Genomic DNA, 56,108 nt, shown 5'->3' with positions numbered 1-56,108 from the left:
CGCCGTAGCCTCTTTACTCTTCCGCTTGTTCTTGTGGCTTGCGGGTTCCAACCTGTTTATGCCCCCGGTGGGACTGGAGCCAAGCTGCAGGATCAGATGTTGGTCGACGAGCCTGACACTGCAGAAGGTTACTTCTTAACCCGCCACATTGAGACCCGTTTGGGTCGTGGCGGGGATGCGCGTTATGCCCTTGGCCTGAACATCGCAATCACCGAGGAAGGGCTTGCGATCAACGAGCTGGGCGACACCACCCGATTCAATCTGCTAGGTGCCGTCGATTACAGCCTACGCGATACGCAAACTGGGTCCGTTGTCAGTTCGGGTCGTGTGGACGGCTTTACCGGCTATTCTACGACCGGCAGCACTGTGGCAACCTTGGCCGCAGAACGCGATGCGACCGAACGCCTGATGGTGATCTTGGGTGATCAAATTATTGCACGGCTCTTTGCCGTGAGCCTCCCAGAATGAAGCTCAGCCGCCGCGATGCCGGGGCGGTAATTGCCAAGCCCCCGACCGACAAACTGGGTCTGCTCATTTATGGCGGCGATGCGATGCGCGTGGCGCTGAAGCGGCAAGACTACCTTAAGGCACTTCTGGGCGACGCCGCCGAAGAAGAGATGCGGCTGACACGCATTCCCGCCACTGACCTGCGCCGCGAACCCGCTATGCTTATGGACGCGATCAAGGCCGTTGGATTTTTTCCCGGTCCTCGCGCCGCTTTTGTCGAAGGGGCGAACGAGACGGTTGCCGCGATCATTGTAGACACGCTGGCCGATTGGAAACCCGGCGACGCACAGATCGTGGTCAGTGCCGGTGACCTCAAGAAAACCTCAAAGATCCTCAAGGCATTTGAGGCCCACCGCGAGGCTTACGCGCTTGGTATTTACGATGATCCACCAGACAGAGTTGAGATTGAACGGATGTTAACTGCTGCGGCGTTGCGCGCGGATGGCCCCGTCATGGGCGCGCTCGAAGAGCTATCGCGCGCCCTCGATCCAGGTGATTTCCGCCAGACCGTCGAAAAGCTGTCGCTATACAAGATCGGCGACGCAACACCGCTCAGCCTTGAGGATGTGACCGCCTGCGCACCTGCCTCAACCGAAGCCGCAGTCGATGATATCTTAAATGTCGTAGCCGAAGCGCAAGCGGACCAGATTGGCCCCGTGATGCGCCGGTTGCAGTCACAAGGCGTCAACGCCGTGACCTTGAGCATTCAGGCAATGCGGCACTTTCGCGCTCTGCACCGCACGGCATGCAACCCCGGTGCCCCGATCTATGGATTTCGGGACCGCGACCGGATGATGCGCCAATCCCGCGATTGGGGCGTGGCAAAACTGGAAGCCGCTTTGGGCATGCTCACCGATACCGATCTGCAGCTCCGCTCTGCCGGACAAACTGCCCCGGCCATGGCCATTATAGAGCGGACATTTATCCGCCTCGCCATGTACAGAGCCAGCTAGCTCTAGAAAATTTCGATAAATCCTAACAGTTCGGCCTGGCTCGCAGAACCCGCTCTTTCCAAAATGATGCTATCGCCTTGGTCAAATTCCAGCACATAGTTGGATCCAGAAACTGAACCGAAATTGGACAAAACCTGTGCTTCGGTCAGGTTTCCAGCCCACAGCGCGTCGTCCAGTCTGAGACGATCTTGGGTCACAGAAGAAAAGACACGGTCATCGCCATCGGCCAAACCAAAGACGAACGTATCAGCACCAGCACCACCAAAGATCGAATCGTTGCCTGCTCCGCCACGAACGTAGTCATCCCCTGCAGACCCAAAGATGGTGTCATTACCACTTCCGCCAAATACACTGCCGTTGGTCCTTGCGATGTCGATCTGACTGCTAAAGGCGTACCCAATATAGAGATTTCCGCCCCCATCTGAGGCCAAGCCGTTGGGTGAAGCCGACAAGCTACGTAGGAGTGTTGATGTCCCCCGTTCAAGGTTGAGCTGGTAGAGACCGCTGTTTGTGACCGCATAAACGCCGCCGTTGGGCGTAACGGCGATATCCGTTCAGGACAATGAATAGTCACGGATTAACGTTGTTTCATTGGTCACAACATTGTGGCGGTAGACACCGCCCCTGCTGTCGATCAGGAGCGTCTCAGGAATTCCGGGGGCAGTCACTGGCATCAACTGATCCTACGTTGAAATCTAACAATATTTTGAGGCTCTAGGTGTTTTACGACAAATTGTATACATCGCGGTGCCATATTGGCGGGCCGCCGCCGACAAGAACGCCTTGCATTCGAGCTTGTGATCAGCGCTTGTTCTCGCAAATGCGGCTCAGCCCCTAGTTGTGCTGTGGCCAATCAACAAAGGACTTACGCTCATGTATACCGTTATCGGCGCCGTCAAATCACGCGCATTTCGCGTCATGTGGATGCTTGAGGAATTGGGTCTCTCTTATGAGCATAGCCCTGCGGCACCCCGGTCAGAAGAAGCCATGAAGTACAACCCCACAGGCAAGGTGCCCGCCATGAAAGACGGCGATGACGTGCTGACTGATTCAGTCGCAATCATGCAATACCTTGCTGATAAGCACGGCCAACTGACAGCACCTGCCGGCACTCCGGCCCGCGCGCACCAAGACGCCTCGCTGTTTTGGCTCATTGATGAATTTGACGCGGTCCTGTGGGCAGCGGCCAAGCATAGTTTCGTCTTTCCCAAAGATCAGCGGGTTCCGGAGATCAAAGACAGTCTGAAGGCTGAATTCTTGCGCTCTGCGGATCTTCTATCAGCGCGGCTGAATGGACCATTCCTGATGGGTGACCAGATCACTGTACCCGATCTCCTGGCCGTACATTGTATCAACTGGTCGATCGGCGCGGGCTTTCCACGGGTTGATAACAAGCTCAACCTTTGGGCCAAGGAGATGCGTGAGCGGCCAGCGTTTAAAGCCGCTCAGTCCCGCGCGGACTGAGCCATCAAAGCCGCATGCTGCCCGGACCATGCGCCAGTGGCCAGACAAGCTGAGATAAGATAGCCGCCGGTTGGCGCTTCCCAATCCAGCATTTCACCGGCAACAAATACACCCGGTCGCGCGTTCAGCATCAAGGTTTCGTCCAGAGCATTCCAAGCGACCCCACCCGCGGTAGAGATCGCTTCATCCAGCGGGGCAAGGCCCCCGTGGCGGATGTTCAGCCCTTTAATCAGCCGTGCCAGCGCGTTTGGATCGGCGGGCAGCGGATGCGCCATTTCGCGCAAAAGAGCCGCCTTGGCCGGATCAAGTTTGAGCGCTTTGCGCAACACAGTCGAAAGGGTCGCCTTACTACGAGGCTTTGAGAGCTTTGCAATCAAGACATCCAGGGGCTGATCCGGCAACAGATCAATGACCAACGGTGCACCTTCACGTACGCCGCGCGACACAGAATAAACACCACCGCCCTCGAGCCCAGCGCGCGACAACACGGCCTCGCCCCGCGAAGTGTATTGTCCACTGCTGAGCGCGATACCCTTAAGTGCGGTGCCAACGTGAGGTACCATGTGGTCTGTCCACGGCACGATTAGGCCCGCATTGGCCGGGGCAAATGACGTCAGTCCAACGCCCGCGCTGCCCAGAATATCTGCCCATGCCCCATCAGAACCAAGCCGCGCCCAGCTGGACCCGCCAAGCGCCAGCACGGCGACATCAGCAGTCAGCGTTTGAGGGCCTGTGGCCGTATCAAACGCAAGGTCCGCGCCTTCCCAGCCCAACCAACGCCAGCGGGTGTGTATCTCGACGCCCAGATCAGCTAATTGCCCCAACCAAGCGCGCAAAAGCGGCGAGGCTTTCATCGCTTGGGGAAACACCCGGCCTGTCGTACCTGTGAAAAGCGTCTGCCCCAACGCCGTGGCCCATTCTTGCACAGCTTTGGCGTCAAAAGCTTCCAAGATCGGGCGCAAAGGCACTTCGCTTTCGGCAAAGGCCGCATGGAAAATCTCAGGGGATTCGGCTTTGGTAAGGTTCAAGCCAGATTTGCCAGCCATCAAGAATTTACGCCCAACGGACGGTTTCGCCTCACAGATGGTGACGGCAAGTCCGGCTTGTGCCATCCGAAGGGCAGCCATCAACCCAGCGGGGCCAGCACCTATGACCACTGCGCGCTTCATGATGCGATCCCGGCGGGCAGGCCGCCTTTGATTTCGACCACGCGCTGCGGATAGGGGATTTCGATATTGGCCTCTTTCAGCGCATTCCAGACAAGAAACAGAACGTCAGAGGTATATTTATTAGGCCCATCGTCGATCCCGTTGACCCAAAATTCCACTGCGAAATCGATGCCGTTGTCACCAAAGCCGCGCAGCTCGCAATCAGGAGGATAAGGCAGGTCCAGTACTTCTGGGTGTTTAGCCACGGCTGCTTCGATCAGCGGTGGAATCAAGTTGATGTCGGTGTCGTAGCTAACTGAAAACGGCGCTTCATAGCGGTTGGCAGAACCTGAATCGGAATAATTGACCACACGTGTCGTGATGAAATCTTCGTTCGGGACCACAACCCAACGGCCATCAGGGGTCTCAAGGATCGCTGCACGGGCCAACATTTTGACAATCGTGCCTGCTTCACCCCCGTCGAGTTCGACATAATCACCGACCGTCGCTTGGCCCTCGATCAACAAGATCACACCGGAAATGAAGTTCGACGCGATCTTTTGCAGGCCAAAACCGAGGCCAACACCAATCGCGCCACCCATGACCGCAAGTGCGCCCAGATTGATGCCCATGATGTTCATCAAGAGCAGGAAGGCGACGGCAAAGATTGCGAATTCAACCGTTTTAATCAGCAGCTGCCGGATGGACGGGCGCATTTCCTGCTGTTTAATCATCGCAGCACTCTGGCTGTTAGACCATTGCCCCAACCAGAACAGCAATGAACCAGCGATGATCCCACGGACAACGGTAATGGCCGAAAAGCTGATATTCCCAACGCCTACAGTTGTTTCCGTCAACTTAAGCGTCACAATATCCAACAGCCCCACCGCATAGAGCGCTACAATTGGGATCAGGATGAAACGGCCAAGCAACTGCAAGAACGGATCGGTCACGATGTCGCGCACCAACGCACGGGCAGCGAGGAACAAGAACACGCGTTTGCCAAAGGCGATCACCGTGCCACTGTCAAAGATCGACCGGACGATCTGTTCGCCGATGCCGGTAAACGCATAAGCCAAAATCGGGAGGAGCAGCGGCAGGAAACGCAGGACAAACAACCGGCCCGGCGAGAACATACTGTTCTTGTCACCCGGATCGATCAGCCGTGCCAGCGCGGGACGCAAGCGGCGGGTCGCAAAAACTGCCAGCAGATATGCGCCGACCAGCAGACCAAACTGTGACCATGCTTCGGGGCTCAGCAGCCAAACTTTAGCAAGCTCATACCCTTGCACACCGTATCCAGCGATTTGCTGGACGATTTCTGGTTGGGTAGAGAGATCAAATTCCATGTGGCGCTTGCCCCGGTTGTGATTGATCCCATTCTCTTGCATGCCCGCTGCAAAAGGATCAAGGCCCGCGCTGCCTTGACGCTGCGGTGTTCAGCGCCGATGCTCGTGAAAAATACCAGAATGGAGCAGTTTCATGCGCATGATCGCAATCCTCACAAGCCTTTTGTTGTTGGCGGCTTGCGACGTGCCGATAATCCCACTGATCTAGGTAACTATTGGCACATCGTCTTGATTTGATGCGCGATTTCCGGCTTTGCCGCGATGGTATCAGTTGCGAGCGCATTTGCGTGAGCCAACAAGTCGTCTGCAGGCACGATCCGGTCAATCAATCCAAAACTTAACGCCTCTTCGGCGTTGATTTTCTGACCACCCATTAGGATCAGCTTGGTGCGGGCCGGGCCAATGAGCGCCGACATGCGCATGGGGTCACTGGGCTGCGGCAAGAACCCCAGTTTCATCACCGGATAGAAAAACCGCGCTTCAGGCACCGCAATGCGCAGGTCGCAGGCAAGCGCCATGCCCATCGCCCCGCCGGCTAGCGTGCCATTTAGAGCGGTAACCGAAAGACCCGGCAACCCGGCGATCGCACCAGAAAGCGCCTCCCACAGACCCGATGTGGCCAAACCAGCACGCGCCGCATCCAGATCCGCACCCGCGCTAAAAATACGACCAGTGCCGGTCAGGATAACGGCGCGGGCCTCATGCGCAGATGACATGATATCCACCAGTTGGCGCAGCATATCTTCTGTTAACGCATTGGCCTTGTCCGGACGGGCCAGTGTGACCTTCCAGACCCCGCCATCCTTCGTCAGCTGGATCATATCAAGCCCACGGCGCGGCGAATGTCCTCATCGCGGAGCGAGATTTCGTCGCCACAGAACCGGTCCGCCTCAGGGCCGCACATCCACAGCAGACAACGGGCTGGCCAGTCTGCGGGAATGTGGTCTTCCCACGCCAGTTTGCTGATCGGGTTGATGCCGGATGCTTTGATGTCGCGCTGCATCTGAGTGGCGACTGTTCCGGGCGAAAGCCCAATCGCTCGGATACCGTGTTCGCCTTCTTCTTTGTCCAGACAACGGTTCAGCATATTCACAGCAGCCTTTGAGGCGCAGTAGTGGCTCCATGCTTCGATCGGGCCATGTGCAGCGCCAGAACTTATGGTCAGGACCGTTCCACCGCCTTGTGCCTTCATCACCGGCAAAACTGTGCGGATGCCGTTGAAGACGCCCTTCACGTTTATGTCGATCACCTGAGCCCATGCATCGGGATCTACGTCTGCAATATGCGCGATGGGTTCAAGCACGCCTGCGTTGTTGATCAGCACATCGAGGCTTCCGAAGGCTTGCACGGTCAACTCAACCGCCGCCGCTACTTCAGAGATACGCGCAACATTGCAGGGGATCGCGATGGCTTTCGGTCCAATTTCGCCTGCCAACTCCGCAATTGCATCCTGCGAACGGGCCAGAAGAGCAACATTTGCCCCGGCTTGCGCGAAAATCCGCGCGGTTTCTGCCCCAATCCCCCGGCTTGCGCCCGTAATAAGAACTGTTTTTACCGTCATATCCATGCGGTGCACTCCAAATCCACGTGATTTCGTTTCGAGCTAAGTAACGCAGGCATCTGTGTGGGGCCACCCCTACCCCTTGACGCCCGGTTGCCTTTGGCGGACTCTGGCCGGGAAAATTTACGCCCAAAGGATAATTAGATGAAGCCGTTTCGTTCGTTCGCCTCTGCAGCCGCCCTTGCGCTGGTTCTGTTTGGTCCCGCCGCCCATGCGGACGTCACAGCCGCCGAAGTTTGGGGCGATTGGCGCGACTACATGCAGGGCATGGGATACAAAATTACCGCCGATGAGGCCGCAAGTGGCGGACAGCTGATCGTGAATGATATCCGCATCAATGCGGGTATGGGTGATGACGCGGGCACGATGACGCTTTCACTGGGCAGCATGACCTTTACCGAAAATGGGGATGGGTCCGTAAACATTATTATGCCCGATATGATGCCAATGACGGTGGATATCGTCTCGCCGGATGTGCAGCACCCTGTATCCTTAGCGTTTAACTACACCCAATCCGGTCAGAACATGGTGGCCAGTGGGACTTTGGAAAACCTGACCTACGACTATAGCGCCGACAGCTTTGGTTTGGCGCTTGTTGAATTGAAGGCCGACGGCAAAGTCTACGGCGAAGGCAACGCCAAAATCATGGTAAGTGTCGCCGATATCGTCTCAACAACAGTAACGTCCGGCGGCGATCTGCGTGATTATCAACAAAGCATCACCACAGGTCCCGTTAGCTATGAGTTCTTTGTCAAACCGCCAGAAGAGCCAAACAGCGCACGGATCAAAGGCCAGACCGCAGGCGTTAGCTTTGCCGGACAAAGCACGATCCCGCGCGGCCTCGTGGATGCATCAGACGTCAAAGCCCTGCTGGATTCAGGGTTTGCCTTTGACGGTAATTTTGAGTTTGGCGCAGGAGCCACAGCAATAGTTGTCGAAGACCCCGCCAATGGGGGCGGCACCATTGATGCTAAAGCTGGCGGCGGCAATTTCAGCGCCAAAATGGACAACACAGGGATCATCTACGCAGGCGACAAACAGAGCATTGAGATGAACGCAACATTCGCAAGTTTCCCGTTCCCGATCACGGCAAGCATTGCGTCGAACGGGTTCCGCATGCAAATGCCGCTGGCAAAGTCAGACACGCCACAGGATTTTGCCATGGCGTTCAACCTCACCGAGTTCGAAATGTCGGACATACTCTGGGGGCTTTTCGATCCTTCAGGCCAACTGCCACGGGACCCGGCAACGCTTGTGTTGGACATGTCCGGCAAGGCCAAATTGTTGTTTGATTTGCTGGACCAAAAAGCGGCCGAACAAATGGCAGCAGCTGGTGCACAGCCTGCTGAAATTGATGCGCTCAAGATCAATTCACTGGTGTTGGACGCTGTTGGGGCCAAACTTACCGGCACCGGCGATGTGACCTTTGACAACACAGATAAGGTGACCTTCCCTGGCATCCCAAAACCAATTGGAGCGATTAATCTGTCGCTGCTTGGCGGTAACGGGTTGTTGGACAAGCTGGTTGCGATGGGCTTCGTCCCAGAAGACCAGGCTATGGGCGCGCGCATGATGATGGGCCTTTTTGCGGTACCTGGTGATACACCTGATACGTTGAACTCCACGATCGAGTTCACCAACGAGGGTCAGGTGCTCGCAAACGGCCAGCGGATCAAATAACGCGGCATATTGAATTGCTCGAAAGGGGCGGCCATTGGTGCCGCCCTTTTTGATGCACTCAGTCATTTTAGGACGGTGCCTTGCAGTAAGGCGGCCGCAACGCTACCTGATACCCAACCCCGAACAGGAACTCCCCCATGAGCCAACGCCTTGATACACTGACCGGATCGCTTTTGCAGGCTGCCCGCAAGGCCGGTGCAGACAGCGCTGATGCGATGGCTGTACGCGGCACGGCCGTGTCCGTTGATGTGCGCGCAGGTGCGTTGGAACAAGCCGAGCGCGAGGAAAGTACCGACATCGGGCTGCGCGTTTTTGTTGGCCAGCGGGTGGCGGTTGTTTCTGCCTCCAACACTTCAGCTGCAACGGTTTTGGAAATGGCAGAGCGGGCCGTCGCCATGGCCCGCGAGGCCCCAGAGGATGCTTTTGCCGGTCTGGCTGATCCTGATCAGCTGAGTACGTCGTGGGATTTGGATGCGCTTGAATTGTTTGATCCTGCACCCGAGCCCGATCCCGCTGTCCTACAAGAAGACGCCGCCCGCGCCGAGGCCGCAGGGCTCGCCGTAAAAGGCGTGAGCCAAGTGCAATCTGCCAGTGCTGTTTACGACGAACGTTCCGTTCACCTTGAAGCCAGCAACGGGTTTTCCGGCGGATATCGCCGTACGGGCCGCGCGCTGAGTTGTGTGGCGATTGCAGGAATCGGCACGGGGATGGAGCGCGATTACGATGGCGACAGCCGCATCTTTCAGGCTGATCTGCGCACAGCCGAAGAAATTGGGCGCAATGCAGGCGAACGGGCCTTGGCGCGTCTTGATGCATGCAAACCCCCTACCGGCAGCTACCCTGTGCTTTTTGACGAACGGGTATCATCCACATTGATCGGTCACCTCTTGGGCGCGATCAACGGCAGTTCTGTTACCCGCGGCGCATCGTTTCTTCGCAGTGCGATGGGCGAAGATGTCTTGCCCGCCGGGATGTCACTCATTGAGGATCCGCACCGGCCACGCACCGCCGGTAGCCGGCCCTTTGACGGCGAAGGCCTGCCGACCAACCAGCGGGTGATCGTTGAAGACGGGATCCTGCAAGGCTGGACGCTAGATCTGTCGACGGCTCGGCAGCTTGGCCTTTCATCTACCGGTAACGCCGCGCGCGGCACCGGATCTGGTCCATCGCCTACGAACTGGAACGTGGCCCTGACCCAAGGATCTGCCAGCCGCGCAGACCTTATCCGCGACATGGGCACCGGGCTGTTGGTGACGTCGATGATAGGATCGACAATCAACCCCAACACCGGCGACTATTCGCGTGGTGCAGCGGGACTTTGGGTCGAAAATGGCGAGGTCACGCACGCTGTCAACGAATGCACAATCGCGGGAAATTTGCGCGATATGCTACGCAACCTCGTGCCAGCCAACGATGCGCGCACACATCTAAGCCGCGTGGTGCCATCACTATTGGTGCCAGGAATGACCCTTGCAGGAAGCTGACCTCGCCCTTCTCATTGATACGGCACGTTGCGCAGGACGGGTCGCCACCAGCTTTGTCGGCAAGACGGCCAAATGTTGGGATAAACCCGGCGGTGCTGGTCCCGTCACGGAAGCTGATCTGGCGGTCAACGATCTGCTCCAGAACACGCTTTGCACCGCGCGGCCTAACTATGGCTGGCTGTCAGAGGAAACCGAAGACGGCACTGCACGGCTTGATTGCGATCGGGTCTTTATCGTTGATCCGATCGATGGCACGCGCAGCTTTGTCGAAGGCTCTAACACCTGGGCGCATTCGCTTGCTGTGGCTGAGCATGGTGTGGTGACGGCGGCCGTGATCTATTTACCTCTGCGCGACAAGCTCTATGCGGCAGCGCTTGGCCGAGGATCTACGCTCAATGGGCAACCTATTTTGGCAGCCGGAACAGGCGAATTGTCTGACGCCAAAGTGCTTGCCGCCCGCCCCGCATTGGACACAGAGCATTGGCGAGGCGCCGTACCCGAATTCAAACGTCACTACAGACCGTCATTGGCCTACCGACTTGGGTTGGTGGCTGAAGGGTGCTTTGACGCAATGCTTACCCTGCGGCGCAGTTGGGAATGGGACATCGCGGGCGGTGCATTGATCGTGACTGAAGCCGGTGGCATTTGTAGTGACCGGATCGGATCAGATTTGCGTTTTAACAATGCTGAACCACTCCTTGATGGGGTGGTTGCAGGCGCACCAGACACCCATGCTTCGCTGATTGCAGCACTCGCCACCGCTTGACGGCAGGCAGGCCAGCAGGCAATGAAATAGGCAACCGAACAAAGGGACATACCATGACACAACGTCTGCACTTGGTTTTTGGGGGTGAACTGATCAACCCCAGTGAAAACGTCTTTAAGAATGTCGATGATCTGCACATCGTAGGTATCTTTCCAGACTACGCGACCGCCTATGACGCTTGGAAAAATGAAGCGCAGCGCACGGTCGATAACGCACATATGCGCTACTTCATTGCACACCTGCACCGGCTTCGCGACGAAGAGCAACCAGCCTCGTCCACCGAAGAATTGGACTGAACCACACATGGCAGGGTCTCTCGGACTGACCGCCTACCGCGCGCTTATGCGCCGCGGAGAGGTCCGTCCGAGGGCAGAGGGGCCAGTGCGACCACTAGGTGAGCTGTTGTGGGTACACGCGGCTGAGCCGGGAAGTTTGTTGGCCATACAAGACCTTGCTGCAAGATTGCGCATGACGCGGCCCGGCATCAATGTGTTGGTAACCTTGCCAGAACAGACCCAACCCGAACGTTCCCGTTCAGATGCATTTTTCGACGGGCAGCTTTGTGAAACAGTTCCCGAAGAACACCCCGACAGCGTGGCGGCGTTTTTGGATCATTGGCAGCCCGATACCTGTATCTGGGTTTGGGGGGGGCTGCGGCCCAATCTGGTTCTAGCCACCGCAGGTCGGAATTGCCCCATGTTTTTGATTGACGCCGATACGGGTGGATTTGATGGAAGGCGTGATCGGTGGCTCCCTGATGTCCTGCGCAACATGTTGCCAGCCTTTGACGCTGTACTAGCACGGTCCAGCTCCAGCGCCCGACGCTTGATAGAGTTGGGACTAACCCGTGACCAGGTTGAAGTGACATCACCGTTGCTGGCAGGCGGTCAGGCTTTGAATTGTCCAGATCAGGACGTCGCTGATTTTTCTGCAGCCGTAGTCGGACGCACGGTTTGGTTTGCAAATGCCGTTCAACCTAACGAACTGCAGACCGTGTTTCACGCGCACCGTCAAGCGCTGCGCCTATCCCACAGGCTTTTGTTGGTGCTGCGCCCGGCGGATGGGCAAAACGCAGCCGATGTAATGGCTGAGGCGAAGGCAAACGAATTTCGCGTCTTAAGCTGGGGGGACGGCCCCTATCCGGACGAATCCACACAAGTGTTGATCGCGGATGACCCTGCTGATGTTGGTCTATTTTACCGGGTCGCACCGGTGTCCTTCTTGGGCAGTTCACTGATACCCGGAACGGAGGTCTGCGATCCGTTTGAAGCGGCGGCATTGGGGTCTGCTGTGCTCTATGGGCCAAGAGTTGGGCGGTACTTACCGCTATATTCTCGACTGGCGCAGGCGGGCGCGGCGCGGATCGTCAATGATGCCGATGCACTTGGTACAGCGGTATCCCGGTTGACCGCCCCCGACCAAGCCGCTGCGATGGCACACGCAGGTTGGGACGTGATCAGCCAAGGAGCAGAACTAACGGATCATGTCATTGATTTGGTGCAGGATGCGCTTGATGAGCGGGCAGCGTCTAAATGAGGCGAGCGCCGGCATTCTGGGATCAACCCCGGCCCGACTGGCGCGCCCGCCTTTTGCAGCCTCTTGGCGCAATTTACGCGGCGGCAACCGCGCGCAGATTAGCCCAGGGCGCACCGGCAAAGATGAATGTGCCGGTGATTTGCGTCGGCAACATCAATGCGGGCGGAACTGGCAAAACGCCAACGGTCATCGCTGTGGTTGAACATTTGCGCCGCCGGTTCAGCGAACCGCATATCGTCACGCGCGGTTATGGTGGGTCACTTGAAGGCCCAGTGCGCGTGGATCCCTCAAAGCACACTGCGGCGCATGTTGGGGATGAACCCTTGCTGCTTGCTGCGTTTGCCGAGGTTTGGGTGGCGCTTGATCGAGCCGCGGGTGCGCACGCAGCACAAGCCGCAGGCGCAACCGCTATCGTGCTGGATGACGGATTTCAAAACCCTGCATTGAACTACGATCTGAGCATCGTCGTCGTGGATGCTGCAAAGGGTTTTGGCAATGGGCTGTGCCTCCCAGCAGGGCCCCTGCGGGAACCCGCAGCTGTGGGTTTGGCGCGCGCTGATCTGGTTGTATCGATTGGCGATAGCTTCAGCCAGATGACGTTTAACGTAACGCCCTTACCTGAGCATGTAGGCCATATCCGGGCTGAGTTGGTCCCTCTTCAAACCGGGATGGACTGGAACGGCACGCGGGTTCTGGCTTTTGCCGGGATCGGCCATCCTGAGAAGTTCTTTGCCACGCTCCGCCGTCTCGGCGCGACGATCGTGCATGCCGAACCGCTAGAGGATCATCAACCGCTCACATCCGCCCTATTGTCACGCCTGGAATCAGATGCTTGGGCCCAAGGCGCGCAGTTGGTCACGACGGAGAAAGATGCCGTGCGGCTGCCTGCTTCGTTCCGGGCCAAGGTGATCACTGTGCCCGTGCGCTTGGAATTGCCCGAAGAAAATGCGCTCTTTGCTGCGTTGGACCACTTGGCACAGGACAGCGCCTAGCCGTTATCCTCGCCCAGTTTGGGTGCCGGACGGTGCAACGCCAATGTCGCATCTGAGAATGAAAATGGCGATCTGATCCCCGGCACGCCATCTAGCTCGATCTGCATACCGCGCGCGACCACCTGCGGGTCGACGGCAACATCCGCCATGTTGTTGATCGGCCCTGCTGGCACATTGTTTGCCTCGCACGCGGCCAACAGATCATCTCGGCTGCGCAGGGCTGTGGCGGCACTAAGCCGGGCAATCATGTCGGGCCGGTTGGCAACGCGGTCCGCATTGTGGGCAAACGCCGTGTCCAGCGCCATATCACCAAGACCCAGAAGCCCACACAGGCGCTGGTATTGGCCGTCATTGCCGGTCGCGATGATCAGATGGCCATCGCTGCACGGAAATACTTCGTAAGGCGTAAGATTGGGATGCGCGTTACCCATGCGCGTCGGCGGGGTACCTGTGGTCAAGTAATTCATCATCTGATTACCCGTGATCGCGACGGCACAATCCAGAAGCGACATATCGATATGTTGGCCACGGCCGGTTGTGTGCCGCTGATGCACAGCGGACAAAATGGCAGTGGTCGCGTAGATCCCCGTGAAAATATCCGTGATCGCCATCCCATGTTTTTGGGGTTGGGCGTCTGGTTCTCCCGTGATGGACATCAGGCCAGACATACCTTGAATGATGAAGTCATATCCGGCCCGATGGGCATAAGGCCCGGTCTGACCAAACCCGGTAATCGAACAATATATGAGCTTAGGGAACAGCGCTGAAAGGCTGGCATAATCCAGCCCATACTTTGCGAGGCCACCCGTTTTGAAGTTCTCAATCAGGATATCGGCATCCGCCAAGAGGTCTTTGATTTGAGCCTGACCTTCGTCAGTTTTCAGGTCAATCGTAACGGATGCTTTTCCACGGTTGGTAGAATGAAAATACGCCGCAGATGTATCGTCATCGCGGGTTACGAATGGCGGTCCCCACTGGCGCGTATCATCGCCAGCAGGACTTTCCACTTTCGTCACATCGCACCCAAGATCCGATAGGGTTTGGCCAGCCCAAGGGCCAGCCAACACACGGGCCAGCTCAATAACTTTGAGGCCGGCAAGTGGAGCGGTCATCAGCTGCCAATCGCTGTTTCAATGATCTCTTTCATCTCATCATAGCGCATGTTCGCGTATTTCTTGCCGTTGATGATAAAGCTCGGCGTGCTGTCGATCTCATCCGCTTCGGCGTTTTCTTGATACCAAGCGACAAGAGTTTTCGCCATATCGCCGTCCTGCAAGCAAGCTTCTAGCGCATCGTTGTCCATGCCTGCCAAACGACCGATTTTGCGCAGCTCTTCGACGATGGCCGCAGGATCACCTGCGCGGGTCCATTGGGATTGGCCAACGTAGATCAAATCAGCAATGCCAAAGAATTTTTCTTGCCCGCCACAACGTGCCAGCAAAGATGCCCAAAGGCCAAAACGGTCGAAATAAACTTCGCGGTAGATGAACTTGATTTTGCCAGTATCGATGAAGTCGGCCTTGAGCTTCTTAAACGGGCCTGCATGAAACGCTGCGCAATGTGGGCACGTAAAGGAAGCGTATTCGATCACTTCGATTTTCGCATCAGGATTGCCAGCGATCATGTCGACAATGGAGGAGGTGTCTACATCTGCATCTGTGGTTTGCGCATTGGCAGGTCCGGCAAGCAGGTCTTCGGGCAGGGTCGCGCCGCGCTGGCTGGTCATGTACCAACCACCAAGGCCAACAGCAGCAAATGCTGCATACAGAAAGTTTCTACGTTGCATGTGAATAATCCTTATTCGTGATGGCGTGAGTTCTTTGATTTTGTCAGGATGTTTTCGCCCAGCCGTTCTAGGGCATCGCGCAAACCACCATCAGCAACAGGGGCTGCGGTGCCTTTTGCACGGGCGCGAAGTTCAAGGTCAGGCGGTGCGGCCTGCGTATTTTTCGGTTTCTGCTCAAACGCGACCTTGCCGTCGGCAAAGCCAGACGCTGCGGTTTGCGTCACGCGAACACGCGCGATGGCGTTATATCCGTAGACCGCGTTAACCTTGCTGCGCAGCTGTTCTTTTTGCATCTCAAGCATAGGTGCATTGGCACCCGTGGTCAGAAGCGTCAGCGTCGCCCCCATGCCGCCCCGGCCATAGCTGACCTCAACGGGGCGTGAAATGGACGCGGCGTCACTCCCTGCGATCTCTGCCCAATGGGTCAATAGTCGCGATTGCGCAAACCCACGGGTCTCGGACGCCTTGCGAATGCTGCCAGTCAGCAGGCTGGCGGTGCGGGCGAACCCTTTTGTACTGGCGCGACGGTGTGGCATGACTATGTTTACCTCTTATCAAGACCTAGCATAGCGGCTGGCGCGCCTGTCGCCAGTCAAACCCGCAGCCGGAGGCCATAAAGATTGCGTGATAACACCCCCGACGGCGATGTGCCCCAGCGCCTGCTAGAGTGGTACGATGTTCATGCCCGCAAGATGCCGTGGCGCGTCGGGCCTGCTGAGCGCCGCGCAGGCCAACGTCCGGATCCCTATGCGATCTGGATGAGTGAGGTGATGTTGCAGCAGACCACGGTCGCCACGGTTCGGGACTACTTTGCACGCTTCATCGCACGCTGGCCAACCGTTGCCGATCTTGCAGCGGCCAAGGATGCCGATGTGATGGGCGAATGGGCCGGTCTGGGATATTATGCGCGAGCACGGAACCTGCTGAAATGCGCCCGCGCCGTGGTAGCCGAGCATGATGGTGAATTTCCTGCAGATCATGATGCATTACGTAGTTTACCCGGTATCGGGCCCTATACAGCAGCAGCAGTGTCTTCGATTGCGTTTGATCTGCCTCATGCGGTGCTGGACGGGAATGTTGAGCGGGTCATGGCACGGCTGTATGACATCCACACGCCCCTGCCAGCAGCCAAGCCAGAGCTGATGGAGCGGGCAAAGGCGCTAACCTCTGACGTTCGCCCCGGTGATTATGCCCAGGCCGTGATGGATCTGGGGGCCACCATTTGCACACCAAAATCGCCAGCTTGCGGGATTTGCCCGGTGCGCGATCCTTGCAGTGCGCGGGCGGCGGGTACTACCGCCGAACTGCCCAAAAAGACACCTAAGAAACCCAAACCAGTACGACACGGCAGGGTCTATCTAGCCCGCCGCACAGATGGGGCTTGGCTGCTGGAAACACGTCCTGACAAAGGCCTCTTAGGCGGCATGCTTGGCTGGCCGGGTAGCGAGTGGGTTGATGTGAGCTTGACTGAGCCGCAAACCACGCCGCCTATGCGCGCCGATTGGCGTACGCTTGAGGGCGAGGTGCGGCATACTTTCACGCATTTTCACCTTATCCTGCGCATAATGGTGGCTGAGGTCGCGATGGGCACAAACCCGAACACTGGGACCTTTGTGATCCCCAAAGATTTTCGCCCCTCTGATCTGCCGACCGTGATGCGCAAAGCATTTGATCTGACCCAGACGGACGACACGTCACAAATGACAGCGCGGAAATCCTGAGCTAACCACATCTCCAACCCAAAGCAGAAATGACACCATGACCACCACCATCCCCCCGCAAGAGCTTGCCCGGATAAGTCGCGCCTTGCCGTTCTGGCTTTCGCTGCTGCTACTGCCGCTGGCTTGGCTCTCTGCGGTTTTGGGGGGATGGGCACCGCTGCTCTTGCCCGTGGTCTCGTGGCACCTATTCTCCTTGCTCGACACGGTAGCCGGCGTGAGCCAGCAGAACGCAGATCTTGAGGCCGACGAGACAGATATGCGGTGGTACCGTTTGATCACGTTAATCTGGACGCCCGCGCAGTTTGTGATGCTGTTTAGTTTGATTTGGTACGTACCGCGCGCCGAACACCTGAATGGCTTGGAAAAGTTCTTTGTGTTCTTCGGCGTTGGCGTGATCACCGGAACGATCGGCATCAACTATTCCCACGAATTAATGCATCAAAAGAACAAACTCGAACGGTGGCTTGCCGATATCTTGCTGGCCATGGTGCTCTATTCACATTTCAGGTCCGAGCATTTGCTGGTGCATCACCGCTATGTCGCCACGCCGCGCGATCCGGTGACGGCGCTTTATGATGAGAGTTTTTACCATTATTACCCCCGCGTTCTTCGCGAGTGTTGGCGCTCAGCTTTTCGTGCGGAAAAAAGCATGCTGGCGCGCAAGGACTTGGCATGGACCGACCTTAGCAACCCTTTTTTCCGCTATTGGAGCCTGCAAGCCGGATTTTTGTTGCTGGCGTTAGTCTTAGGAGGTTGGCTCGGTGTGTTGCTGTTCTTGACGCAAGCTGGGATCGCGGTTTGGCAGTTGGAACTGGTCAATTATGTCGAACACTACGGATTAACCCGCAAACACTTGGCCGACGGTAAATACGAACATGTCCAACCTCGGCATTCATGGAACGCGGCGCACCGTGCGACGAACTGGCTGTTGATCAATCTTCAGCGCCATTCTGATCACCACTACAAACCCGACAGGCGTTTTCCCATGTTGCAGACATATGGATCTTCTGAGGCACCGCAGCTTCCTTACGGCTATCCGGTCATGACGATGGCCGCGATGGTGCCGCCCCTGTGGCGGCGGTTCATGAATCCGCGCGTCAACAAGTGGCGTGAGATGTATTACCCCGACATCACCAACTGGCGCCCCTATAACAAGGGTACTACACCCCTTCCCCGCTGAACGGCTTTAACACCTACCTGCGATACCTATGCCTCGAGACATAACCAGCGGGGACGTGATGCAGAACACCATGCGCAGACGCGACAACGATATCACTGCAACCTGCCTGATTGTCGAAGACAGCATTGTTGACCAGAAAATGATGGCACGGGCCATTTCCAGAACCAATTCGAACATTCGTGTTGAGGTGGCCGCTACGTTGAACGCTGCCCGTCAGGTTTTGCGGAGCGACACCATATCCATGATCCTTCTGGACAATAACCTACCCTATGGTTTCGGGGCAAATTTTGCGCTGGAACTTGCATCAGATCGACAATTGTCACGCATCCCAGTGATCATGTTCGGCGACTGGCCATCGCCTTTTATGTGGTAAAAAGCGGCCACGGCAGGTGTTCTTTATGTGGTCAATAAATCGGATTTTGGGGTGCATTATGTACACGAAGCTTTGAGGCACGCCCGCAAACACAAAACACTTTTGAATTGAACGCTACGCAAAAAAAGACCCCGCCGAAAAGGCGAGGTCAAGGTGAGTGCCTCTAAGGCAACCCGACAGAATCGGGTTGCAGGCACCGGCGGTGTTCGAAATCTGTGAAGATGATCAGTTGGCCATTTCGGCCCTGATTTGCTGGCGCAAAAGGTCGATCGGCACGCGCTTGCCGTCCTTTTTGTAGCACCAATAGGTCCAACCATTGCAGCTTGGAGCCTTTTCATAAGCCGCACCAACCTGGTGGATCGATCCTTTGACCTCGCCCCCAATCAACGTGCCATCAGCACGGACTTTGGCTTTGTAGCGGCCATTAAGTGAAAACAACTCTTCGCCAGGCCGCAACATCCCGCGTTCGACAAGCTGGCCAAACGGCACGCGCGGCTCTGAGCGTTTCGATGTGGTTGTCTGCAGGGCTTCGTTGTCAAATTTGCGTACCTTAGCGATGCGCTTGGTCGCCACCTTGCGGTATGCTTCTTCGCGCTCGATCCCGATGAAATCCCGGCCAAGCATCTTGGCCACAGCCCCTGTCGTACCGGTCCCAAAGAATGGATCGAGTATCACATCGCCGGGATTGGTCGAACCAACCAACACACGGTGCAGCAAGCTTTCAGGTTTTTGCGTCGGGTGCGCCTTGTCACCGGCATCGTCCTTGAGGCGCTCATGGCCCGTGCAAATCGGCAGCACCCAATCGCTGCGCATTTGGATACCTTCGTTCAGCGCCTTTAGTGCTTCGTAGTTAAAGGTGTATTTCGCGCTCTCATCTTTGCCCGCCCAAATCATTGTTTCATGAGCATTGGTAAAGCGTTTGCCGCGAAAGTTCGGCATTGGATTTGACTTGCGCCAGACCACATCATTGAGGATCCAATAACCCTGATCCTGCAAGGCAGCGCCAACACGGAAGATATTGTGGTAGCTGCCAATCACCCAAATCGCGCCATTTGGCTTTAGCAAACGTCGGGCGGCCTTGAGCCACGCACGGGTGAATTCATCATAAGCGGCAAAGCTAGAAAACTGGTCCCATTCATCATCCACCGCATCGACTTTGGAATTGTCAGGGCGGTGTAGATCGCCACGCAATTGCAAGTTATAGGGCGGGTCTGCAAAAATCAGATCAATGCTCGCCTCTGGCAGCGCATTCATCGCCTCAATACAGTCACCTTCAAGGATCGTATTCAATGGGAGCACCGCTGCACCCTTTTTGGTCGTTGTCATATATCTGCCTCTGTCCCGGTGCGTTGTGCACTCTTTGGTTGAGAAGCAGGATGTCCTGTGACTGATTCGCGGTCAATTTCTTTATTGAATCAGTGCCTTAACTATTTTTCTTGATACAACATGTTGTGGACGGGCTTGAACAAACGTCTATGGTGTGGGGTTACCCCAAGTTTTTGCAGCGCCAATATGTGGCTTTTTGATCCATATCCCATGTTTGTCTCCCACCCATAACCGGGGTGCTGTTGCGCCAACGACAACATGACACAATCTCGACACACTTTAGCCATAATTGAGGCCGCCGCGATGCTCACCGAACGGCCGTCGCCTTTGATGATCGGCTCGGCTTGCAGCTTTAGATTTCGGGGCAGCATATTGCCGTCAATGAGAGCATAGTCCGGTGGCGTCTTCAGCCCGTCCAAGGCACGCTGCATCGCAAGATGGCTGGCGCGTAGAATATTGTGCTCTTCGATTTCTTCGACGGAGGCATGCGCAATGCAAACATCTGCCACCAGAATGATCTGGTCATACAGGCACGCGCGCGCTTTGGCCGTCAGCTTCTTGGAATCGTTGAGACCTTCGGGAATTTGGGACGGATCCAGCACAACCGCGGCGACGGTGACAGGGCCTGCAAGCGGTCCTCGCCCAACTTCATCAACCCCGGCAATACGCGTAAATCCGCGCGCGCGTGCCTGATCCTCAAATGAATAATCTGGTCCCATGGTTGGATCAAAGAACCCACACGCCACAAAATCACAAGAGCCCTTGCTCAAAAGAAGAGGGAGAGATGCCCGAACATCTCTCCCTCATGGTACCGCGCAGCAGGGAAGTGCGGCGCGATCAAGGCCTGCGGTTACCCGCGCGCCAAGCTGTATCCCTCGCGGCGCAAACAGCGCGCATCAAAACCGTTGCGCTTGCCATTGTAGGTGCGAATGCGCTGAACACAGTGCTGCGGCAGACGGTTCACGAAGGCATAATTTTTCTTCAGGCACTGTCGCCCAAACATATGAAAGCGGCCCTGCGGCGTATCGAAACTGCGGAAACAGTGCTGCGGCAGCTGTCTGCGATCAACACGGCGCGGCAGCGGGCGTGGATGCACAGGCGTTGGATCAACCCGGCGCGGGCGGTGCGGCCGGTAGATAGGAATAGGATCGACAGGACGGCGACGGGTGACAACTTCATGGTCACGTTTCTTGTCCTTCTTGCGGTCATGGATGAGTTTGCCAACAATGGCGATCCCGGCAATCGCCGCCAATGCGCGGGCAAGGTCTTTGCTGTCGGCTTGGGCCGGTGCGCTGCCCAGTCCCGTTAGGATGAATGCGGCAACACCGAACGTTGCAAGAGCTTTGCGGAAGCTATGAGGGGTCATTTGTGTGTTCCTTTAAAATGGGGAGCGGCAGGAATGCAGCTTGTGGAACCAAATTGGGGTCACCCCGCTAAGACAGGCAATAACAGCGGTTTGTTATCGGATAACGCAGGCCAAGAGACGGCAACGATATTGAATATCGCCAAACAAAAGCGCATCACTTATTACATGAAACGCATTCTCCTCACTCTGATCGCTGTTGCAGGCCTAGGTCTGACTGGTCCCGCTTGGTCCGCGGGCTGCTATGCCGACTACAAGGCCAAGCAGGACAATCCCCTACGGCTCCACTATGGTGTTGCCGAAATTAACGGCAGCTGTAACCGCGCGGCGGCCCAAGCGGAACTAAAAGGCCGGCTCGCCGGACAAGGCTGGACACTTCTAAATGTGGTCTCAGTCTTCGGAGATGACGGTTTGGAACAAAGGAAATCCAGTGCAGGATCAAACTTCCTCCGCTTCTAATATGCGCCGCACAGGTGGTCGTTTTGTCTGGGCCGGAATCGCCGGGATCGTTGCTGTTCTGCTGATCGGTGCCGCAATGCTGTTTTGGGCGCTGCCCGATGCCAACGCTTTTAATGCGCAGGTAGAACAGATCTTCGTAGAAAATGATGATCTGACAAGCCAAGCCGAGATCAAGCTTTTGGAAATTCTTGCCCAATCAGGCACGGCTTTCTCGGATACGTTGGCCAGCTACCGTGTCGTGATATTTGTGCTCTTGGTCTTTGCCAGCGCGATGCTGATCGCCGCACTTGTCTTTCTGATCATGCTGATCAGCTTCAACCGACGCATGGCCCAGATTGAGCGGGTCGGCATTCAAGTCAGCACGCTCTTGATAAGTCGAGAGGAAAACATCGTTTACCTTAATAACCACGGTTTCAAGCTGACGGCCGCGGCGATGGAAACCATGTCAATTCTGGCCGAGGCGCGCATGGACGACGATGTGCTCTCTGGCTCCGAAATCGAAGGCATGATCTCGGGACGGAATGCAGCCGATTGTGATGAGGCCGCAGGAGCCACACGCATCAAACGCTTGCGCGATACCTTGGGTAATCAGATCGTCAGCGAGCTTCTGGTCAAGAATATCGCCCGCCGTGGCTATATGCTGGCCATCGACAAAGACGTGATCAAAGTCATCTAAGATTTTCGACTAGGGATGCCTTTGGGTATTCGCTCCTTTGTGATCGATGAGGGCTGGCCCCTAACCCGGCCACGGCGCTAGGGTAAACACGTACCACAGCCAAGGATCGCGCCTATGTCAGCCCCCGTCAATCCATTCAAAAAAGCCCTCACTGAAGGCAAAACGCTCTTTGGCTGCTGGCTTGGCCTTGCCAATACATTCAGCGCAGAAATGATGGGCCAAGCAGGGTTTGACTGGTTGGTGGTGGACGGCGAACACGCCCCCAATGATCTGCGGTCAATCTTGGCGCAGCTTCAGGTGCTTGCGGGCACAGATAGCCATGCTGTCGTTCGCGTACCCGTTGGCGAAACCTGGATGATCAAACAAACGCTCGACGCAGGTGCCCAGACCATTCTTGTTCCGATGGTTGAAAGCGTGGAACAAGCACGCCAGCTTGTCCGCGCCGTGACATTTCCACCAAACGGCGACCGTGGCGTCGGATTTGCACTGACCCGTGCGGCACAATTCAATCTTACACAGGATTACGGCACAACCGCGGATGAACAAATTTGCCTTTTGGTTCAGATAGAAAACCGCAAGGGTATGGCCGCACTGGACGACATCCTGGCTATTGACGGCATTGATGGTGTCTTTATTGGGCCCGCTGATCTTGCTGCTGATTTGGGTCACATGGGCAATTCGCTGCACCCAGATGTGCAGAGCGTTATCATGGATGCACTCACGCGGATCGCCGCGTCTGGAAAAGCGGCGGGAATTTTGGCCGTCAATGACGATATGGTGCGCAACGCGATATCAGCTGGTGCGAGTTTTGTAGCTGTCGGCGCGGATATATTGCTATTGGGGCAAGCCGCGCGTGACCTTGCATCGAAGTGGCGAAACACAACAAAATGAAAGCGGGTCTGGTACTTTTGGGGCTCGCCTATGTGCTGAGCCAGTTCTTTCGTGCGTTTCTGGCTGTGCTTAGCCCGTTTTTGCGCACTGATATTGGTACCAGCCCAGATGATCTGGCTCTCGCTTCCGGGCTTTGGTTTCTGTCATTTGCAGCGATGCAACTGCCCATCGGTTGGGCGTTGGATACGCTAGGGCCGCGCCGAACCACCGCTGTGCTGTTGGCGCTTGGTGGCGGTGGCGGTGCTGCGGTATTCGCCTTGGCCACGGGGCCTGCTCATATCAACTTCGCGATGATCCTGATTGGCATCGGCTGTGCGCCCGTATTGATGGCATCCTATTACATCTTTGCACGGCAATTCCCGCCAGCACGGTTTGTGGTGTTGGCCTCGATTATGGTGGGCGTGGGAACCTCCGGCAATCTGGTTGCATCTTATCCAACGGCTCTAGCGGCCGAAACGATGGGTTGGCGCGCAGCTCTGTGGGGGTTGGCCGCGATGACCACCGTGACGGCCGTTGGCATCTGGTTTTTGGTGCGCGATCCACCCACCCCCGAAGGTGAGGCAAACGGAAGCTTTCTTGCCGTGCTTCGCATTCGCGCGCTGTGGCCCATCTTTCCTCTGATGCTGGTCAGCTATGCGCTCGTGGGCGCGCTGCGCGGCCTTTGGATCGGCCCTTATCTGGAAGACATATTTGGCGCAGATGCCCGCAGCATCGGCTGGGCAACCTTGGCCATGGGGGTCGCGATGATTGCAGGTACCCTGACCTATGGACCGCTTGACCGGATATTTGGCACGCGTAAATGGGTCATCTTTATCGGTTCACTTGGCACGCTCATCGCGACGGCGACCCTGATTGCCCTACCCGCAACCAGCTTTATCCTCTCCGCAGCCCTGATGTGCATGATCGGGTTCTTTGGGGCTACCTATGCGCCGATCATGGCCCACGGCCGTAGCTTCTTGCCGCCCGCACTTGTTGGCAGAGGCATGACGCTGCTGAACCTTTGCGGCATTGGCGGCGTTGGCTTGATGCAATTTGCATCTGGCCGTGTCTATACCGCTTCACTTGGTACTGGCTCTGCGGTGCTGCCTTACACCATGATCTTTGCGTTCTCTGCCGGCTTGTTGATTTTGGGTCTTGTCGCCTACCTCTTTGCGCAAGACACGCAAGACTGATCGTCGCCCTCTTTCCCTGCGCCGCGATGCAGTATAAGACGCCCGAGCCATCATGCATATATTGGAGAATTAAGATGGGTTATCGCGTCGCAATCGTGGGTGCCACAGGCAATGTGGGCCGCGAAATGCTGAACATTCTGGCCGAGCGCCAGTTCCCTGTGGACGAGATCGTTGCACTTGCCAGCCGCAAGTCACTCGGATCGGACGTTAGCTTTGGCGACAAGACGCTCAAGACGAAGGACCTTGATACGTTTGATTTCACGGGTTGGGACATTGCATTGTTTGCCGTGGGCTCCGACGCGACCAAGAAATATGCACCGCGCGCCGCCAAAGTAGGCTGTGTTGTGATCGATAACTCGTCGCTCTACCGCTATGATCCGGACGTGCCGTTGATCGTGCCTGAGGTAAACCCGCAGGCCGTCCACGGCTATTCCAAGAAAAACATCATCGCCAATCCCAACTGCTCAACAGCGCAGATGGTTGTGGCGCTCAAGCCCCTGCACGACCGCGCTACAATCAAGCGCGTCGTGGTCAGCACTTACCAGTCAGTGTCCGGTGCCGGCAAAGAAGGCCTTGATGAGCTTTGGGACCAGACCAAGGCTATTTATAATCCGACGGATGACAAGCCGCCACGCAAGTTCACCAAGCAGATCGCCTTCAACGTGATCCCGCATATCGATTCCTTTTTGGATTCGGGTGAGACCAAAGAAGAATGGAAAATGGTCGCGGAGACTAAAAAGATCGTTGATCCCAAGATCAAGGTCACGGCGACTTGTGTGCGCGTACCTGTGTTCGTTGGCCATTCTGAGGCGATCAACATCGAGTTCGAAGATCATTTGGATGAAAACGAGGCCCGCGACATTCTGCGCGAAGCACCCGGTATCATGGTCATCGATAAGCGCGAAGACGGTGGCTATGTCACGCCAGTCGAATGTGTAGGGGATTTTGCGACTTTCATCAGCCGCATTCGTCAAGACAGCACAATCGATAACGGCCTGAACCTGTGGTGCGTCAGTGACAACTTGCGCAAAGGTGCAGCGCTGAACGCCGTGCAGATAGCCGAACTTCTGGGCCGCGAGTGCCTCAAAAAGGGCTAATCGCCCACGCGATTTTCCGCAACCTATCAGGGGCATCTTCGGGTGCCCCTTTTGCTTTGGGGCTGCACGGTGCACTCTGTCAGGGACCGATTCAAAGGAACTTTACAGATGCGTTTTGCCCTCTGCTTGCTTGCTCTGCCGACCGCCGTTTTTGCGGATAACTTTACCGTAACTTCCGCACCCAGCGCCGTAACGGTCTATCCCGGTATCGCGATGGTTAGCCGTACGGTGACTGTTGATGTGCCCCAAGGCACGCATGAGTTGATCCTGCCTGACCTACCGCAATGGGTCGACGCACGCAGCCTGCGCATCAGCCTAAAGGGCGCGACCCTCGCCGGTACACGCCTGCGCAACGACTTTGTTCCACCGCAGCCTGACACAGACAGCGCCGCCGTCACCACCGCCAAGGACGCGATCACCGCTGCCGAACAAGCGCTGGCTGGGTTGGATGATGACATCGCCGCTGTTCAAGTCGTAGCGCAAGCTGCGGAGGCGCAGCTGACGTTTCTGATGGGTTTGAGCGGGAGCCAAACATTGCCGTCAGAACCGGCTGGATTGCGCGATATTGCCGCAATGATCCGCGACGAAACACTGACCGGAAGGCAAGCCATGTTGTCCGCACAGCAAAAGGCACGCGGACTTGAAATAAACCGGCCCCTCCTGACCAAGGCGCTGAAGGATGCCCACGCCGCACTTGCCGCGCTGACCCCACCGCCTGACATGCACGCGCTTTTGGCGCTTTCGGTTGAGGCGGAAACTGCGGCTTCTTTGACCGCTACCATTAGCTATCCTGTGCAGGCCTATTGGCAACCAACCTATGACCTGTTCCTAACCCGTGGCGATGATCCCGCGATTGAGATGAAACGCAGCGCTTTGATCAGCCAGAACAGCTCGGAGAATTGGGACGCCGTTACCCTTACACTTTTTACCCTCGCACCGACGGGACAAATCACCCCTTCGATACTCTTTCCTCACCTGGTCCGGTACGAGGACCCGTTGAAGCCAAAGGCGGTATCGCGGTTGCAAAGCGACGATGCGAAAATGGCATTTGCGCCGTCGCCGGTTCTTATGGAAGCGAGTGCCACAGCTCGTTTTGACGGTCCCGGTGTGACTTACGCTGTTGCGCGTCCTGTAACTGTTGCGAGTGGTGCCGACGAGGTTCGTGTGGCGCTGGACGCCCTCAATTTTGAACCACGGGTCTTTGCGCAAGCGGTCCCCGCACGAGATAGCACCGCATTTTTGATGGCTGAAGGAGTGAACGGTACCCAAGAGCCGTTGTTGCGAGCAGACGTGGCACGGTTCTATGTGGACGGCGCGTTGGTTGGCACCGGACCCTTTGCCGAAACCCCCGCTGGCGAAGATATGGCCCTTGCATTTGGCCCAATCGAAGCACTGCGCCTGACCCGGACCGTTCTGGATTTGAACCAAGGCGACCGGGGCATCATCAGTCGCAGCAACGCCCAAACGCAGACCGTTCGGATCGACGTGATGAACCTTAGCGACGAGGCGTGGGCCGTCGAGTTACTCGATTCTGTACCCTACACTGAGCAAGAAGACCTTACGATTGATTGGGAGGCAACACCGGCCCCGGATCAGTCCGATGTGGACGATCAACGTGGTATTTTGCAATGGAACCTCAACATTGCACCCGGAGCAGAGCAACAAATTACGGTTGAGCAGGACATCCGCTGGCCCGACGGCAAAGTGCTCCGATAACGGCGCGGCTTAGAAACGTTCGGCCCGCAGGACGTCGCAATCGACGACACTGACCACACCGATGTGGCGTTCAACAACAGCGAACGCAGCATCAAGTAACGCCTCTAGCCGGTCCTCTTGGATGATGCAGATGATCTGTACCATCCCTTGTCCACGGCTGACTTGGCCGGCTCTGGTCCAAGCGCCAGATCGGCCAGAGCCGCCGAGCACCGGCAAGACGGAATAACCAGTAACCCCAGCCTTTTCCAATGCGTCGGTTAGGCGCGACTGCATCACTGTTTCGATTGTGATCTCTACCCGTTTGGCGCGGTGTGTCTGCATGTTTCAGCCTCCGGTGACTGCAAGGGCGACCGCCACATAAAGCGGGATACCGACGGTCAGGTTGAACGGAAAAGTCACCCCAAGTGACAACGTCAAATAGAGCGATGGGTTCGCCTCGGGCAGTGCTACGCGCATCGCGGCAGGCACGGCAATGTAGGAGGCGGATGCAGACAGCACCATCATCAACACAACGCCGCCGGGCAAAAGGCCCAGCATCAAGCCCGCGGCCAAACCAACGCTCGCGCCTACAAGCGGCATCGCGATACCGAATGCCAGCACGCCAGGCCGCAAGATAGCGCCGCCCCCGCGCAAACCACGCCCCGCGACCAGCCCCATGTCCAAGAGGAAAAGGCAGAGCACACCTTTGAACGGTGACACGATAAAACTGGAAATTTCCGCAAGCCCGTCTTCACCCGTGGCCCAACCGATCACAAACGCCCCGATTAATAACACGATAGAGCCGTTAAGCATGATCTCCCGCAACAGAGCATTGTCCATCCTACGTGCGCCCTCGCCGCCACGTGACACCAACCAGAGCGCTGAAAGGATCGCGGGGGCCTCCATCGCTGCGGCAACAGCGACCATGTAGCCCTCCGAAGGAATTCCGCGCCCCTCAAGCACTGACGTGGCCGCAACGAAGGTCACGATGGAAATCGACCCGTAATGTGCTGCCACAGCCGCGGCATCAAGACGGCTCATTTGCGTCATGACACGCAGTAAGCCAAAGGCGATGAACGGCAACGCGGCAGACAACAAAACGCCTGCCAAAAGCGACATCCCTAGTCGGGCGTCCAACCCATAGGCAGCCACGCTCGCGCCCCCCTTAAAGCCAATCGCAAAGAGGAGATATATTGACATACCCTTCGCGACTGCCTCGGGGATGCTTAGATCCGAACGGGCAAGTGCGGCCAGCAGCCCCAGCACAAAGCTTAAGATGATCGGCGAAAGTAAATTGTCGGCAGCAAGGCTGAGGAGGTCAGACACTAATAATCCTAAACAGGTTGGAACGACTCCGTGGTGGGGCTGTAGTATTCAAGTCCGCCCTCAGCGATGTCTGTCCACATGCCATGGAGTGTCATCTCGCCGCTGTCGACCTTGTCCTGAATCCAAGGAAAGGTAAGCAAGTTCTCAAGCGAGATCATCACCGAGTGTTTTTCAAGTTGGCGCTGTTGTTCAGCTGGATCTTCGATATCGCGCACAAGCTCAAACTTGGGGCGCAGGATATCCATCCAACGTCCAACAAAACTATCCTTGGCTTCCAGTTCGGGGGCTTCGCCCTGGCACATGTTTATGCACCCTTGCACGCCACCACAGTTCGAATGGCCCAGCACAATCAGATGCGCGACCTTCAACACACGAACCGCATATTCCACCGCAGCCGACGTGCCGTGCTGTTCGCCATCGGGCAGGTAAGGCGGTACCAGATTCGCAATATTTCTGTGAATAAAGAACTCGCCCTGATCAGCACCAAAGATCGAGGTCACGTGAACCCGGCTGTCACAACATGAAATCACCATGGCCCGAGGATGCTGGCCATCCGTCGCCAGCTTGCGATACCAAGCCTGATTTTCGGCGTAACTCGTTGCTTTCCAGCCGTGGTAGCGCTGAATAAGATAGTTTGGCAGCGGTTTGGCACGATCCATCTCTGCGGTCCTTCTTGCAATTGCCTTGCCTCGATACTGCGAATTCAACGCGAATTCGAGCGAAAACGGGCTTTGACCTCAACCATTTGGGAACCAATGTCCGCGTAATGTCCCACCGTGTGTTGGGGTTTGGTTCAAGGGTGAATGAGAATGCAGGTCATGCAAATACGACCGTCGGAACCTGTCAGTGTTGATCAGGAAAGACTTGGGGCGCTTTATACGCAACTGGGTGAAGCAGGCGCAGAAGACGTAGTGTGTCGCGCACTGGAGGAACTCTCATTGCGGATGACGCAGTGCGATACGCTCTACCGCGAGGGTCGTATGCCAGAGTTACGCAAAAATGTCCGGTCGCTGATAGCGATTGCCGAGCAAATTGGAATGCAACGGCTTGCTCTGGTAGCAGGTGATGTGACGGGCTGCATCGATGCTGACGATCCAGTTTCCCTTGCAGCGACCTTGTCACGGCTGTTGCGCATTGGGGAACGGTCGCTGACAGCAATTTGGGATATCGAGGATTTGGGCATCTGACAAAACCGTCCCTTGCGACGGGTGCAGGAAAAGCTAGGCTGCGGGCAAATGTACCCCCGCTGAAAGGCTTGCCGTCCCATGCCCCTGTGTTTCGCCGATCCATCCGCTGCATCAATTCCCCTGCATATTTTGTCAAAAGATGCGCTTGCAGGATGGCTGAAGGATCAGTCGGTCCAAATTCAAAATTGGGTCGCTGCCAATACATTCACAGCAGGATTGGGGCAGGCACTGGTTATTGCGGGTTCCGATGGTAGCCCTGCCATGGCTCTTGTTGGGTGGGGTACTGCACCAACCCGCGCACGGGCACGGTTTCATTTGGCCGCAGCTGCCAGCAAACTGCCCAAAGGTATCTATGCTATTGCCAGCGGCTTACCAGATGACACCGCCGAAACCGAAGCGCTCGGCTGGCTCTTGGCGGGCTACCGATTTGACCGCTACCGTAAAATCGCTCCGATGGCCGCACTTCTTGTTGCGCCCGCGGGCGTTGACGCGGCCAAAGTCGAGGCGATCGCCAACGGCGAGGCGCTGACCCGCACCCTCATCAACACGCCCGCATCTGACATGGGGCCGCCCGACCTCGAAGACGCGGCGCGCAACCTAGCAATAACCCATAGCGCGACGATCGAAGTCACCACCGGCGACGCGCTCTTGGAAAATAACCTCCCCATGATCCACACGGTTGGCCGTGCCGCCGACCGTGCGCCCCGTCTTATCGACATGCGCTGGGGGGAGGACGGGCCCACGCTGACGCTCGTCGGCAAAGGGGTTTGTTTCGACACCGGCGGGCTGAATATCAAACCCGGAGCATCGATGGGTCTGATGAAAAAAGATATGGGCGGTGCTGCCGCCGTACTTGGCCTTGCGCATATGATTATGGCGACGGGCACTAAGGTCCGGTTGCGTGTGCTGATCCCGGCCGTAGAAAACTCAATCTCAAGCAACGCGTTCCGGCCCCAAGATATCTTGACCTCGCGCAAAGGTTTGACTGTTGAGATTAACAACACCGATGCGGAAGGGCGGTTGGTCTTAGCGGATGCGTTAGCGCTAGCAGACGAAGAAAAGCCGGATCAGATCATTTCCATGGCGACCCTGACGGGGGCAGCACGGGTGGCGGTCGGTCCTGACCTCGCACCCTATTTCAGCGATGCACCATCCTTTTGCGCAGCGCTTGAAAACGCTGCAAACCGGATTGCCGATCCGGTTTGGCGCATGCCTTTCCACAATCCTTACGAAACGATGATCGAACCCGGTATCGCCGATTTGGACAATGCGCCGTCGGGCGGATTTGCGGGCTGTATCACCGCAGCGCTTTTCCTGCGCCGCTTTGTCACCCAAAGCGCCTATGCCCATTTTGATATCTATGGCTGGCAACCAAGCGCCGCACCCGCCCGGCACAAAGGCGGCGTTGGCCAAGCTACGCGTGCTCTTTTTGCGGGCCTCGACGACATCTTGGGCAAATGACCGATCCGCGTTTAACCCCAGATCCTGCGCTGGTGGAGGCCCGCACGCCTGCCTCATTGGTTAGGCCGATCACCGATCTTTGCCGAACACCAAAAGGCCCACGCGATCGTCAACTTTTGCTAGGGGCCAGCGTTAAGGTTTTGTCACAACAGGGCGGGTGGTCTTATGTCCAGGCTAAATTGGATGGGTATTGCGGATATGTTGAGACGCAAAGCCTAGGCGCTGAAACTACGCCTAGCCATCGGATCAGCAACCCGGCCAGCCATGTTTACCTCCGCGCAGATATGAAAAGCCCGGACCAGATGCCGCTCAGCTTTGGCTGTACGGTGACGGTTCTGAAAGAAGAAGGATCATTTGTCCAAACGCCCCAAGGGTTCATCCCGCGCCGACACGTCAAGCCAATTTCTGAGCCATCCAATGATCCCACAGTCATGGCTGAAATGCTTGTGGGCACGCCGTATCTTTGGGGAGGCAACAGCCGTCAGGGCATTGATTGCTCTGGCCTCGTCCAGATGGCCTGCATCGCATGCAACATCCCCTGCCCCGGCGATGCCGATATGCAGGAGGCCTCAGTGGGCACCGCGCTGCCAAATGGTACGCCCCTTCAACGCAATGATTTACTCTTCTGGAAAGGTCACGTGGCCATTGTCTGCAGCCCGAAGACTTTGATCCACGCCAACGCGCACACAATGTCGGTGAGCTATGAACCCATTGCGCAGGCCATCACCCGCATTGCACAAACAGACGGGCCAGTCACAGCGCACAAGCGTCTGCTTTGACGCCCCTTCATTGAGAAGCAGTTAGTCGACCGCCCGAATCAGTTTTCGTTCTAGTACCCGCATGACTGCTTTAAGGTCGTGTCCGCGACGCAGTATTTGGCCACCAGGCCCGATCACCGCATACATTCCTTGCCTACCGCGTAGCTTGGGACGCTTTTCTATGCGGTAAAGCGGTACCTCGGCAGTCCGCCGAAAGATCGAGAATACAGCTACTTCGCGTAGACAGGAAATGCCGTAGTCGCGCCATTCTCCAGCAGCTACCATACGGCCGTAGAGCGATAGAATGATCGCCAATTCAGTACGGTGAAAGGCGATCTGCTCGACTGGATGGTCAGAAATCTGTGGCGGCGTCTGGAACGGAGATGTCATAACTTTGACAGTCGCGCTCTTGGCAGGTCAAATCAAGTGTCACCGATCAATTCTCTTGAAAGCGTTACCGAAATAGTTGATCCTCTTCCGAACTTGAAACACATTGAGGTGTTACGATGACTCCCCAAGCCCGAGCCGAAAAAAGCGCTGAGGCGATGATGGCGAACGATACTGCGTCGCGCTCGTTGGGCATGCAAATCGACGCTATCGCCCCCGGCGCGGCGACTTTGTCGATGGAAGTGACCGCCACCATGCTGAATGGTCATCAGATTTGCCACGGCGGCTACATCTTTACGCTTGCTGACAGTGCGTTTGCCTTTGCCTGCAACAGTTACAACCAACTGGCCCTCGCCCAGCAAAATCAGATTACTTATCTTACTCCCGGCGCACTTGGCGAACGTTTGACCGCGACGGCGGTTGAGGTGTCCATCAGAGGGCGATCAGGTACATATGACGTGACCGTAACGGGCGGAGATGGCCGGAGTGTCGCACTTTTTCGCGGCCTGTCGCGCCGCATCAAAGGCCAGCATTTCCCTGAGGAAAGTACATCCGAATGAAAGACCTCACTCCTGCCCCTTCATCGCTTGATCCAATTGAGATTGCTTCGCGGGACGAGATTTCGACGCTTCAGCTTGATCGCCTGAAATGGTCGCTGCGCCATGCCTACGACAATGTGCCGTTTTACAAGGACAGCTTTGATGCGGCGGGGCTTCATCCTGACGATCTGCAAGACCTAAGCGATCTGGCAAAATTCCCATTCACGACCAAAGCCGATTTGCGCAACAATTATCCCTTCGGCATGTTCGCCGTACCCCGCGAAGATGTGGCGCGCATCCATGCGTCATCGGGCACCACTGGGCAGCCGACCGTCGTGGGCTATACCGATCAGGACCTCAAAAATTGGGGCGATGTGGTTGCACGATCTCTGCGCGCATCTGGTTTGCAGCGAGGCGATATGCTGCACAACGCATATGGGTACGGACTGTTTACGGGTGGCTTAGGCATCCATCTCGGTGCAGATGCGCTGGGTCTGACGACGGTGCCGATCTCAGGCGGCATGACATCGCGACAGGTCCGTCTGATTGATGATTTCAAACCTAAGGGCATCACCGTCACACCCTCTTATGCTTTGTCGATATTGGATGAATTCCACGCACAGGGCCTAGACCCGCGCACCTCGTCACTTGAGGTTGGTATTTTTGGTGCAGAGCCCTGGACCAACGCGATGCGGCTTGAGATTGAACAGGCTTTTGACATGCATGCGGTCGATATCTACGGTCTGAGTGAAGTCATGGGGCCCGGCGTTGCGTGCGAATGTGTAGAGACAAAAGACGGCCTCCACATCTGGGAAGATCACTTCTATCCAGAGGTGATAAACCCTGAAACAGGCCAACCGGTAGCCGAAGGCGAACAGGGCGAGCTGGTATTTACCTCGCTCACCAAAGAAGCATTTCCCATTATTCGATACCGAACGCGGGACCTGACGCGGCTTTTAGCTGGTACAGCGCGCACCATGCGGCGGATGGAAAAAATCACCGGGCGAAGCGATGACATGATCATCTTGCGTGGCGTGAATGTCTTTCCGACGCAGATCGAAGAAGCCTTGATGACGGTTGCAGCCCTCGCCCCACATTTCCAGATCGAACTTAGCCGCCCGGACCGGATGGATAAGCTGCGCGTGTTGTGCGAATGCGCCCACGCATCAATGTCACCGGACGCGCGCACCGCTGCTGCGCACGCCCTATCGTCACAAATCAAACAAGCCGTCGGGATCAGCGTTCAAGTCGATGTCGCGGATGCAGGTCAGGTGCCTCGGTCCGAAGGCAAAGCAGTGCGCATCATCGACAATCGGCCCAAAGCCTAGCCGCAGGTAATCGCAACGATGGTATCTGTATCATCGAGCTCGATGTTGACGCGGTTTGCCAAGTAATCACTCGTAACAGCATCATTAGGGCCGTAGCTCCGCTTCGGCTCAGGCACCGCGAGGGCGGATGCGGCGTCCTGACCAACTAAACCTGCGTAGGCCGCGGCATTACAGGTATCGGAGGCACCTTGCGCCACGCCGGTCGACGCTGCCGTATTTGCGGTTGGCGTGTTCGCACAGCCCGCCAAAAATAATGCACCAATCAGGATAAATTTCATGTTCCATACCTCGCCATAAATGTTTCGACTGCGCTATCAACCACCCGGTCAATCTCAGCCTGCGTTACAGTTTTGGTAACACCAAACACCAGTTTTGCCCACAGTTCTGCTTTGCAAAGCTCGGCGAATTGTTCAGCGGCAAGCTCTCGATCCTCAATCTTCAGTTCGCCACGGGCCTCAGATGCTTCAAAATAGCACGCCATTTCGCGGCGCATCGTGGCAGGGCCAGAATTATAAAACTGCTGTCCCAGTTCAGGAAAACGATCCGATTCAGCCACGCAAATGCGGAATATCTGCTGCCCCAATTTACTGGTGATAAAGCCCAGAAAATGCCGTCCTGTCTGGCCAAGAACGCCGCGCGGTTCCGCGGCCATATCGACCCTGTCCAGCACTGCACGGGCCTGACGCTGACATTCGACGTTGGCGACCTCCATGAAGAGGATCCGCTTGTCGGGGAAGTATTTATAAAGCGTCGCCTTGGATACATTGGCCACCCGCGCGATATCGTCAACGCTGGCTCCTTCAAAGCCATCAACCATAAAAACATCCCGCGCACCATCAAGCACCTGATCGTACTTGCGGCCCTTGTGGATAATGTCGTCTGTCACAACCATGTTGAGCCCCGGAATATTCAGCGCCCACAGTATAAACCGAACGGTTTAGTTCCAAGCCCCATTTTCCTTTTCCGCTGCGTTTCACGCTTTGCCAGGGCTTTTGTTACCGCTTTGTTGACGACAAAATCCTAAAGCGCGTCAAAGCGTTGGAAGTTGAGGCACCTCACAGACTTGCGCCCAAAAACTTAGCTAGCTAAGTCTGTCGCTATGCTGGCCATCTTCCTCAAAACACTACCCTTCTTTGCCATCATTGGGATTGGGTATTGGGCTGGGCGAACACGGTTTTTCACAACTGAAGCGACTGCCTATCTCACCAAATTCGTATTTTATTTTGCCCTGTCGGCGATGTTGTTTCGTTTTTCTGCGAACCTCTCTCTCGCGGATGTCTGGGACGGACGAATGGTGGCGGCGTATTTATGGGGCACTGCATTTGTCTACGGCATCGCGACGGTCGTTTGCTTTCTGCGCAAACTCGATGTTGCGACCACAGCAATTGAAGCGCAATGCGCGGTGATTGGAAACACGGGTTTCTTGGGCGTGCCGATGCTGACTTTGCTTTTGGGACCAGAGGCGATTGGCCCGGTGCTTCTGGCGCTCTCCGTGGACCTAATTTTGTTTTCTTCCTTAGTTGTTATTCTGATCACCGGATCGCGAGACGGCAGGATGAGTCTTCAGGTTTTGAAAACAGTCGGCCTTGGGCTGATTAAAAATCCGATGATCGTGGCGATGACGCTTGGGTTGATCTGGTCAGGCCTGTCGATACCCATCCCGGTGCCGCTAAATGAATTCCTCGCGATCCTTGGCGGCGCAGCAACCCCCGGCGCCCTCTTTGCCATCGGTGCGTCGCTTGCGTCCAAATCTGCAGAGCGCATAAGTATCGCGGGCTGGCTCAGTTTTTGTAAATTGGTGCTGCACCCTCTGTTTGTGGCTTTTGCAGCCTTTGTGGTCTTCAAGGTCGATCCGTTCAAAGCAACCGTCATCATTTCCGCTGCGGCCCTGCCGGTCGCGGGAAATGTCTACATTCTGGCGCAGCATTACAATGTCGCGCCGCAACGGGTGTCGGCGGCCATTCTGCTCTCAACCGCGCTTAGTATTGTGTCGGTCAGCCTCGTGATCGCTTGGCTCACCGCTACCTAGGCCCCTTGCTGTAGGCCTGCTGCGCAGGTAGCCATAGATCAGCACAAAAGGAGCCTGCCGCGATGAAAACCCTTTCTGAGAACACCTGCTTTGGTGGCACCCAACATGTCGTGAGCCATGCCTCCGATGCCTGCGCCTGTGACATGACATTTGGTCTATTTTTGCCTGCCGAGGCAAAGGATGGCCCCGTACCGATCCTATGGTTCCTGTCCGGCCTGACCTGCAACCACGAGAACGCCATGACGAAAGCCGGTGCGCAATCTTGGGCGGCAGAGCAAGGCATCGCATTGATCTTCCCAGATACCTCACCGCGCGGCGATAACGTGGCGGATGACGAGGCCTATGATTTGGGCAAAGGGGCTGGGTTTTATGTCAACGCAACCCAAGATCCATGGGCCCCGCATTTTCAGATGTGGCGCTATTTGGCGGAAGAACTGCCTGCCCTATTGGCCGAGAATTTTCCAATCGATATGACGCGACAGGCAATCACCGGGCATTCGATGGGCGGGCACGGTGCCCTAACATTGGCGATGTCCCTCCCTGGCCGGTATCGCTCCGTTTCGGCGTTTGCGCCTATAGCTAACCCCACGCAAAGCGATTGGGGCCGCAAGCAACTGACGGCTTATCTTGGCGCAGATGAAACCGAGTGGACTGCGCATGATGCAACCGTGCTGATGCTGGACAAAGGTTTTGATGGGCCAGTGCTGATCGATCAAGGGACGCAGGATCAGTTTTTGGATCTGCTGAAGCCTGAAGCACTTGCGAATGCAATGACCACACGCCGCCAGCAGGGAATTTTCCGCATGCAGCCCGGATATGATCACAGCTATTTCTTCATCTCGACCTTTATGGAAGACCACGTGTCCTTCCACGCTGAGGCGCTTTATGGGCAGTGAACTGCGATGACAGCACTTTATATCGACGCAGATGCGTGCCCCGTCAAACAAGAAGCCGAACGTGTCGCTACGCGCCATAAGGTGCGGATGTATGTTGTTTCAAACGGCGGATTACGGCCATCGCAGAACCCATTGGTAGAGACCGTAATCGTGCCTGACGGACCTGACATTGCGGATATCTGGATCGCAGAGCGTTGTGGCAAGGGCGATGTCGTCGTCACAGGGGATATCCCGCTGGCAGCGCGCTGCGTCGAAGCGGGCGCGCGGGTGCTCAAGCATAACGGCGAGGCACTGACATCAGCCAATATTGGCAATGTGCTGGCCACACGAGACCTCATGACAGACTTGCGCGCGGCTGATCCGTTTCGGCAAGGCAGCGGCAAAGCCTTTACAAAAGCAGACCGCTCCCGTTTTCTGGAAGCACTAGAGCGCGAATTGCGCGCGGCTGCGCGGCAGGTCTGAAGGCACGGTCCGTGCTCCGCATGAGCGACTGCAGAAGGAATTACATATGACGCCCAAGGTGGTGGTTTTTGACATTGGCAACGTATTGATCGAATGGCTGCCCGAGCGGTTCTATGATGACGTTATCGGTGCTGAGCGGCGGCGTGCGATGTTTTCTGCTGTTGATCTGCAAGCCATGAATGACGATGTCGACCGTGGCGCACATTTCGGCGATTCCGTCCGCGCGTTGGCTGCACAATATCCCGACTGGCATCCCGAAATCATGATGTGGCACGACCGCTGGATCGAAATGGCGTGCCCCGTGATCGACCATTCCGTCCGCCTGATGAAGGCGCTTCAGGCCAATAAAATACCTGTCGTATCGCTCACCAATTTTGGCATCGAGACATATGATTTGGCCGCGATCCACTATCCGTTTTTGCGCGCATTCGACGGCGATTATATCTCCGGGCATATGCAGGTCACCAAACCAGATGCACAGATCTACGCACTTCTTGAAGAAGGCACCGGGCTCAATGGCGACGCCGTTATTTTCACCGATGATCGGGTCGAGAATATCGAAGCGGCCGCCACACGGGGCTGGCAGACGCATCATTTCGAGGGACCGCAAGGCTGGGCTGACAGGTTGGTTGAATCCGGGCTTTTGACCCGCGAACAAGCGCTATGACCCAGATACCGATCATACCCTTTGCCGAGGGCGAAGCCTTATTGGACTGGCTTGCACTCACGGATGCGCTGGCTGCGGGCCACCAACTGCCCAAGGCTGAGATTGGCGATACTTTTCTTTACCGCGGTAAGGACACATTGCTAAGCCGGGCGGCGTGGATCGATGGAATGGGTATGGCGGTGAAATCTGCGACCGTGTTTCCCGAAAATAGCGCCTTGAGCAAACCCAACATCAATGGGGGCGTTAATCTCTACAATGATGCGGATGGCACGCTCGAAGCGATCATTGATTTTCATCTTGTGACCAAGTGGAAAACTGCGGGCGACAGCCTTCTTGCTGCACGTAAGCTTGCCCGCCCCGACAGCCGGTCCATTCTATTGATCGGGGCCGGAGCAGTTACCCGTGCGCTGCACAGCGCTTATTCCGCGGCGTTCCCCAAAGCCCGCTTTATGGTCTGGAACCGAACCCTTGCCCGCGCAGAAGCGATGGCAGCAGAGATCGCGGGCCTTGAGGTTGCGACCGATCTGCAAGACGCCGTCGCGCGAGCTGATATTATCGGCAGTGCGACCATGTCGACGGAACCGGTCCTTAAGGGCGAGTGGCTCCAACCCGGTCAGCACATCGACCTTATTGGCGCTTATCGCCCCAACATGCGCGAGGTTGATGATATGGCTCTGTCGCGAGCGCGGGTTTTTGTCGACAGCATAGACACCACCGTGGGGCACATCGGTGAACTGAAAATCCCTTTAGAGGCAGGCACGTTCAAACGCGAGGATGTCGTGGCAGATTACTACGACCTAGATCGTTTCACCCGCAAGAATGATGACGAAATCACCCTGTGTAAAAATGGCGGTGGCGCACATTTGGACCTGCTGACAAGCCGCTACATACTGGAGCGCTGGAAGGACACGCATTAAGCCCGATCGTCGTCCCAACCCTTGAAATAGTCGCGCTGCCTGTGCCGGCGTGATCTCTCCAATTCCAGATGTGCGGCTAAAGGCATCGCAATAACTTAGCCTTAGACCAACAAAAGTTACGCAGTCTGCACGGCCAATGGCTTTTCGCGGACCGGAAGATGCAACACGGCACTTAGCGCCCCAACGCCTACCCCGATCCACCACACCGTGGTGTAGCTGCCATAGGCATCATACATCCGCCCACCCAGCCAAACACCTAAGAAACTGCCCAGCTGGTGGCTGAAAAAGATGATCCCGTAGAGCGTGCCCATATAGCGCACCCCATAGATATACGCGACCAAACCCGAAGTCAGAGGTACTGTTGCCAGCCACAGTGAGCCCATCACGATGGAGAAAAAGATGACGCTGGTTGGGGTGATCGGAAACATAATGAAGAGTGCCCCTGCAATCGTTCGGCCCGTATAGATGCCAGCCAACAAGTACTTCTTTGAAAACCGGTTGCCGGCCCAACCTGCCAGCAAGGCCCCTCCAATATTGGCCATCCCAATGAGCGAAATCGCAACGGCCCCCAGTGCGCTGGTCGTGGTGACACCAATGCTGTGAAGTACCCCGCCCACCATAATTGGCCCACACAGTTCGGTCACGAAGGCTGGAAAATGCGCGGTGATAAAACCAAGCTGATAGCCGCAGGAAAAGAACCCCAAAAAGATCAACGTATAACTTGGGTCGCGAAAGGCTTTTACGAGCATCTGCCCCATGGTTTCTTCAAGCTCGACGCGGGTATTAACCACAGGTGCGCGCATCATGGGCAGGGTCAGGAGAACCGACAGAATCAGGACCGCAAAAATCATGAAGACCGACTGCCAAGGCATAAACCCCAGCATCCATTCAGCAAGCGGTGGCCCAAAGATTTGCCCAAAGCTGCCTGCTGCCGTGACTACCGCCAACGCCATGGAACGGTTGTCATCCGACGCGGCCCGTCCAACCACAGCGAGGATGACGCCAAACCCGGTTCCCGCAATGCCAAATCCCACTAGCCAAGCGTAGGTTTGATGTTCAAAGGGCGTGGTGGCTCCCGCAGATAACATCATCCCCAGTGCAAAAACCATCGCGCCAATCACAATTGCTTTTCGGTCGCCGATTTTTTCGGCAACCGCCCCAAATATGGGTTGGCCAATCCCCCATGCGAGGTTTTGGATTGCGATGGCCAAAGAAAATTCAGCGCGCAGCCAGCCGAATTCCTCAGCGATCGGTATTTGGAATACGCCAAAGGACGCGCGGATAGCGAAGCTGACCATGATGATGACGCAGCCCACAATTAGAACGGGCGAGAAAAGGGGCGTACGTGGCAGCATCATTGAGGCTCCGAAAAGGTCACGACAGAGTGCGTTTGTTTGGCCGCTGGGTCAATTTAGGAAATTGCACAGGACAGGTTGCTTTTCAAACCTCAGGCGGAAGGTTAGGACTATCTCATGACCAGTTTGCGCGAAATCTATGATGCCAAGATCGCCGACAGCAGCCTGCGCGCCGACCCTGCGCAAGAGGCTGTTTTGCCGGAGTTTGATCGCATCCGCGATGCACTGTTGGTGCCGATCAAAAAAGGTCTATTTCGCAAGCCTGTCGCGCCGCCAAAGGGGCTGTATCTTTGGGGCGGCGTGGGACGTGGCAAATCAATGTTGATGGACCTTTTTGTCGACAACATAGGTGATATCCCGGCGCGTCGTGTGCATTTTCACGCCTTCATGCAGGAAATCCACGGAGCCATGCACGAGGTGCGCAAAACCGGCGTGGATGATGCGATCGCACCTGTGGCTGCAGATGTTGCCGCGTCCGTCAGACTGCTCGCTTTTGACGAGATGCAAATCACCGACATCACCGATGCGATGATCGTGGGGCGGTTGTTTCAGGCGCTTTTTGCGGCTGGGGTGGTGGTGATCACGACGTCCAACCGCGTGCCGGACGACCTGTATAAACACGGGCTGAATCGAGATTTGTTTTTGCCCTTTATCGAGTTGATCAAAGACCAGATGGAAGTGTGGGAGTTAACCAGCCCGACGGATTACCGCCAAGACAGGCTGGCCGGTAGCCAAATATACTTCAGCCCCGTAAACGCTGACAGCCGCAGTGCGATGAATGCCGTATGGGACGATTTGGCAGGCGGTGCAGGGGAGCCTTTGACCTTGCGCGTTAAGGGCCGCGACGTGGTGATCCCCGCGTTTCGCAATGCAGTGGCCCGGTCGGGGTTTCATGATCTGTGCGGACGCGCATTGGGGGCCGGTGATTATCTCGCGCTGGCCGAAGCGGTGCGTGTTTTGTTGCTTGATGATATTCCGACGCTGGGGCGCAGCAATTTCAACGAAGCAAAACGTTTTGTGACCCTGATCGACGCGCTTTATGAGGCGCGTGTGCGCCTGATTTGCTCTGCCGCTGCCCAACCCGAGATGCTGTACCTAGAAGGCGAAGGCAGTTTTGAGTTTGAGCGCACAGCTTCGCGTCTACACGAGATGCAAGCAGAGGGCTGGGGTCTTTGATCACCGGCTAACTGCAACTTAAGCGTTTTCTCGCAAGATGTTGCCAGCCAGATAAAGCGATCCGCAAATAAGAATCCGTGCTGTGGGATCGTCTTGGACAATTTGTGCAACAGCGCTCTGCACATCTTGTGCCACTTCTGCATTGATACCTTCGGACTTAGCCGCTTCGGCGGTGGTCGCCGCGGGCAAAGTATTTGCCTCACCTGGAATTGAGACCGCAAAAAGCGTCGTCGTATGCGGCGTAAGAGGACGCAGGTAACCACCGATGTCCTTTGTGTTGAGCATTCCACAAATCATGTAGGTCGCTCGCTTGGGCAGCTCAGATAGATGGGCGGCAAGAGCCTTGCCTGCCGCTGGATTGTGACCGCCATCCAGCCAAACTTCCGCTGCGCCTGCCGCATCAATTAGCGGGCCGCTCCGCAATCGCTGCATGCGTGCTGGCCAAAAGGCAGTTGTAACGGCTGCCTCACAGGCATCCGCATTCAAACCAAGGTGCCGGAGGGCGGTCAACGCAGCGCCAGCATTCTGCACCTGATGCGCACCGGGCAGATTGGGCATAGGCAGATCCAAAAGACCTGTTTCGTCTTGGTAGACCATGCGCCCAGCCTCGCGGTTGATATGCCACTGCTGACCATAAGCCGACAAGGGTGCGCCATGCCGAGTAGCGATCTGTTCGATAACTTCCAGTGCCACCTCTTCTTGTGGGCCGACAATGCAAGGCACGCGCCGCTTGATAATACCGGCTTTTTCACCTGCGATTTCGGGCAATGTGTTTCCCAAAAACTGTTGGTGGTCGATAGAGATCGGCGTGATGACACACAGCGCCGGCGTATCGATCACATTGGTCGCATCCAGCCTACCGCCCAACCCGACTTCCAGCAAAGTGTAATCGGCTGGGGTCCGGGCAAAGGCGAGGATCGCGGCACAGGTTGTAATCTCAAAATAGGTAATGTTTTTGCCGCCATTCGCAGCATAACATTCATCCAGCACGGCGGTCAGTGTGCTCTCCGAAATAAGCTCACTTGCGACACGAATACGCTCATGAAACCGGGCCAAGTGCGGCGAGGTATAGGCGTGCACCTTGTGGCCAGCCGCTTCTAGGCCCGCGCGGATCATGGCCTGGGTTGATCCCTTGCCGTTGGTTCCTGCGATGTGAATCACAGGCGGCAGATCGTTCTGTGGATTGCCCAAATCTTCGAGCAGACTCCACATCCGGTCCAGCGTGAAATCGATCACTTTGGGGTGCAGCGCCATCATCCGCTCAAGGATGACATCCGAGGTGGCCGCGTTCATTTTTCGGGCACAGTTTGCGCTGCTTCATCGGGCGAAAGGCCGTGCGGCACATCACCACCTTCGGACGGCGCAGGCAAATCACCACGCACCGCAGGTGGCAATCCCATCAGCATCCGAACAATCGAGATCAACTCATCTCTCATCTTCAGTCGGGTCGTCACGCGATCAAGCATACCATGATCCAGCAAATATTCCGCGCGCTGGAAACCCTCAGGCAGCTTTTCACGGATCGTCTGTTCGATCACACGCGGCCCGGCAAAGCAAATCAACGCGTTTGGTTCGGCGATGTGCACATCGCCCAACATCGCATAGCTCGCGGTCACGCCACCTGAGGTCGGGTGGGTCAACACCACAATATAGGGCAGCCCTGCCTCTTTGAGCATCTGAATCGCAACTGTCGTGCGGGGCATCTGCATCAAAGACAAGATACCTTCCTGCATGCGCGCGCCGCCAGCGGCAGAGAACAAAATCAACGGACGCTTAAGCTTTACCGCCTCTTCAGCGGCAGCAACGATCGCGTTGCCCACGTACATCCCCATAGAGCCCGCCATAAAACCAAAGTCCTGAGCGGCGGCAACAATCGGCGTGCGGCCCATTTCCCCGCTGGCAACAAGCATTGCCTCGGCTTCGCCGGTGGTTTTTTGCGCGGTTTTCAGGCGGTCGGGGTATTTCTTTTGGTCGCGAAAGTTCAGCGGATCAGCAGTCGGTGCAGGCACCTTGATCTCAGCAAAAATCCCACCATCAAAAAGGGCAGTGAATCTGTCACGCGGCGTGATCCCCATGTGATGCCCACAGCTGGTGCACACATTAAGGTTTTCGCTGATTTCGCGGTGAAACAGCATCGTCCCGCATTCGTCACATTTGGTCCACAGATTCTCAGGCGTTTCACGGCGCGAAAAGATCGAGTTGATCCGAGGTCGGACGTAGTTCGAAATCCAGTTCATGGGCAGACCTATTTGGGCAATATCGCTTACTGAGATAAGGCGCGCCGAAGGGAAATGCAATCAGCGCCGCAAGGCCAAGCGCGCAGCCAGCCAAGACACAAACATCATCGCAAAGTCGACAGGCAGCCAAGCCCCCAACATTTCGGCGTCTTCAAGACCAAACGGCGCAAGATAAAGCGCCAACCCAGAGAGTTGATCTGGCATAGAAACGATCAAAATCGCTGAGACATTATTGCAAAAGTGAACCGCAATCGCGGGACCAATAGATCCTGCGCGGGCCGTTAGGTCCGCCATAAGCAACCCGAAAACCCCAGCCCAAATGGCAATTGTCAGGGCGTTCTCACCGGCCGCTGCGGGGATGTAGTGGCCCAAGCCAAATAGAAGCGATGGCAGCACCATCCACATCCAAGGCGTACGGTACCGCGCGGCAAGTTGCTGTTGAATATACCCTCGAAAGAACACCTCTTCGCCGCTGACCTGCACCAGCACAGCCAGCAAAGACAGCGGTAAAAACAGCGCCCAGCGGCCGAATGGCATGTTGGGGACCAGTGGACCACCCATGTCCCATGGCGGCAGGATTGCAACAACCAACCCTAAAGCGATCAGCATCACTGTGACTGTGAAAAACTGTGGGATGGCGACGGTGAGGGGGCCAAAGAGGCTAAGTGCAGAGCGGCGGTGCAAAATGCGTACCACAATGGCAGGGCTGATCAGCATCATCACAAAACTAAACAGCGTTAGGTACATCGACAGAACCGTCCGGCCGGTTTCGATATCTCTGACCAAGTTGGGAACCGAGCCTGCGATTGAGAACATCACTTGAAAAAATAGCAAACTCAACGCCGCATAAATCGCAGCAAACATCACTAAGCCAACAGCAAACCGCCAGAGCTCGCTTTTTTCACGCGCTGGCTCATAAAACAGAATGTGGGCGGGGTATGTGAAGAAAAGGCTCATTCTTTTTCGGGCGGTGCTTCAATTGAACGCGATGTGGGGCGTTGTCCTCGCGGAACATCCAACCCCGTTTGGCGCAACAATTCTGCCGCACCAGACAGATGGCCTCCCACGGTGCGCAGCAAACTCAGCAGGATCGCCTTGTCATCCTCCAGCACCGATCGGAACTGATCCGCACCCACCCTAAGGAATGTGGTGTCCTCTACCGTCGTCAGGTTCAACTGGCGTGGCTCATTGAGGATAATCGCCAGATCACCAATCAACCGTCCCGGTTCAACGGTTGAAATAAGCTGCACCGCACCTTCTGCATCGATAAACGACAGTTCAGCCAGACCGCTCAAACAGATATAAACCGCATCTGGGGGTTCGCCTTCGGTAAATATCCGCGTGTCCGGTGGAGCTTCAAACCACTGCGCAGCAAAGGCTAACAACCGTTGGCTGCGCGCATCCAAATCGATGAACAAAGGGTTACTTTGGATGATCGATAGCTTGCGACCCAAATCACTCGCGACACCGTCGTCACGGTCAGCATCCCTCGGTGTCTCTACACCTTCTAGACGGCCGTTGGTGATCTCAACAAACAAATCAAAGCTGTCGGGATCATCAAAATGATCATCCAAATAGATCTGGGTTGTTTCAGGCAAAAGCTTGTGAAGGCGGTTACGAATTTCTGCGTGATCATCGGTATCTTGACTGGCCAGCGGTTGGTTAAAGACCAGTAGATCAGGACGCTTGATCCCTGCCCGACTGAACGCTGCGCGTTCCTGAAAGGCCGCTGGAAGATTGCTGCCGCCGATCGTCGCCTGAAAGCCAAAGATGTTCGTCGACACCAACTGCTTAAGATCGTGGCGCTCCAACACTTCCGACACAACATCCTCGATCAGATCAGCCTGCACACCTGCCACCATCGAAATCCGGCCATAAAGCATGTTTTCTAGCAAGGTCAGCCTTGGCAGGTAATTCCTAGGGTCGATGGGAATAAACAAACTCTTTGCACGTTCACGCAGAGCCGGTGCCTCGGTCCGGCGAAGGGCAAGGATCTCTTTTTTGAAGCTTTCTGGAAAAGCTGGGCCAATTTGTTCTGCAGTAAAAGCGAAGGGAACAGTTAGCAGTAACGCAAACTCTTCTTCGGTCAGAGCGCCATCTCCGGACTTGGCGCGGCGCAGCGCGATATCCACCAGCTGTTCATAAAGTCTGTCTTCGATTCCAAGCGCGGTGAACAACGGATGATTGGTACCGTCCTTGCCAAAAGTTTCGTGCAACGTCTCGACAAGCGTCTGGGAGATCGCGATGCCCTGTTCGGCGAGGCCTTGTTCGATGATCATTGACAAGAACCTCTTTTCCCCAGCCAGTGCAGATTGGCTGATTTCCCGACGCGGGGAAGCAAACATCAAGTTGCCGCCCAAGGGTAAGGCTGGGTTAAAGGTCTCTGGATCAAACCGGTACACCGCTTGGTCCAAACCCTCGGCCTTGAGGCGCTCACGTATTTCACCACGGAGCGCCACTAAGCGGCGCGCGAGCTGTGGGTGATCTTCTTGTTCCATCCTAGAATGCAACATGCTGCGGAACATCAGCTCATCGATCCCCATTGCCTGAGCCAACTCAAACCACCAATGATCGACATCATCTTGGCTGCGCAGTCCGGCAAGCTCCGGATCGAGCCATTCAGCATCAAGGCTGTCGAGGCTGTTGCCCGCGCGCCGCGCCTCGATCCCTTCACGATCAAGTTGCTTTGGGTCCCACAAGACGGTCTTTGGGCTGGTTCGGAGCGGCATCAAGAGGTTGTCGCCGATAGTTCCCTTAAAGAGATAAGGCTGCGCATGGGCGTACCCGACCCGCGCAGCAATCACGGCCTGATGCAGCGTCGCCAGATCATATTCACCTATGCGAACAGACCCACGCTGCGGACTGATCTCGCGCGTTAAGACCTCTGCCAATGCGGTGCGTGTTGCCTGATTGGCAACCTTTATCGCAACCTGCGACCCGGCAGGGATGTCCAGCGACAGACCGTCAAGCAATGTGTTACCGTCGTGATCGCGGACAGTGACGTTGCTCAGCGCGATGTCACCTTTCAAATGTGGTGTCTCATCAGGCTGGCCTTCAAAAAGTTCCGCCTCAATCATGCCTTTCGGAGCGAAACGTTCGATCACAACTTCCCAGCGCAAGGCCATATCTTGGGTCTGGTTGTAGTAGGTTAACAGCTCTTTCCAAGGACCGCTTAGATCCTTGTAGGCGGCAAGTGCTGCAACCAAAGCGCCCACTGTAATTTCGCCACGAATGGCAAGGTAACCGCCCACTAAATAGAAGAAAAATGGTGTCAGCTGCGTAATGAAGTTGTTGAGGAACTTCATGAAGAATTTCTTTTGGTAGATCTCAAAACGAATTTGAAACAACCGTCCTAAACGCTGGGTAAAACCCGCTAACCTAAATCGCCAACCGCCGTTTGTGCGCAGATCGGTAATGCCTGCAGCCGTCTCGCCGATTTCGGCGGAAAAGTTTCGGACCTCAACAATGCGTTCTTTGTTCAGCAGGTTAATCTGGCGCTGCAGCATAGGGATGATCCACGCCTGCAACGGAATCAGTGCAATACCAGCAAGGCCAAACCACACCGATTGCATAAACAAAAACGCAACGATGATCAGCATCTGCCCGGCTTGAAACGCCGGTTGCGCCACGGCATCACCCATCAGACCGCCCATTGGTTCAGCTTCAGACGTGACCATGCTGACCAGCTCGCCCTGACTGGTGGTCTGGAAATAACTGCTCGGAAACCGCATCATCCGCGAGATCAGCTGATAGCGAAACCGCCGCAAGAGCCGCTCTGCCAAGATGCCCTTCATGGTGTTGAGGCGCATTTTCATCAACCCGTGCGCAATGACAGCGGCAAGGTATGCCAAACACAAAAGAAGCAGCAACTGCATCTGGGTCATATAATAACCGAAGAACGCAACATTCTCACTCGACGCACCGATGGCGTCGTTAATGATCCGCTTAGGAAGCTCTAGCGTGGCGTACAGAAACGGGAAGGTGAAGATCGTGAAGGCCAGCAAAAATAGCTGGTCGCGTCTGGAGTACTTCCAGATGAAGGCGAAGATGCTTGGTTCCAAGGGTAGGCTTTCTGGAGGGTTCCGGGGTTTTTCCAACCTAAGCGTTCGGACCTCGTGATACAACGCGACGCGCTCAAGACTTGCAGCAAGACCGTCACAGGACTATTCCGGTGCAAATCCAATTGTTCCGGAGAATGCCCCATGGCTATCAACACCCGCTTTGACAAATCCAAACTGCCCAGCCGCCATGTGACCGAAGGGCCCGCACGCGCGCCGCATCGGTCGTATTATTACGCGATGGGCATGACCGAGGAAGAAATCCACCAGCCTTTGGTTGGCGTCGCGACCTGCTGGAACGAAGCTGCCCCGTGCAACATCGCGCTGAGCCGTCAAGCGCAGGCCGTCAAGGAAGGTGTGAAATCCGAACAGGGCACACCGCGTGAATTCACCACCATCACTGTCACGGACGGCATCGCCATGGGCCACGAAGGGATGCGGTCTTCGTTGGCATCCCGCGAGGCGATTGCGGACACGGTTGAACTGACGATGCGCGGCCACTGCTATGACGCGATTGTTGGGCTTGCAGGGTGTGACAAATCCCTGCCCGGCATGATGATGGCAATGATCCGTCTGAATGTACCGTCGGTATTCCTGTATGGTGGATCAATCCTGCCAGGTAAGGCCCCAAAAGGCGCTGCCGTTCCCCAGTCCTTTGCAGACCGCGACTTGACCGTTCAGGATATGTTTGAAGCGGTTGGCAACTACCAATCCGGCACAATGACCGAAGCCGAGCTTGAAATCCTAGAGCGCGTCGCATGCCCTTCTGCAGGGGCCTGTGGCGGCCAGTTTACGGCGAACACCATGGCTTGCGTATCTGAAGCGATCGGCCTCGCGCTGCCAAATTCGTCGGGCATGCCTGCGCCCTATTTGGACCGTGATGAATATGGGCGCGCGTCAGGTGCCGCTGTTATGCACCTGATCGAGAAAAACATCCGCGCCCGCGACATCGTCACGCGCCAATCATTGGAAAACGCAGCACGTATCGTCGCCTGTACTGGTGGATCGACCAACGCAGGACTTCACTTGCCTGCAATGGCTCATGAAGCCGGCATCGATTTCTTCCTTGATGACGTCTGCGAAATTTTCCGCGACACGCCCTATTTCGTCGATATGAAACCGGGCGGGGCGTATGTGGCCAAAGACCTGTATGAGGCTGGCGGTGTCCCTGTTGTAATGAATGAGCTGCGCAAAGCAGGCCTCATCCATCTCGATTGCATGACTGCAACGGGTTATTCCATGGGTGAAGTGCTGGACCAAGTCACCCGCCAAGCGGACGGCAAAGTCATCCACTCTGTTGCGGCCCCTCTCAGCAAAACGGGCGGTGTTGTTGGCCTCAAAGGTAACCTCGCGCCTGAAGGTGCCATCGTTAAAATCGCGGGCATGTCCGACGAGGACATCGTGTTTACTGGCCCCGCGCTTGTGTTTGAATGCGAGCAAGATGCCTTTGAGGCAGTGCAAAACCGCACTTACTCAGAAGGCGACGTATTTGTCATCCGCAACGAAGGGCCCGCAGGCGGCCCCGGCATGCGCGAGATGCTGGCAACGACGGCAGCTTTGTCCGGTCAGGGCATGGGCAAGAAGGTCGCACTAATTACTGACGGACGTTTTTCTGGCGCGACACGCGGATTTTGTGTCGGGCATGTGGGGCCAGAAGCCGCGCATGGCGGACCAATTGCGCTGTTGAAAAATGGTGACCAGATCACTCTCAACGCGATTGAGGGGTCCATTAGCGTGGATCTGACGGATGATGAACTTGCCACGCGCAAAGCTGCTTGGACGGGGGCGCGCGAAACGCTTTATGCCTCTGGTGCTTTGTGGAAATACGCACAATTGGTTGGGCCAACTTATCTGGGTGCGGTGACACATCCTGGCGCAAAATTGGAGCGTCACGACTACATGGACCTTTAATCTGCGGGCCTTCATCCTTTGCATAATCCTGCTTGCAGGCTGCGAGACCACGGGAAACACAGCTTTTCCGGGCCTCGTAGGCTCAACCAAAGGCAAGGCACCCCTGGGTCAGGCATTGATGATGGAAGGGGCGGTCGCACTTGTGCCGCCCCGAGGCTACTGCATCGACCGCAAAAGTTTGAAATCGAACTTTGCGTTACTGGCGCGCTGCGACGTGCTTGGGGCCAATACCAGCAGTAGGAACGCACCATTTGGGTTTATCACTGTCAGTTTCTCAGAAACTGAGACCCCTGATGTGCTGCCGACGCCAAAACAAATCGCCAAGGCAACAAAAGTCAGCGCACCACAGAGCATCCGCTCATCCAAAGATTATACAGTTTTTCAAGCCCGTAGCCCCTCCCCGATTGATGGCATGGACAGCCGGCACTGGCGCAGCGTGGCCCTGATTGGGGGGCATGTGATGAGTGCTGTGCTCTACGGTCCCAAGGCCCAGCGCGCCGTAACTGTTGAAGGGCGTGACATGCTGCGTTCGCTGGTGCAGCGCAGCATTCAAAAGACCCCTGCGCAATAACCGACGTCAAATGCCGCAGTTCAGTTGAATGAAACCAATTCGCTGGATACACTAACCGAACAGGCAAAAAGGCAGCGCAAGATGGCCAAACTCGGCGGTAACTTTCTAGACAAGGCGTTCTATGCCCGTTCCATCGGCAGATGGGCGCGTGCGGCGCGTCTTGCGATGTCAGCGGACCTGCCCAGCCTGCGCAAACAACGGCTGCGCGCGCGCCAGCTCAAGGCGCATCTAGACGGGTTAATTCACATTGCTGATGCGCGGTTGGCCTTGCCGATGATCGGATCCACCAGCTTTCCTAAACCGCATAACGCAGATTGGTCTTGGCGACCTGAGCTGTGGCGTGGGCCTTTGGCCACGCCTGGCATATCGTCGGTACAGACCAAATCTATGTTGGGCAAAGAGATCACGCTATTTCACGACTGCGAAGTCTCAGAGCTGACCCTGCGCCAACTGCGCAATACACGCGAAGCCGATCTTGCTCCGTACGGGCTGCGGATGGATGTGTTTCGTTTTGATGGTTCGTTCCTGTCGTTGGTGATTGATTTGCCGGATGCCGGGGTCACCGGGCTCAAGCGCAATCATCTTTTGCGGATGGATGCCATTGTAGAGCTGGAAAAGCCGCTTGAGATTTTTGCCCGACTTAACATCAAAAACGGGCCCAACACCGAGCAGGTTGTCCGCGAAATGCCGCTGGATCAGAATGCGATCACGGTGGAGTTTGATTTGGCATATTCCAACCTGAATGAACGCCGCGTCGAGGGTGCGTGGATTGACCTGATCTTTGAAGGCCCCGAGATGAACCAGGTTGTCTTACGCGACCTGACATTCTCGCGACGGCCCCGCGCCCAACTTTAGGACACCGCAATGAGTACGCTTGAACTGACCAAAACAAAAATGCGCAACGGTGTCTGGGAAGGCATTGTCCCCGCCTCAGCAGAAAACCGTCCTCGGATCGCAGTGACGCATCTGGGCAAACCCGTCGAGAGCGTAAGCCTCAACCACAGCGCTGAGCAGGCGCACTGGTTAGTCCAAATTCCGATCCCACAAGAAGCGATTGCCGATGGCATTCAGACCCTGCTGATTCAAGATCAGGCCAGACAAGAGCAAATCGGCAGCATCACATTGATGGCCGGCGAGGCTTTGGGCGACGACATGCGCGCTGAAATTAACCTTTTGCGCGACGAATTGGACATGCTCAAGCGCGCCTTTCGCCGCCATTGTCTGGAGACAATGTAAGCCAACCTGCTCTGTAGATTTGCTTCAAAAAGGGTGATGAATTGTTCAGTAGACCTGGGTTGTTCCGCGATTGTAGTATCTAACCCAGCAAACCAATCATTTCTTCAACTCGGCTGCCCATCCGGTTCGATCAAATTGAGTCGAAACGAAAAAGGCCCGCCATCGCTGACGGGCCTTTCTGTCTATATTAACAACGCTGCTTAGTCGTTGGGGCCAAGCGCGGAAAGGCCAGTGAGGATATCGATGGCATAGGCCAGTTGATAATCCTCTTCGCGCAGTGCCGCGGCTGTGTCGGCCTTGGCACGGTCGGCTTCAATCTGCTTGATCTCGTCCTCGCTCAGGCTGTCGTTGTTCAAGCTTCCGCGCAGATCTGCTTCCGAGCGTGAGCGACGTGGTGCTTCATCAGTTTCTTCGTCTTCAGCACGGCGACGGGGCTGAACCACAACAATGTCAGGTGACACACCCAGCGCCTGGATCGACCGACCCGATGGCGTGTAATACCGCGCTGTGGTCAGGCGCATCGCACCTTCACCGCGCAATGGCATGACCGTCTGGACCGACCCTTTGCCAAAGCTCTTAGTGCCCACGACCACCGCACGGCGGTGATCTTGCAACGCACCAGCAACAATCTCGGACGCTGAGGCAGAGCCCCCGTTAATCAGCACCACAATCGGCTTGCCGCCAGTCAGGTCGCCCGGTTTGGCGTTGAAACGCTCGCCATCGGCCACATCGCGTCCCCGCGTACTGACGATCTCGCCTTCTTCAAGGAACGCATCCGACACAGCAATCGCTTGGTTCAGCAAGCCGCCGGGGTTGTTGCGCAAATCGATGACAAAACCGTTTACCTTGTCCATCCCGCCGGCTTCCTCGACCAATTTTTCGAGGTTTTCTTTCATTTTCGGATAGGTCTGTTCGTTGAACGTCGTCAGGCGCAGCACGACCGTGTCGCCTTCGGTACGTGCACGTACCGCTGTCAGCTCAATGGTGTCACGGATGATTGAGACATCAAATGGCTCCGACTCGCCTTCGCGCACGACGGTGATAATGATCTCAGACCCAACCGGGCCACGCATCAGTTCAACCGCGTCATCAAGCGTCAGACCCAGCAGGCTTTCGCCATCAACATGTGTGATAAAATCGCCAGACTCGATCCCCGCTTCGTCGGCGGGCGTGCCGTCGATGGGTGAGATGACTTTAACAAAGCCCTCATCTTGCGAAACTTCGATACCCAAACCACCAAATTCGCCACGCGTCTGTTCGCGCATTTTCAACGCGTCTTTGGGCGACAAATAGCTCGAATGTGGATCCAGCGACGTCAGCATGCCCTGAATAGCGGCTTCGACCAGCTCGCCGGGCTCTACTTCTTCAACGTATTGTGCGCGAATACGCTCAAAGATATCGCCAAAAAGGTCTAGTTGTTCATAAACATTGGAGGTCTTTGCAGACTCCTGTGCAAGCAGAGGCCCTGCGATCTGCGTTGTCGCCAACACGCCGGCAACGGTGCCGCCCAGTGCTGCCATCACGAATTTCTTCATCTGCTATCCATCCTTGCCGATTTTAAACCAATCCTCGGGGTTCTGAGGAATATTGTTCTTTCTAACTTCCATATAGAGCGTTTCTGGCCGCTCTGTACCAGCATCATCACCATCTGTTGACAATTCACCGCTCAATGAGCCTTCGGGGCCACCCATGAGACCCACAGGGGTCCCCGATGCCAGCACCTGGCCCGCTTCGCCATAGATCACATCCATACCCGCCAGCACAAACAGTGTATCCGACTGTGGCTCAAGGATCATGACGTTTCCAAAGTCGAGCAGCGGCCCGGAATAGCGGATCGTGGCGGCGACCGGCGTTGTGACAATCGCACGGGGCCGCGTTGCAATCAGAACCCCAGGGCGAACTACGCCCGCGGCATCTGCTTCGCCTGACCGGCGTAGGATCAGCCCTTGGACTGGCAGCGGCAGGCTGCCCGCTTCGGCCTCGATTGAGAGCGGCGTTTCAACGGATAGGTTTTCTTCAGAGACAATCTCAGAGAGACCGCTTGCAAACCCGTCGAGCGTTTCGGTGGATGCAATCAAGATCGCGGTCCGGACAGGGTCAGCGGTAAAGCGGCTCGGCAGGTCAGTGCGGTTTGCCATCGCTTGATTGAGTGCGGCGCGCGCCTCTTGCAACTGCCGCAACCCATCGCTGAGCCTGTTGGCCGCGTCGGTCTGCAACATCTGTAAAGTTTGCACATCTTCGAGGTCTTGGCGCAGCTGATCAGCACGCTGATTGAGCGCTGGCGTCAATTCAGCCAGCAGCATCCCTGCGCGCGCAGTCCCCGTCGGACCTTGGGGATGCAACAGCGCCGTTGGTGTTCCGGTTGTTCCAATGCTTTGTAGAACGGCCAGTAATTGAGCCACTTCGGTATCACGGGTCTGCAACCGCGCGCTTAGCTGAGCCTCGCGAATTGCGACTTCGCGCAGGCCGGTTCGCATGGCACCAAGTCCGGTTTCGAATGCCTGAATTGTTTCGGTCAACGCCTTGACCCGGTTCCGCGCGCCCTCTGCTGCATCAAGTTGAATTGCCGCATCGCTCACCAACGCCATTGCGGCGCGGGCCTCTGACGCGGGATCAGATTGCGCTGCCAGCGGCGTGGCTGCCAACAGATAACTACATAGCAGAACAATGTGGCGGATCATGAAAGCAGGTTCTCTCCGGTCATTTCCGCAGGTTGATCAAGCCCCATGAGCGCCAGCACTGTTGGTGCCAGGTCAGCCAGCCGACCATTTCGCAGCACGGCCCCGTCCGGCCCACCGACCACCGCGACAGGCACCAAGTTAAGCGTATGGGCCGTGTGTGGTCCGCCTGTTTCAGGATCAATCATCATTTCGCAATTGCCATGATCCGCGGTTACGATCATTGCCCCTCCGGCTTGTTTAAGGGCCTCAACCACGGCACCCAACCCAGTATCGACAGCCTCACAAGCAGCGATAGCAGCATCCAGATCGCCTGTATGGCCGACCATATCGGGGTTGGCGTAGTTGACGACGATCAAATCATAACCGGCACCAATCGCTTCAACGAATTTCTCGGTAACCTGGACTGAGGACATTTCTGGCTGCATATCATACGTTGCCACGTCAGGGGATTTGGGCATGAACCTATCCTCACCCTGCACAGGAGCTTCTTCGCCGCCGTTCAAAAAGAAGGTCACATGCGGATACTTCTCAGTCTCAGCCAACCGGAACTGACGCAACCCTTTCGCCGCAACCCATGCGCCTAAGGTGTTCACGATCTCAGGCTTTGGGTACATCACAGTCATATATGCGGCATGGCTCTCGGAGTATTCCGCCATGCCCATTAATGCGGCCCATTCTATCTTGGCTCCCCGGTCGAAACTGTCGAATTTGGGCGCACCAATGGCTGCCATAACTTCGCGGGCGCGGTCGGCTCGAAAGTTTAGACAGAAAAATCCGTCGCCATCGCGTGCTCCAGCGTAGTCGCCAATCACGGATGCAGGGACAAATTCATCGGTTTTACCGTCAGCGTAGGACGCAGCAATTGCGTCTTGCGCGGTTGCTGCGTTGTTTCCCTTCCCGCGAATGATTGCATCATAAGCGCTTGATACACGGTCCCAGCGGTTGTCGCGGTCCAATGCAAAATACCGCCCCGTGACAGACACAACCCGGACCTTTGTTGGCAACGCCTCTTCCAGTGTTTTCAGGTAAGTTTGTGCAGATTTCGGGGAAACATCGCGCCCATCAGTCAATGCATGGATCACAACAGGCAAGCCGGCTGCATCCAGCGCCTTAGCCGCAGCAATCATATGAGAGATATGGCCATGAACACCCCCGTCCGACACAACGCCCATTAGATGCGCCGTGCCGCCACTCGATTTGAGCGCATCAATAAATGCGCGCAGGGGCGGATGATCCGCAAATCTGTCTTCTTCGATCTCAAGGTCAATCTGGCCCAGATCCATTGCGACCACACGACCGGCACCAATATTAGTATGGCCCACTTCGGAGTTACCCATCTGTCCGCGCGGCAGTCCCACGTCCGGGCCGTGGGTAATCAACGTCGCGTTTGGAGAGCCGGCCATAATGGCATCGATAACCGGGGTACGCGCCAGCAACGGCGCATTGCCTTCCGAAGTATTGCTCAAACCCCACCCATCAAGGATGCATAAGACGACAGGCTTTGGGATGGGCATTTTGGGCAGGCTCCTGACGATGGGTCAAGGGCCTTTTAGCCAAAGGGGCGGTTGGGGTGAACCTCTTTCGCCGACAGCGCAAAAATATGCTGCAAAAGTGGTAAAGAATTGTCCCCAAGGCTTCGGCGCACTGACGCGCAACCGAAGGAGTGCATCGTAACAACTATCCGCATTCTTAACCAAAATAGGAAAAGAACGTGGTCGATAACGAAGTCATCAACCGGATTGCCATT

At 56.2% G+C, this 56,108-nt stretch carries 58 protein-coding genes (1 of these 58 only partly in view); 33 read left to right on the top strand and 25 right to left on the bottom strand.

Going from position 1 to position 56,108, the window contains the following annotated elements; genetic code table 11:
- On the top strand, nt 1-468 hold the 3' portion of the coding sequence (gene lptE / locus C1J03_RS01900) for an LPS assembly lipoprotein LptE (protein ID WP_114883138.1). 15 nt of this gene lie to the left of the window's left edge; the window shows 468 of its 483 coding nt (coding positions 16-483); the start codon falls outside the window, past its left edge; its stop codon occupies nt 466-468.
- Nucleotides 465-1,460 carry a DNA polymerase III subunit delta gene (locus C1J03_RS01895; RefSeq protein WP_114883136.1) on the top strand — a complete coding sequence of 332 codons (996 nt, stop codon included), beginning with the start codon at nt 465-467 and terminating at the stop codon, nt 1,458-1,460. Before lptE ends, C1J03_RS01895 begins: the two co-directional genes overlap by 4 nt.
- 2 nt (nt 1,461-1,462) lie before the next feature.
- Here C1J03_RS01895 and C1J03_RS01890 read toward each other — a convergent pair whose 3' ends face one another.
- A complete protein-coding gene (locus tag C1J03_RS01890) occupies nt 1,463-1,912 on the bottom strand; it encodes a calcium-binding protein (RefSeq protein WP_114883134.1) in 450 nt (149 codons plus the stop codon).
- A 421-nt stretch (nt 1,913-2,333) separates the two neighbouring features.
- Between C1J03_RS01890 and C1J03_RS01885 the strand changes: the two genes are divergently transcribed.
- Complete coding sequence (locus C1J03_RS01885) at nt 2,334-2,924, top strand: glutathione S-transferase family protein (RefSeq protein WP_114883132.1); 591 nt, start codon at nt 2,334-2,336, stop codon at nt 2,922-2,924.
- On the opposite strand, the gene C1J03_RS01880 is transcribed toward C1J03_RS01885, so the two are convergent.
- The 4 genes from C1J03_RS01880 to C1J03_RS01860 form a co-directional block, all read right to left on the bottom strand.
- On the bottom strand, nt 2,906-4,093 hold the full coding sequence (locus C1J03_RS01880; RefSeq protein ID WP_114883130.1) for a TIGR03862 family flavoprotein: 1,188 nt from the start codon (nt 4,091-4,093) through the stop codon (nt 2,906-2,908). The two genes, C1J03_RS01885 and C1J03_RS01880, sit on opposite strands and share 19 nt — an antisense overlap.
- On the bottom strand, nt 4,090-5,421 hold the full coding sequence (locus C1J03_RS01875) for a mechanosensitive ion channel family protein (RefSeq protein ID WP_114883128.1): 1,332 nt from the start codon (nt 5,419-5,421) through the stop codon (nt 4,090-4,092). Before C1J03_RS01875 ends, C1J03_RS01880 begins: the two co-directional genes overlap by 4 nt.
- Nucleotides 5,422-5,633: 212 nt before the next feature.
- The gene (locus C1J03_RS01865; RefSeq protein WP_114883124.1) at nt 5,634-6,242 is read right to left on the bottom strand and encodes an enoyl-CoA hydratase/isomerase family protein; all 609 of its coding nucleotides are present in this window, start codon (nt 6,240-6,242) and stop codon (nt 5,634-5,636) included.
- Nucleotides 6,239-6,988, bottom strand: a complete 750-nt coding sequence (locus C1J03_RS01860) for an SDR family oxidoreductase (protein WP_114883122.1) — start codon at nt 6,986-6,988, stop codon at nt 6,239-6,241. The genes C1J03_RS01865 and C1J03_RS01860 overlap by 4 nt, the downstream gene beginning before the upstream one ends.
- Before the next feature lie 138 nt (nt 6,989-7,126).
- Here C1J03_RS01860 and C1J03_RS01855 point away from each other — a divergent pair, with 138 nt between their 5' ends.
- The 6 genes from C1J03_RS01855 to lpxK all read left to right on the top strand — a co-directional run bounded on the left by C1J03_RS01855 (nt 7,127) and on the right by lpxK (nt 13,440).
- Nucleotides 7,127-8,662, top strand: coding sequence for a DUF2125 domain-containing protein (locus C1J03_RS01855; protein ID WP_114883120.1), 1,536 nt, complete (start codon nt 7,127-7,129; stop codon nt 8,660-8,662).
- A 137-nt stretch (nt 8,663-8,799) separates the two neighbouring features.
- Nucleotides 8,800-10,146 carry a TldD/PmbA family protein gene (locus tag C1J03_RS01850; protein WP_114883118.1) on the top strand — a complete coding sequence of 449 codons (1,347 nt, stop codon included), beginning with the start codon at nt 8,800-8,802 and terminating at the stop codon, nt 10,144-10,146.
- Nucleotides 10,133-10,912, top strand: coding sequence for a 3'(2'),5'-bisphosphate nucleotidase CysQ (locus C1J03_RS01845; RefSeq protein ID WP_114883116.1), 780 nt, complete (start codon nt 10,133-10,135; stop codon nt 10,910-10,912). Before C1J03_RS01850 ends, C1J03_RS01845 begins: the two co-directional genes overlap by 14 nt.
- A gap of 53 nt (nt 10,913-10,965) precedes the next feature.
- The gene (locus C1J03_RS01840; RefSeq protein WP_114883114.1) at nt 10,966-11,208 is read left to right on the top strand and encodes a DUF4170 domain-containing protein; all 243 of its coding nucleotides are present in this window, start codon (nt 10,966-10,968) and stop codon (nt 11,206-11,208) included.
- 7 nt (nt 11,209-11,215) lie between these two features.
- Nucleotides 11,216-12,448 (top strand): 3-deoxy-D-manno-octulosonic acid transferase, encoded by a 1,233-nt coding sequence (locus tag C1J03_RS01835; RefSeq protein ID WP_114883112.1) that lies wholly within the window; start codon nt 11,216-11,218, stop codon nt 12,446-12,448.
- Nucleotides 12,445-13,440, top strand: a complete 996-nt coding sequence (gene lpxK / locus C1J03_RS01830; protein ID WP_114883110.1) for a tetraacyldisaccharide 4'-kinase — start codon at nt 12,445-12,447, stop codon at nt 13,438-13,440. Before C1J03_RS01835 ends, lpxK begins: the two co-directional genes overlap by 4 nt.
- Here the strand turns inward: lpxK and C1J03_RS01825 are convergent.
- From C1J03_RS01825 to C1J03_RS01815, 3 genes are read right to left on the bottom strand one after another with little or no spacing between them, the layout of a single operon-like run.
- A complete protein-coding gene (locus tag C1J03_RS01825; RefSeq protein WP_114883108.1) occupies nt 13,437-14,552 on the bottom strand; it encodes a CaiB/BaiF CoA transferase family protein in 1,116 nt (371 codons plus the stop codon). The genes lpxK and C1J03_RS01825 overlap by 4 nt on opposite strands.
- The gene (locus C1J03_RS01820; RefSeq protein WP_114883106.1) at nt 14,552-15,226 is read right to left on the bottom strand and encodes a DsbA family protein; all 675 of its coding nucleotides are present in this window, start codon (nt 15,224-15,226) and stop codon (nt 14,552-14,554) included. The genes C1J03_RS01825 and C1J03_RS01820 overlap by 1 nt, the downstream gene beginning before the upstream one ends.
- Before the next feature lie 11 nt (nt 15,227-15,237).
- Nucleotides 15,238-15,762 (bottom strand): DUF721 domain-containing protein, encoded by a 525-nt coding sequence (locus tag C1J03_RS01815; protein ID WP_114883104.1) that lies wholly within the window; start codon nt 15,760-15,762, stop codon nt 15,238-15,240.
- An 84-nt stretch (nt 15,763-15,846) separates the two neighbouring features.
- Between C1J03_RS01815 and mutY the strand changes: the two genes are divergently transcribed.
- The 3 genes from mutY (at nt 15,847) to C1J03_RS01800 (ending at nt 18,500) form a co-directional block, all read left to right on the top strand.
- On the top strand, nt 15,847-16,947 hold the full coding sequence (mutY, locus tag C1J03_RS01810; RefSeq protein ID WP_114883102.1) for an A/G-specific adenine glycosylase: 1,101 nt from the start codon (nt 15,847-15,849) through the stop codon (nt 16,945-16,947).
- A 37-nt stretch (nt 16,948-16,984) separates the two neighbouring features.
- Nucleotides 16,985-18,127: an alkane 1-monooxygenase gene (locus C1J03_RS01805; protein ID WP_114883100.1), complete on the top strand. Its 1,143-nt coding sequence runs from the start codon at nt 16,985-16,987 to the stop codon at nt 18,125-18,127.
- A 70-nt stretch (nt 18,128-18,197) separates the two neighbouring features.
- Nucleotides 18,198-18,500, top strand: coding sequence for a response regulator (locus tag C1J03_RS01800; RefSeq protein ID WP_254694157.1), 303 nt, complete (start codon nt 18,198-18,200; stop codon nt 18,498-18,500).
- A 225-nt stretch (nt 18,501-18,725) separates the two neighbouring features.
- Here the strand turns inward: C1J03_RS01800 and C1J03_RS01795 are convergent, their stop codons facing one another.
- From C1J03_RS01795 to C1J03_RS01785, 3 genes are all read right to left on the bottom strand, one after another.
- Nucleotides 18,726-19,826 (bottom strand): site-specific DNA-methyltransferase, encoded by a 1,101-nt coding sequence (locus C1J03_RS01795; RefSeq protein WP_114883099.1) that lies wholly within the window; start codon nt 19,824-19,826, stop codon nt 18,726-18,728.
- Between the two features lie 101 nt (nt 19,827-19,927).
- Nucleotides 19,928-20,545 carry a ribonuclease HII gene (locus C1J03_RS01790; protein WP_114888796.1) on the bottom strand — a complete coding sequence of 206 codons (618 nt, stop codon included), beginning with the start codon at nt 20,543-20,545 and terminating at the stop codon, nt 19,928-19,930.
- 131 nt (nt 20,546-20,676) lie between these two features.
- Nucleotides 20,677-21,192, bottom strand: coding sequence for a hypothetical protein (locus tag C1J03_RS01785; RefSeq protein WP_114883096.1), 516 nt, complete (start codon nt 21,190-21,192; stop codon nt 20,677-20,679).
- 165 nt (nt 21,193-21,357) lie between these two features.
- On the opposite strand from C1J03_RS01785, the gene C1J03_RS01780 reads away from it, so the two are divergent.
- From C1J03_RS01780 to C1J03_RS01755, 6 genes are all read left to right on the top strand, one after another.
- Nucleotides 21,358-21,648, top strand: coding sequence for a hypothetical protein (locus C1J03_RS01780; protein WP_114888795.1), 291 nt, complete (start codon nt 21,358-21,360; stop codon nt 21,646-21,648).
- 1 nt (nt 21,649) lies between these two features.
- The gene (locus C1J03_RS01775; RefSeq protein ID WP_114883094.1) at nt 21,650-22,324 is read left to right on the top strand and encodes a hypothetical protein; all 675 of its coding nucleotides are present in this window, start codon (nt 21,650-21,652) and stop codon (nt 22,322-22,324) included.
- Between the two features lie 114 nt (nt 22,325-22,438).
- Nucleotides 22,439-23,215: an HpcH/HpaI aldolase family protein gene (locus C1J03_RS01770; protein WP_114883092.1), complete on the top strand. Its 777-nt coding sequence runs from the start codon at nt 22,439-22,441 to the stop codon at nt 23,213-23,215.
- Nucleotides 23,212-24,387, top strand: a complete 1,176-nt coding sequence (locus C1J03_RS01765; protein WP_114883090.1) for an MFS transporter — start codon at nt 23,212-23,214, stop codon at nt 24,385-24,387. Before C1J03_RS01770 ends, C1J03_RS01765 begins: the two co-directional genes overlap by 4 nt.
- 74 nt (nt 24,388-24,461) lie before the next feature.
- On the top strand, nt 24,462-25,484 hold the full coding sequence (locus C1J03_RS01760) for an aspartate-semialdehyde dehydrogenase (RefSeq protein ID WP_114883088.1): 1,023 nt from the start codon (nt 24,462-24,464) through the stop codon (nt 25,482-25,484).
- Between the two features lie 108 nt (nt 25,485-25,592).
- A complete protein-coding gene (locus tag C1J03_RS01755) occupies nt 25,593-27,200 on the top strand; it encodes a DUF4139 domain-containing protein (RefSeq protein ID WP_114883086.1) in 1,608 nt (535 codons plus the stop codon).
- A gap of 9 nt (nt 27,201-27,209) precedes the next feature.
- Here the strand turns inward: C1J03_RS01755 and C1J03_RS01750 are convergent, their stop codons facing one another.
- From C1J03_RS01750 to C1J03_RS01740, 3 genes are read right to left on the bottom strand one after another with little or no spacing between them, the layout of a single operon-like run.
- The gene (locus tag C1J03_RS01750; RefSeq protein WP_114883084.1) at nt 27,210-27,521 is read right to left on the bottom strand and encodes a P-II family nitrogen regulator; all 312 of its coding nucleotides are present in this window, start codon (nt 27,519-27,521) and stop codon (nt 27,210-27,212) included.
- Nucleotides 27,522-27,524: 3 nt separating this feature from the next.
- Nucleotides 27,525-28,505: a sodium-dependent bicarbonate transport family permease gene (locus C1J03_RS01745; RefSeq protein WP_114883082.1), complete on the bottom strand. Its 981-nt coding sequence runs from the start codon at nt 28,503-28,505 to the stop codon at nt 27,525-27,527.
- Nucleotides 28,506-28,513: 8 nt separating this feature from the next.
- Entirely contained in the window at nt 28,514-29,164 is a 651-nt protein-coding gene (locus C1J03_RS01740) for a carbonic anhydrase (RefSeq protein ID WP_114883080.1), read from the bottom strand.
- A gap of 150 nt (nt 29,165-29,314) precedes the next feature.
- Between C1J03_RS01740 and C1J03_RS01735 the strand changes: the two genes are divergently transcribed.
- The 3 genes from C1J03_RS01735 (at nt 29,315) to C1J03_RS01725 (ending at nt 31,932) form a co-directional block, all read left to right on the top strand.
- A complete protein-coding gene (locus C1J03_RS01735; protein ID WP_114883078.1) occupies nt 29,315-29,692 on the top strand; it encodes a hypothetical protein in 378 nt (125 codons plus the stop codon).
- 78 nt (nt 29,693-29,770) lie between these two features.
- Nucleotides 29,771-31,153 carry a leucyl aminopeptidase family protein gene (locus tag C1J03_RS01730; RefSeq protein WP_114883076.1) on the top strand — a complete coding sequence of 461 codons (1,383 nt, stop codon included), beginning with the start codon at nt 29,771-29,773 and terminating at the stop codon, nt 31,151-31,153.
- On the top strand, nt 31,150-31,932 hold the full coding sequence (locus tag C1J03_RS01725) for a C40 family peptidase (protein WP_114883074.1): 783 nt from the start codon (nt 31,150-31,152) through the stop codon (nt 31,930-31,932). The genes C1J03_RS01730 and C1J03_RS01725 overlap by 4 nt, the downstream gene beginning before the upstream one ends.
- A 21-nt stretch (nt 31,933-31,953) precedes the next feature.
- Here C1J03_RS01725 and C1J03_RS01720 read toward each other — a convergent pair whose 3' ends face one another.
- Nucleotides 31,954-32,301, bottom strand: a complete 348-nt coding sequence (locus C1J03_RS01720; protein ID WP_114883072.1) for a DUF2794 domain-containing protein — start codon at nt 32,299-32,301, stop codon at nt 31,954-31,956.
- A gap of 116 nt (nt 32,302-32,417) precedes the next feature.
- On the opposite strand from C1J03_RS01720, the gene paaI reads away from it, so the two are divergent.
- Both paaI and paaK read left to right on the top strand, forming a co-directional pair.
- Nucleotides 32,418-32,858 (top strand): hydroxyphenylacetyl-CoA thioesterase PaaI, encoded by a 441-nt coding sequence (paaI, locus tag C1J03_RS01715; protein ID WP_114883071.1) that lies wholly within the window; start codon nt 32,418-32,420, stop codon nt 32,856-32,858.
- A complete protein-coding gene (paaK, locus tag C1J03_RS01710; protein WP_114883070.1) occupies nt 32,855-34,165 on the top strand; it encodes a phenylacetate--CoA ligase PaaK in 1,311 nt (436 codons plus the stop codon). Before paaI ends, paaK begins: the two co-directional genes overlap by 4 nt.
- Here paaK and C1J03_RS01705 read toward each other — a convergent pair.
- Together C1J03_RS01705 and C1J03_RS01700 are read right to left on the bottom strand one after the other, a co-directional pair.
- Nucleotides 34,162-34,443, bottom strand: coding sequence for an I78 family peptidase inhibitor (locus C1J03_RS01705; RefSeq protein WP_114883069.1), 282 nt, complete (start codon nt 34,441-34,443; stop codon nt 34,162-34,164). The two genes, paaK and C1J03_RS01705, sit on opposite strands and share 4 nt — an antisense overlap.
- Entirely contained in the window at nt 34,440-35,057 is a 618-nt protein-coding gene (locus C1J03_RS01700; RefSeq protein WP_114883068.1) for a TetR/AcrR family transcriptional regulator, read from the bottom strand. The genes C1J03_RS01705 and C1J03_RS01700 overlap by 4 nt, the downstream gene beginning before the upstream one ends.
- A gap of 207 nt (nt 35,058-35,264) precedes the next feature.
- On the opposite strand from C1J03_RS01700, the gene C1J03_RS01695 reads away from it, so the two are divergent.
- The 5 genes from C1J03_RS01695 to C1J03_RS01675 all read left to right on the top strand — a co-directional run bounded on the left by C1J03_RS01695 (nt 35,265) and on the right by C1J03_RS01675 (nt 39,136).
- Nucleotides 35,265-36,194 carry an AEC family transporter gene (locus tag C1J03_RS01695; protein ID WP_114883067.1) on the top strand — a complete coding sequence of 310 codons (930 nt, stop codon included), beginning with the start codon at nt 35,265-35,267 and terminating at the stop codon, nt 36,192-36,194.
- Between the two features lie 62 nt (nt 36,195-36,256).
- Nucleotides 36,257-37,090, top strand: coding sequence for an S-formylglutathione hydrolase (gene fghA, locus C1J03_RS01690; RefSeq protein ID WP_114883066.1), 834 nt, complete (start codon nt 36,257-36,259; stop codon nt 37,088-37,090).
- Nucleotides 37,091-37,096: 6 nt separating this feature from the next.
- A complete protein-coding gene (locus tag C1J03_RS01685; protein ID WP_114883065.1) occupies nt 37,097-37,552 on the top strand; it encodes a YaiI/YqxD family protein in 456 nt (151 codons plus the stop codon).
- Nucleotides 37,553-37,598: 46 nt separating this feature from the next.
- Entirely contained in the window at nt 37,599-38,219 is a 621-nt protein-coding gene (locus tag C1J03_RS01680; protein WP_114883064.1) for an HAD-IA family hydrolase, read from the top strand.
- Nucleotides 38,216-39,136: an ornithine cyclodeaminase family protein gene (locus tag C1J03_RS01675; protein WP_114883063.1), complete on the top strand. Its 921-nt coding sequence runs from the start codon at nt 38,216-38,218 to the stop codon at nt 39,134-39,136. The genes C1J03_RS01680 and C1J03_RS01675 overlap by 4 nt, the downstream gene beginning before the upstream one ends.
- A 116-nt stretch (nt 39,137-39,252) precedes the next feature.
- On the opposite strand, the gene C1J03_RS01670 is transcribed toward C1J03_RS01675, so the two are convergent.
- Entirely contained in the window at nt 39,253-40,491 is a 1,239-nt protein-coding gene (locus C1J03_RS01670; RefSeq protein WP_114888794.1) for an MFS transporter, read from the bottom strand.
- Between the two features lie 117 nt (nt 40,492-40,608).
- Between C1J03_RS01670 and zapE the strand changes: the two genes are divergently transcribed.
- Nucleotides 40,609-41,667, top strand: coding sequence for a cell division protein ZapE (gene zapE, locus C1J03_RS01665; protein WP_114883062.1), 1,059 nt, complete (start codon nt 40,609-40,611; stop codon nt 41,665-41,667).
- A gap of 18 nt (nt 41,668-41,685) precedes the next feature.
- Here zapE and C1J03_RS01660 read toward each other — a convergent pair whose 3' ends face one another.
- Genes C1J03_RS01660 through C1J03_RS01645 form a run of 4 tightly spaced genes read right to left on the bottom strand, consistent with a single transcriptional unit; the run spans nt 41,686 to nt 47,965 of the window.
- On the bottom strand, nt 41,686-42,960 hold the full coding sequence (locus tag C1J03_RS01660; RefSeq protein WP_114883061.1) for a bifunctional folylpolyglutamate synthase/dihydrofolate synthase: 1,275 nt from the start codon (nt 42,958-42,960) through the stop codon (nt 41,686-41,688).
- Nucleotides 42,957-43,904, bottom strand: a complete 948-nt coding sequence (gene accD / locus C1J03_RS01655) for an acetyl-CoA carboxylase, carboxyltransferase subunit beta (RefSeq protein WP_114883060.1) — start codon at nt 43,902-43,904, stop codon at nt 42,957-42,959. Before accD ends, C1J03_RS01660 begins: the two co-directional genes overlap by 4 nt.
- A 60-nt stretch (nt 43,905-43,964) precedes the next feature.
- Nucleotides 43,965-44,861: a CPBP family intramembrane glutamic endopeptidase gene (locus C1J03_RS01650; RefSeq protein WP_114883059.1), complete on the bottom strand. Its 897-nt coding sequence runs from the start codon at nt 44,859-44,861 to the stop codon at nt 43,965-43,967.
- A complete protein-coding gene (locus C1J03_RS01645) occupies nt 44,858-47,965 on the bottom strand; it encodes an ABC transporter transmembrane domain-containing protein (RefSeq protein ID WP_114883058.1) in 3,108 nt (1,035 codons plus the stop codon). Before C1J03_RS01645 ends, C1J03_RS01650 begins: the two co-directional genes overlap by 4 nt.
- Before the next feature lie 141 nt (nt 47,966-48,106).
- On the opposite strand from C1J03_RS01645, the gene ilvD reads away from it, so the two are divergent.
- The 4 genes from ilvD (at nt 48,107) to C1J03_RS01625 (ending at nt 51,680) form a co-directional block, all read left to right on the top strand.
- On the top strand, nt 48,107-49,873 hold the full coding sequence (gene ilvD / locus C1J03_RS01640; RefSeq protein WP_114883057.1) for a dihydroxy-acid dehydratase: 1,767 nt from the start codon (nt 48,107-48,109) through the stop codon (nt 49,871-49,873).
- A 118-nt stretch (nt 49,874-49,991) separates the two neighbouring features.
- Nucleotides 49,992-50,444, top strand: coding sequence for a hypothetical protein (locus C1J03_RS01635; RefSeq protein ID WP_114883056.1), 453 nt, complete (start codon nt 49,992-49,994; stop codon nt 50,442-50,444).
- Nucleotides 50,445-50,525: 81 nt separating this feature from the next.
- The gene (locus tag C1J03_RS01630; RefSeq protein WP_114883055.1) at nt 50,526-51,299 is read left to right on the top strand and encodes a DUF6478 family protein; all 774 of its coding nucleotides are present in this window, start codon (nt 50,526-50,528) and stop codon (nt 51,297-51,299) included.
- Nucleotides 51,300-51,308: 9 nt separating this feature from the next.
- Complete coding sequence (locus C1J03_RS01625; RefSeq protein ID WP_114883054.1) at nt 51,309-51,680, top strand: hypothetical protein; 372 nt, start codon at nt 51,309-51,311, stop codon at nt 51,678-51,680.
- Between the two features lie 200 nt (nt 51,681-51,880).
- Here the strand turns inward: C1J03_RS01625 and C1J03_RS01620 are convergent, their stop codons facing one another.
- The 3 genes from C1J03_RS01620 to gpmI are packed head-to-tail and all read right to left on the bottom strand — an operon-like array spanning nt 51,881 to nt 55,875.
- Nucleotides 51,881-53,215 carry a S41 family peptidase gene (locus C1J03_RS01620; RefSeq protein WP_114883053.1) on the bottom strand — a complete coding sequence of 445 codons (1,335 nt, stop codon included), beginning with the start codon at nt 53,213-53,215 and terminating at the stop codon, nt 51,881-51,883.
- Nucleotides 53,216-53,218: 3 nt separating this feature from the next.
- On the bottom strand, nt 53,219-54,361 hold the full coding sequence (locus tag C1J03_RS01615) for a murein hydrolase activator EnvC family protein (protein WP_114883052.1): 1,143 nt from the start codon (nt 54,359-54,361) through the stop codon (nt 53,219-53,221).
- Complete coding sequence (gpmI, locus tag C1J03_RS01610; RefSeq protein ID WP_114883051.1) at nt 54,358-55,875, bottom strand: 2,3-bisphosphoglycerate-independent phosphoglycerate mutase; 1,518 nt, start codon at nt 55,873-55,875, stop codon at nt 54,358-54,360. The genes C1J03_RS01615 and gpmI overlap by 4 nt, the downstream gene beginning before the upstream one ends.
- Between the last annotated feature and the right edge of the window lie 233 nt (nt 55,876-56,108).

It is taken from the genome of Sulfitobacter sp. SK012 (assembly GCF_003352085.1).
GTDB lineage: Bacteria > Pseudomonadota > Alphaproteobacteria > Rhodobacterales > Rhodobacteraceae > Sulfitobacter.
Note: the sequence above shows the minus strand (reverse complement) of the source record. Positions and strands in the feature narration are given on the sequence as shown.

Coding starts and splice junctions, on each gene's coding strand:
- C1J03_RS01760 (WP_114883088.1), top strand. CDS start 24,462: ATGGGTTATCGCGTCGCAATCGTGGGTGCCACAGGCAATGTGGGCCGC.
- paaI (WP_114883071.1), top strand. CDS start 32,418: ATGACTCCCCAAGCCCGAGCCGAAAAAAGCGCTGAGGCGATGATGGCG.
- C1J03_RS01730 (WP_114883076.1), top strand. CDS start 29,771: ATGCCCCTGTGTTTCGCCGATCCATCCGCTGCATCAATTCCCCTGCAT.
- C1J03_RS01840 (WP_114883114.1), top strand. CDS start 10,966: ATGACACAACGTCTGCACTTGGTTTTTGGGGGTGAACTGATCAACCCC.
- C1J03_RS01835 (WP_114883112.1), top strand. CDS start 11,216: ATGGCAGGGTCTCTCGGACTGACCGCCTACCGCGCGCTTATGCGCCGC.
- C1J03_RS01875 (WP_114883128.1), bottom strand. CDS start 5,421: ATGGAATTTGATCTCTCTACCCAACCAGAAATCGTCCAGCAAATCGCT.
- C1J03_RS01685 (WP_114883065.1), top strand. CDS start 37,097: ATGACAGCACTTTATATCGACGCAGATGCGTGCCCCGTCAAACAAGAA.
- C1J03_RS01820 (WP_114883106.1), bottom strand. CDS start 15,226: ATGCAACGTAGAAACTTTCTGTATGCAGCATTTGCTGCTGTTGGCCTT.
- paaK (WP_114883070.1), top strand. CDS start 32,855: ATGAAAGACCTCACTCCTGCCCCTTCATCGCTTGATCCAATTGAGATT.
- C1J03_RS01620 (WP_114883053.1), bottom strand. CDS start 53,215: ATGAAGAAATTCGTGATGGCAGCACTGGGCGGCACCGTTGCCGGCGTG.
- C1J03_RS01680 (WP_114883064.1), top strand. CDS start 37,599: ATGACGCCCAAGGTGGTGGTTTTTGACATTGGCAACGTATTGATCGAA.
- C1J03_RS01795 (WP_114883099.1), bottom strand. CDS start 19,826: ATGACAACGACCAAAAAGGGTGCAGCGGTGCTCCCATTGAATACGATC.
- C1J03_RS01705 (WP_114883069.1), bottom strand. CDS start 34,443: ATGAAATTTATCCTGATTGGTGCATTATTTTTGGCGGGCTGTGCGAAC.
- C1J03_RS01785 (WP_114883096.1), bottom strand. CDS start 21,192: ATGACCCCTCATAGCTTCCGCAAAGCTCTTGCAACGTTCGGTGTTGCC.
- C1J03_RS01860 (WP_114883122.1), bottom strand. CDS start 6,988: ATGGATATGACGGTAAAAACAGTTCTTATTACGGGCGCAAGCCGGGGG.
- C1J03_RS01650 (WP_114883059.1), bottom strand. CDS start 44,861: ATGAGCCTTTTCTTCACATACCCCGCCCACATTCTGTTTTATGAGCCA.
- C1J03_RS01865 (WP_114883124.1), bottom strand. CDS start 6,242: ATGATCCAGCTGACGAAGGATGGCGGGGTCTGGAAGGTCACACTGGCC.
- gpmI (WP_114883051.1), bottom strand. CDS start 55,875: ATGCCCATCCCAAAGCCTGTCGTCTTATGCATCCTTGATGGGTGGGGT.
- C1J03_RS01725 (WP_114883074.1), top strand. CDS start 31,150: ATGACCGATCCGCGTTTAACCCCAGATCCTGCGCTGGTGGAGGCCCGC.
- C1J03_RS01885 (WP_114883132.1), top strand. CDS start 2,334: ATGTATACCGTTATCGGCGCCGTCAAATCACGCGCATTTCGCGTCATG.
- C1J03_RS01700 (WP_114883068.1), bottom strand. CDS start 35,057: ATGGTTGTGACAGACGACATTATCCACAAGGGCCGCAAGTACGATCAG.
- C1J03_RS01670 (WP_114888794.1), bottom strand. CDS start 40,491: ATGCTGCCACGTACGCCCCTTTTCTCGCCCGTTCTAATTGTGGGCTGC.
- C1J03_RS01740 (WP_114883080.1), bottom strand. CDS start 29,164: ATGGATCGTGCCAAACCGCTGCCAAACTATCTTATTCAGCGCTACCAC.
- accD (WP_114883060.1), bottom strand. CDS start 43,904: ATGAACTGGATTTCGAACTACGTCCGACCTCGGATCAACTCGATCTTT.
- C1J03_RS01735 (WP_114883078.1), top strand. CDS start 29,315: ATGCAGGTCATGCAAATACGACCGTCGGAACCTGTCAGTGTTGATCAG.
- C1J03_RS01895 (WP_114883136.1), top strand. CDS start 465: ATGAAGCTCAGCCGCCGCGATGCCGGGGCGGTAATTGCCAAGCCCCCG.
- C1J03_RS01850 (WP_114883118.1), top strand. CDS start 8,800: ATGAGCCAACGCCTTGATACACTGACCGGATCGCTTTTGCAGGCTGCC.
- C1J03_RS01695 (WP_114883067.1), top strand. CDS start 35,265: ATGCTGGCCATCTTCCTCAAAACACTACCCTTCTTTGCCATCATTGGG.
- fghA (WP_114883066.1), top strand. CDS start 36,257: ATGAAAACCCTTTCTGAGAACACCTGCTTTGGTGGCACCCAACATGTC.
- C1J03_RS01720 (WP_114883072.1), bottom strand. CDS start 32,301: ATGACATCTCCGTTCCAGACGCCGCCACAGATTTCTGACCATCCAGTC.
- C1J03_RS01770 (WP_114883092.1), top strand. CDS start 22,439: ATGTCAGCCCCCGTCAATCCATTCAAAAAAGCCCTCACTGAAGGCAAA.
- C1J03_RS01635 (WP_114883056.1), top strand. CDS start 49,992: ATGATGGAAGGGGCGGTCGCACTTGTGCCGCCCCGAGGCTACTGCATC.
- C1J03_RS01790 (WP_114888796.1), bottom strand. CDS start 20,545: ATGGGACCAGATTATTCATTTGAGGATCAGGCACGCGCGCGCGGATTT.
- zapE (WP_114883062.1), top strand. CDS start 40,609: ATGACCAGTTTGCGCGAAATCTATGATGCCAAGATCGCCGACAGCAGC.
- C1J03_RS01750 (WP_114883084.1), bottom strand. CDS start 27,521: ATGCAGACACACCGCGCCAAACGGGTAGAGATCACAATCGAAACAGTG.
- C1J03_RS01775 (WP_114883094.1), top strand. CDS start 21,650: ATGCGCCGCACAGGTGGTCGTTTTGTCTGGGCCGGAATCGCCGGGATC.
- C1J03_RS01855 (WP_114883120.1), top strand. CDS start 7,127: ATGAAGCCGTTTCGTTCGTTCGCCTCTGCAGCCGCCCTTGCGCTGGTT.
- C1J03_RS01880 (WP_114883130.1), bottom strand. CDS start 4,093: ATGAAGCGCGCAGTGGTCATAGGTGCTGGCCCCGCTGGGTTGATGGCT.
- C1J03_RS01805 (WP_114883100.1), top strand. CDS start 16,985: ATGACCACCACCATCCCCCCGCAAGAGCTTGCCCGGATAAGTCGCGCC.
- C1J03_RS01800 (WP_254694157.1), top strand. CDS start 18,198: ATGCGCAGACGCGACAACGATATCACTGCAACCTGCCTGATTGTCGAA.
- C1J03_RS01675 (WP_114883063.1), top strand. CDS start 38,216: ATGACCCAGATACCGATCATACCCTTTGCCGAGGGCGAAGCCTTATTG.
- C1J03_RS01615 (WP_114883052.1), bottom strand. CDS start 54,361: ATGATCCGCCACATTGTTCTGCTATGTAGTTATCTGTTGGCAGCCACG.
- C1J03_RS01765 (WP_114883090.1), top strand. CDS start 23,212: ATGAAAGCGGGTCTGGTACTTTTGGGGCTCGCCTATGTGCTGAGCCAG.
- C1J03_RS01780 (WP_114888795.1), top strand. CDS start 21,358: ATGAAACGCATTCTCCTCACTCTGATCGCTGTTGCAGGCCTAGGTCTG.
- ilvD (WP_114883057.1), top strand. CDS start 48,107: ATGGCTATCAACACCCGCTTTGACAAATCCAAACTGCCCAGCCGCCAT.
- C1J03_RS01630 (WP_114883055.1), top strand. CDS start 50,526: ATGGCCAAACTCGGCGGTAACTTTCTAGACAAGGCGTTCTATGCCCGT.
- lpxK (WP_114883110.1), top strand. CDS start 12,445: ATGAGGCGAGCGCCGGCATTCTGGGATCAACCCCGGCCCGACTGGCGC.
- C1J03_RS01660 (WP_114883061.1), bottom strand. CDS start 42,960: ATGAACGCGGCCACCTCGGATGTCATCCTTGAGCGGATGATGGCGCTG.
- C1J03_RS01825 (WP_114883108.1), bottom strand. CDS start 14,552: ATGACCGCTCCACTTGCCGGCCTCAAAGTTATTGAGCTGGCCCGTGTG.
- C1J03_RS01625 (WP_114883054.1), top strand. CDS start 51,309: ATGAGTACGCTTGAACTGACCAAAACAAAAATGCGCAACGGTGTCTGG.
- C1J03_RS01755 (WP_114883086.1), top strand. CDS start 25,593: ATGCGTTTTGCCCTCTGCTTGCTTGCTCTGCCGACCGCCGTTTTTGCG.
- C1J03_RS01815 (WP_114883104.1), bottom strand. CDS start 15,762: ATGCCACACCGTCGCGCCAGTACAAAAGGGTTCGCCCGCACCGCCAGC.